This window comes from Granulicella sp. S156, assembly GCF_009766105.1.
Lineage (GTDB): Bacteria > Acidobacteriota > Terriglobia > Terriglobales > Acidobacteriaceae > Granulicella.
Window position 1 is genome coordinate 115,343 of the sequence record NZ_LMUH01000005.1, and the last position, 57,175, is coordinate 172,517.

Below are 57,175 nucleotides of genomic sequence, written 5' to 3' on the forward strand. Positions count from 1 at the left end.
CACGAGATCGGCAAACGACGCAGGCACGCCGGCCTGATCGACGAACGCGTGTGCGACGTTGATAAAGAACTCGAAGCTCAGGGCGAAGCGATCGCCCAGCAGCCGCGTCGAGATGAAGACGCCGCGGTTGCCGCTGCCCAGCTCCACATTGCGATGGCAGATGGCCGCATCGCTGAAGGCGTCGGTGTACTCGCCAGCCACCATTGCGGACTCGGTCGCGGGGGTGTGGGGCTTCGCGTTCATGTCTGCTTCGGGGCTGTCGCCCGTTTCGGGGGTCTCGCTGGCTTCGGGGTTTTCGCGCAGAGCCAGGGGAACAAAGTAATAGGTGTTGCTCTTGAGGGAGGCGACGATGGCTGCGGGGACGGTCTCCAGCATGCGGTCGAGATCGGGGGCATCGACGCCAGTTTCGCCGTAGGTGGCAAACGCCACCCCGTTGGCCGATTGACGCACTTCGGTCTCTCGCGCAACCTGCGCCGCGCGTATCAGTTGCGGCGTGCGTGCGGTGCCGCTCTGCAGAGTCTCAGCCATTAGCTTATTCTAGCTGAGTATGGCAACTGCAAACGACGTAGAACGCGCAAGACGCGACGGTGTGCTGCTGGGAATCCCGCTGGGAGACCTGGGCTGGTTCCAATCGCTGCTCATGGGAGTGGCGACAGGCTTCGCGGCGTTTTTCGCCACGACCTTCTGCGCGATCATCGCGTTGCTGATCTATATGTCGGCGACGCACCATCCGGTGGACTTCGCGCTCGCCTACCGCCGTGCCGGTTTCCCGGTGGGGGTGGTGGTGATGGCGTTGGCATTGAGCTACTTAGGTGTGCAGTGGGCCCGGCGGATGGCGCGGAAGTCGCGGCGGGGCTAGGTTTTTTCACCGCAGGCGTACGGTGGTCCTTTTGAGCATTCCCATACCTTGTCATCTCGACCGAAGGCGCGCACTTGCGCCGGAGTGGAGAGACCTGCAGTTTGCTTGCGCAGGCTAGAGTACCGGTACAAACAAGCTGCAGGTCTCTCCGCTACGCATGACGATAAAACCATCATGCTCCGGTCGAGATGACAGTTCTGGGGTGGTTCTTTGGGGTGATTCGCCTCAAAGAAGGCCATGGGCGAAACTATCCTCGCCGGGCAGGCGTATCCTCGACATCCATTACTGGAACCCTTTCCAAGGAGTCATCATGTCCGTCTTCCTCCGCCCCTCTTTGCGCTGTAGTACGACTGTGCTTGCGTTTGCTGCGCTGCTCTCCACGGCAGCCTATGCTGCCGACAAGAAGAAGCCTGCCGAAGCCGCCGAGACCAAGCCTGTTCCGTCGTATTATGGCGCACAGCCTGCTACCGAGAACCTCGATCTCACGATGTACGCGCGCATCCGTGCCGAGGGTTTGCAGCATGGCAAGGTGATGGACTTTGGCGCGGCCCTGGCCGATGGCATCGGTCCGCGACTCACCGGCTCGCCCAACATGGCCAAGGCCAATGCCTGGACGCGCGATACTTTGGCAAAAATCGGGCTCGAAAATGCGCACCTCGAAGACTGGGGCGAGTTCGGCATGGGGTGGCAGCAGATCAACACCTGGGCGCGCATGGTCTCGCCTGACCCTGAGCCGTTATGGATGCAGGCTGCTCCGTGGTCGCCCGCAACCAAAGGTCCCGTGACCGGTGAGATCGTCTATGTGCCGCTGGCCGATGCGAGCGAGTTGGACAAGTTGAAAGGCACGCTGGCAGGCAAGATCGTGCTGCTGGGAGCGATGCGTCCTACGCCTGATATCACCGAACCACTCTTTCATCGCTATACCGAGGAAGAGCTGAAAGATATGGAGAGTGCGGAGAGCAGCCGTCGCGCGACCGCTGGGCCGCCGCCGAACTTTCAGGCCCTGATGGCGGAGCGGCAGCGCATCGCTGCGCTGCGCCAGAGCGCTCTCAAGATGATGGTGGAAGAGGGTGTCGCCGCGATCATCACGCCCAGCCGAGATGGTGGCAACGGCGGCGGTACAGGCATCATCTTCGACGACAACGGCGCGAACCTGATTCGCGGCGCGCAGACAGTAGAGAATGCGGTGAAGGTCCCCAACGCCGTCATGATGATCGAGCATTACAACCGGCTCGCACGCATGGCGCAGGCGCATGTGCCGGTCACGGTTGAGGTCAACATCGAGACGAAGTTCACTGGGGATCATGAGCATGGCTTCGATACCGTCGCCGAGATTCCCGGCAACGATCCGCGGCTCAAGGACCAGGTAGTCATGGTGGGCGGACATCTCGATAGCTGGATCTCAGGCACGGGCGCGACAGATAACGGCGCAGGCTCGATCGTCGGGATGGAGGCAGTGCGCATCCTGAAGGCGCTGGACCTGCATCCACGCCGGACGATCAGGATTGCGTTGTGGTCTGGTGAAGAGGAGGGCATCTTCGGCTCGCAGGGCTATGTCAAACAGCACTTCGGTACGTTTGCCGCTCCGGCGACGCCTGACCCTGCCGGCACGCCCAGTTATATGAGCCGCAACCACGGTCCACTGCAGACGACCAAGGAGTGGGAGACGCTGGACGCTTACTACAACCTCGACAACGGCACCGGCAAAGTTCGTGGTGTGTATACGCAGGAGAACTTCGCGATTGCGCCGATCTTTGCGCAGTGGATCGCGCCGCTGCACGATCTCGGCGTGACGACGATCAGCAACCGCAATACCGGCGGTACGGATCATCTATCGTTCGACGCGGTGGGCCTGCCGGGGTTCCAGTACATCCAGGACCCAATGGACTACGACACGCGGACGCACCACTCGGACATGGACACGTACGACCGGCTGCACAAGGACGATCTCGAACAGGCGGCAATCGTGGAGGCGATCTTTCTCTGGAACACCAGTCAGCGCGACGAGATGATGCCGCGCAAGCCGTTCCCACATCCGGAGCTGGAGAAGAAGCTGTCCGCGCCGATTCCGGGGCTGTATCCGAATGCGGTTGAGCCCGCGAAATAGGTTGATCGAATTGCGATTCAACGACGGCGGGGACTTCGGTCCCCGCCGCTGGTGTTTTTGGGGTTACTTCATAGCGAGTCGTCCATGGTTGCAGTGCGTATACACGCTGGTGTGCCCTTAACGAAACGGTTGTTGCCTTCTGGACGCGTTTGATGGCACACCCGATTTCTCATGCGTGTGAGACGCACGGTTTCAGCACTCACTATGCATGAGATGCCCCGCGGCCACGCTTCAGAAGGAGCGTCACGACGCACAGAATTGAGATTGCCAGAAGGGCAACTTGCAACAGGAGCAAAGGAAGAACAGTCAGAATGCTGGCGTGATGCCTCACGAGTAGAAGTGTCGTGATCGCTCCCGTGCAAGGAATGAGAAATGCACAGACACCAGGCACGACGCGTAGAAATTTCGTGGAGAATCGTAATGAAGTCATTTGCGAATCCTCGCAGTAAGACTACAACATTGGGTTCGCAGCAAGGTCGTATAGCATCAGATCGTTATGCCAGCACACTTCACCCCTGAGACCCTGAAATTCCTCCGCGGCCTTGCGCGAAACAATGATCGCGAGTGGTTCGAACCACGCCGCGAGATCTACGAGCGCGCGCTCAAGCAGCCGATGCTTGCGGTCGTCGACGAGATCAACACCGCGATGCACGACTTCGCCCCTGAGCATGTGCGGCCCCCCAACAAGACGATGATGCGCATCTATCGCGACACGCGCTTCAGCCCCGACAAGCGTCCGTACAAACGCCATGTCTCGGCGTGGTGGGCACGGCGCGGCATGGAGAAGACCTCCGGCGGCGGCTTCTATCTGCACATCGATCCGAAAGAAGTATTGATCTCGGTCGGCGTCTATATGCCCGAGCGCGAGCAGCTGCTGGCGATTCGCCGCTGGCTTGCGGAGCACCACGAAGAGTACCGCGCGCTGCTGGGCGCCATCGTAAAGCCGCGTGCCCGCAGTGCTGCGAGCAAGATGCAGCCGCCGATGACGCACATCGACGCGCAACCCCTCACGCGCATGCCCAAAGGGTTCCCTGCCGACCATCCTGCGGATGAGCTGCTGCGTGCGCGCAACTGGGGCGTGCATGTTGCGCTGCCTGTGGAACGTGCGCTGGAGCCTGCGTTCGTGAGTGAAGTGGTGCAGCGATTCCGTCTCGCAGCGCCTCTGGTAGAGGCGTTGAACGGTGCGATTCTGGAAGCGTCGGAGGCTGTCCGCAAGCCCTCGCGACCGCTCTTTTAGGGCGTTTTTAACCGGCTTTATGTCGATTTAAGGACAAAAACCGGGAAATATCGGAAAAAACCGCAAAAAACTTGTGGAAACACGATATTTACCGTTGACAAAGGGTTTCAGAAGGTTGAAGGTGATGTTCGGCGCGGTTTTTCTCCGCACCCGCATGAACACTGGCGATTGTCGCCAGAGTACAAGCTGCGGGGAATGGGCGAAAGCCTATGCTCAATCATTCGGAAACGAAGGAGTACACACAATGGCAAAGGGAATTACAAAGACACAGCTTGTCCGCCTGCTGGCAGAGAAGCTCGAGCTCACCAACAAGCAGACCGCAGCTTTCCTCGAACTGCTGGCTGAAACCGCAGTCAAAGAGACGAAGAAGAACGGCGAGTTCACCATCCCCGGCATCGGCAAGCTGGTAAAGGCTGAGCGCAAGGCTCGCGTAGGTCGTAACCCCCAGACTGGCGAGGCCATCAAGATCAAGGCCAAGACCGTCGTCAAGTTCCGCGTGGCCAAGGTCGCGAAGGACACGATCGCTCCGCCCAAGAAGTAGTTCGAGTTTCACGATTCAAAACAGAGGCAAAGTCTACGCCCCATCCTCGCGACAGTTTCATCGTCGCAGGGTGGGGCACTTTTTGTTGGTTATTGGATCACCTATGCCGTGTCATCTCGACCGAAGGCGACGTTCTTTGTCGCCGGAGTGGAGAGATCTCAGCATTTTGCTAGAACCCTGTAGGAGGCCGGAGGACACCCGAGAATGGCTCTACCGGCTTGCCCCATTCTGCGCTGAGATCGCGCCAGTCTGGATTGTTCGCCACAATGAGGCGAATCTTCTTGATACGCGACCAACGCTTTAACTGCTTCTCACGTGCGATAGCCTCATTTATGTCAGAGAATCGTTCGAGGTAAACCAGCCGATGAATGTCATAGCGCGCTGAGAAACTCTCCGGATAGATGTAGTTTTTGTGCTGCCACATCCGATGCTCTATGTCCGTCGTTACCCCGATGTATAGACGTTTTGAATCGCCGCAGAGAATGTACACATAGGCGGGCTTCTCTTGGTACATGGGGTGATTATCGAATGTGTTGCTGGTTCTAGCAAAATGCTGAGATCTCTCCACTCCGGCGCAAAAGCGCGCCTTCGGTCGAGATGACAAGGTATAGGAAGTTCAAAGAGTGGCTAACTATGCCGCTGCCGTCGTTGCCTTAGGTTTTGGTAAAAACGCTCGTGCGATCAGCCATGCACCTAGCGAGATCAGAAAGCCCTGGCGTAGCCATTGTCCGTTGAAGTTCCAGCCGAGGGCGGCCAGCACAAGAAACGCGGCGATAAAGTACAGCTCGCCCAGCACGGCCTGTCCCCAGTGAGGGGCTTCTCCTGCTGCTGGAACGCACGGTGTGGGCGATGGCAGAAAGCGCGGCACAGCCGCGGCGTAGGCCAGATAGGGTTGGCCAAACTGCGCGGCGAGAAACGGCTCTTCGGCGAGTGCCAGGCGAATCTGAAACACCCAGATCAGCACAATCGCAAAGACGGCGCCGGTCGGCGGCATCAGGAGGGCAAGCCCGACGGTGTGCAGCAGAGTCCCCAGGTAGAGCGGGTTGCGTGTGCGGCGATAGGGGCCGTCGGCGAGCAGGGTTTCTCCATGCATGGAGCGTGAAGCCACAACTCCCGAACCCACATATGCCGCTCCCCAGGTGCGCAGCCATGCACCGAGGCCCGTAAAGACAAGTGCTATGACGAGCAACACGATGGTCGCTGCCTGAAAACCCAACCAGCCATGCAGCGACAGCCACGACGACGCGACCAGCCACGTTGTCTTGCGCGTAAGATCGAGCCCCGCAATCCAGTCGACCCACGGCACCCAGAAGGCCAGCGTGAAGATCAGGACATGGATCAAAAAACGGAAGCGGTACTCGAAGGGACTGGCCTTGAACATGAAACTCCTTAAAAGCTATCGATAACCAGTTTATCTGGGGGAAACCCCCGACAAATAGCGCTACTTCGTGCAGGCTTGCTGGCGGCCGATCTCTACGACAAAGTAGACGGCCTGCGTAGCGCCATTGTTGTGGATGCCATGGAGTTGATTGGGGGCGCAGTAGATCGTGCCTCCTGCGGTAATGGTTACAGGCGGCGCGTCGGAGACGAACTCGAGCGAGCCCTGGCGGAGCAGCATCACCTCGGCGTGCGGATGACGGTGCGGCGGATGGGGTGCCTTCCCGGGATCGAGCTTTGTCTCATGGACTTCGATGTGCGTAATGCCGGGGATCAGGCCGTGAAGAATCTCGTGTCCGGTTATGCCGGGCTGACTGGAGTGGCCTGGCTCGGTGGGGATGGCCTGACAGGCGGCGAGCGTCGTGCAGTCGGCGGTAGCCGGGGGCTCGGATACGGTTTGAGGTGTCTGGGCAGCGGCGCTCAAGGGGTGCAGAAGCGCCAGCAGGGGGAGGGTCTGACAAAGGTCTCGACGCGAGAGTGTGCTCATGCGGAGGATGGTAGCGCAGGCAGAGCAGGGTTGGAAGGCTCTTTAGTGCCCATGATGATACGGATGCCCAGCGCGGATGGTTAGGGCGCGGTAGATCTGCTCGGCGGCGACTACGGCGGCGAGTTCGTGCGGCAGGGTGATCCGTCCGAAGGCAACGGTGAGGCTGGCGTGGCGGAGCGCCTCGGCCGACCAGCCATCGGCCGGCCCGATGGCTACAACGAGCTGCTGGACGCCGTTATCCTGCACGCTGCCGAGTGCGGCTGCAAATTCTTCCGAACTCATCTGCTTGCCGCGGCTGTCGGTCAGGACGAGATACGGTGTGGTGCGCCGCGCCGGACGGTCGAGATGGGCAAAAAGGGTGGCTTCGGAGGCAAATTCACGCTGTTCGCAGGGGACATACCGGCTGGAGCGCTGAATGTAGCGTTCCAGAAGTTGTGCGTCTGGTTCAGAGGCCGGGGAACGTCGTGGCCGGATGGTGGCGAGGAGGATTTCCATTGTCGGTCTACAGAATTGCATAGAGTGCTTCAGAAATTGACACAAAACGACATAGGCTACGCAATTCCGTAGACCGTGGAGTCTGAATTATCAATATTTAGCGAATATGGTGGTTTGGCATCAGAAATGCAATGTAGTTGGCAGCTCTGAGTTACGCGCCGGCATTGTGCCAGCTGCTACATACCGTCCGGGCCACTGTTTGAGGAGTACGTTTTTTGATGAAGAAGTTTTCTGCAATATCCCCCCAAATCCTAGTTTTGGTTCTTCTTTTTGCGGCACTTCTCGTGCCGGGTGTTGTTTCCGCTCAAAACGCCGTAACTGGTGCTATTACAGGCGTTGTGGTCGATCCGACGGGTGCTCTGGTCCCCGGCGCAACGGTCAAGATTGTGGACACTGCCACAAACGCCACCCTCAAGGTGGTCACCAACTCTGAGGGTCGCTACAGCGCGCCCCTGCTCAAGCCGTCGAAATACGAGATTGATGTTACGTCGAATGGCCTGTTGTCACGGCCGACGACGGTTGTCGTGTCGGTAGGCCAGATCCCCAACGTAGACATCACGCTGGGTTTGGCCGGTAGCAATTCGGCTGTGACGGTGAGCGCTCAGGCTGCGCAGCTGATAGATACTCAATCCCCCGCGTCGATTATGACGTTGACGCAAAGCCAGATTCAAAACCTGCCGGCGCCCGGCGGTGACATTACTACCGTCGCTTATACCGCTCCCGGTGTTGTCTTGAACTCGGGCGGCGCGTACGGCAACTTCAGCTCCGATGGATTGCCCGGCACATCGAACTTGTATGTGCTCAACGGATATGACGACGAAGACCCCTTCCTGAACCTCAACAACTCGGGATCGAGCAACCTGACCCTGGGCCAGGGCGAGATCTCGGAAGCTGCTGTAGTGCAGAACGGCTACGGTGTGCAGTATGGACGTGGCGCAGGCGTCATCATCAACTTCACCACCAAGTCGGGCAGCAACAAGTTCCATGGTTCCGCGAACTACTTCTATAACGGCACCGTCTTGAATGCGAACGACTGGTTCAACAAGCAGGGTGGAGGAGCGCGTCCGCATGCTGTCTCCAATCAATGGGCTGCCAATGTAGGTGGCCCCATCTGGAAAGATAAACTCTTCTTCTTCGCCGACTACGAAGGTCTGCACTACGTTTTGCCCGCTCAGGGATACGTCGCATTTCCAACGCAGGCGTTTCAGAATGCTGTTCTGGCCAATATTCCCGCGGCCAATGTCCCGCTCTATCAGCAGGCCTTCGGACTTTACAACGCTTCTCCTAATTTTGCGAAAGCAGTACCAGTTACGAACGGCACCGGTCTACTTCAGGATAGTGCCAACCAACTGGGCTGCGGATCTGCTGCACTCTTGGGCCTTCCGGACGGAACCGGTGGTACGTTTGGCACAACCTCATCCTGCACCTCGTCTGCCCTTGCAACAGGCGCGAACAAGAATATTGAATGGCTTTTCACGGGTCGTGTTGACTGGAATATCAGCGACAAACACAAGATCTTCGGTCGCTACAAGATGGACCGTGGTACGCAACCGACGTATACCAGCTTTGTGAGCCCGCTGTTTAGTACGACCAGCAGCCAGCCTTCGTATGAAGGACAACTCAATGACACGTATGTCTTCACCCCGCACGTCGTCAACCAATTTATCTTTGCTGCAAACTGGTACACGGCCTACTTCGGACCTTCCAATACGGCGGCTACACTGGCGGCTTTCCCCACCTACTTTGCTTCGATGAACGATGGTGGTTCCAACGGAGCAGAAGCGTATCTGGGAAATCAAAATCTTGGTTTGTCGAATGAGTATATTGACGGCCGCAATGTGTCGCAGTATCAGTTTGTCGACGATCTTTCGGTCATCAAGGGCAACCACACGCTTCGCTTCGGATATGACTTCCGGCGCAACGATATCACCGACGACGATGCTCAGCAAAACTTTGCAGGCACGTATGCCCTCTTCATGGGTGACTTCGCAAATGGAAACCTGAACTCGGTGATCAATCCTAAAACCAGCAATTCATTTGGATCCCAGTTCACACAGCAACTCACGAACAACAAATCCTCGTATCTTGCTCTCTACAATATTGGGGTCTATACGCAGGATGAGTGGCAAGCCACCCAGCGACTGAAGTTGACCTTTGGCGTCCGTTTCGATCGGACAGGTAACCCTCTGTGCAACAACGACTGCTTTTCCCTCTACAACGGTGCGTTTCCTCGCAGCGGTGTGACTACCTCGACGCCTTACAGCACCCTGGTGAATGCTGACCAATCGCACCCCTTTGCCAGTGTGCCGAAGATCAATCCGCAGGCCCGATTCGGTTTCAACTATGATGTCGCCGGAGATGGCCGCACGGTCATTCGCGGAGGCTTCGGCATGTTCACCGACCTCTACCCCGCTGGGTTCCTGGATGGCTTTATTGCCAATCTGCCAAACGTCTACAACTCTACGATTACGTCAGGCAGTGTTGGTTCGTCGCAGATCGCAGGAAGCGCGAATGCCAACTCTCTGGCATCCTTCAATGGTGTTGAAACCGGCTTCAAGAATCAGGCAAGCTCGAGTTCTTTGACGGCTTCCATTCCTGGCTTCGCGCCTCCTGGTCTGGCGTTGGCCCCATCGGAGTTCAAAAACCCAACCTATCTTGAGTTCAGTCTGCAACTGCAACATCAGTTCACGAAATATGATGCAGTGATCCTCGCCTACGCCGGAAACACCGGCTATGACGAAATCCTCTGGAATGGCACCATCAACGCTGCTTCGTCAACCGGGGTTGCCGGCCTGCCCACAACGCAGCCCGATCCAAACTTCGGCGCGTCGACCTACTATAGCAATGCAGCGCATTCCAACTACAACGGCGGCTCCATTACCTACAAGCATATCGATAAGGGCCTGTCTCTCAATGTGAACTACACCTATAGCAAGGCTCTGGACGACTCTTCCAACGGAGGCACTACCAATGAGCCGTATAACTACAACTCCTATTACGCCAAATCGAATTGGCAGATTGACCCGAATAGCGTAAGGCACTTGAACTACTCCGTCGCGGACTACGATATCCGTAACAGTCTTTCCCTCGACTTTGTCTATGACATGCCCTTCCACTTCCAGAACGCGATTGAAAACCAGGTTCTGGGCGGATGGATTGTCGCAGGCAAGAGTTTCTATCGCAGCGGTCAACCCTTTACGGTCTACGATAGTTCCGGGGCGAGCACCTACACGGGCGGCACGGATAACAGTGGTGTTCTCGTAGATATCCTTAACTTTCACATGAACCGGAACTGCGGTGCTTCTGCTGCAAGGACGGCGTGCTTTACGACGGCGGATTTTGCGGCATCCGGCACTCAAACGGATTTCGGCAATTCTCCGCGCAATCAGTTCACCGGTCCGCACTATGCAGACACGGATCTCACCCTGGCCAAGAAGGTATATCGTCGCGAGGCTCTGAATCTTGAGATTGGCGCGAATGGCTTCAACCTGTTCAACCACCCGAACTTTGCGCTTCCAGGAGGCGATATCTCGTCGCCGGGTGGTCTTGGAGTCATCAGCTCCATCGCCGCTCCTCCAACCAGCCCTTACGGCTCCTTCCAGGGAGCTGGTATCGGTGGGCGCGTGATCCAGGTGTTCGGCAAGTTCAGCTTCTAACCCGAACCCAGGCAAAAATGAAAGGCGGAGAGCTTAGGCTCTCCGCCTTTTGTCTTTTTTACTCGCGCAGCCTTTAAGCGGCTGGAGCCCTGGAGGGAAGGTTTCGTCCAACCTGGAGTCCGGCTCAGAGGAAAGGGAGTGAGTTGATCGACTAGTGGCGAGGAGGATTTCGTATAGGGGCCCGCGACACACTACAAAACGACATATATTTACTTCATTAAAAAGTTCCACTGGCGAAGACTCTTCCCCGTAAGAAACTGAACGACAAATTAAAAGGCATTCTCCACAGGTAGGCCATGTTGTGGGAAATAGGGCCGAAAGATGCGTTTTAGGGTAAGGCGCAGCCCCAAAAATGTGCCGGGTTGAGTAACACAGAATGTTCCAGAACTCCAAAGAGTGCGGCATTGGCAATGAAATTGCTATGTGTTTTCATTATGAGAAACCTTTACACCTTCGCGATCCGACACAAGTCTTGGCGCCTTCAAGTTGTACTGGTAATTTTGGGTCTGTTCGCCCTGTCAACAATGCCAGTATTCGCCCAGGTAACGAATGCTACCGGCACGATTCAGGGAACGATTACAGATCCCGTCGGCGCGACGATCCCTAACGTTAAAGTGACTCTCTCTGAACCCTCTACGGGTTCCACCAAGGTGATTACGACGACCGGAACCGGCTACTATTCGGCGGGCTCTCTGGTTCCGGGAGTCTATAAGGTTACGGCAGAGGCTGCCGGGTTCTCCACGCTCACGAAGACCTTTGTCGTTCAGGTAGGTGTGGCCTCTAACGGAGATCTCAAGCTCAATATCGGTTCGACCTCGACCATGGTGGAGGTACAGGCCAACGCCGTTGCGGTCGATGCGCAGCAGACCCAGATTGCCGGCATCCTGACCCAGGAGCAGATCACCAATCTGCCGGTCAATGGACGTAACTTCCTCGATCTGGCTCAGCTGCAGCCAGGCGTGCAGATTCAAGATGGCACAAACTTCGATCCGACCAAGAACGGTTTTGAATCGATCTCCTTTGGTGGCCGCTTCGGCCGCTCGGCCCGTCTTGAGCTCGATGGTCTCGATATCTCCGACGAGAACGTCGGAACCACGACGCAGAACATCTCGCAGACTGCCATTCAGGAGTTTCAGGTTGCACAGTCCAACCTGGACATCACGACCTCCATCACCTCTTCTGGTTCGGTCAACATTGTCAGCCGCAGCGGCACCAACCTCATTCATGGTGAAGGCGATTACTTCTTCCGCGACAAGCGGGCGGGAGGTGCAGACTTCCCCGGTGGCGCGAACAATTACCTTCAGCGGAACGACGTCTCCGGTGGTATGGGCGGTCCGATCGTGCCCGACAAGGCCTTCTTCTTTATATCGGCGGAGAATTACACGCAACACCTTCAGGCTCCTGTAAGCCTTGCGGGTACTCCACTGGCCGACCTAAGCGGTTCCTATAGCGCGCCCTATTCCGAGATGCACCTTCTGGGCCGTACGGATTTCAATCTGCCTCATGGCGCCAAGGCCTTTATTCGTGGTGTCTACTTCAATAACAAGGATGTGGGCGGCTTCGGCGGCGGAAACAACTACTCCCCGTACCTCAACGAAAACAACGTCCCCAACGTGGGCGGCGGGATCGACTTCCTGACGGGAAACTTCAGCCACAGCTTCCGCGTAGGCTACTTCAAGTTCTATAACGAGATCACCGACGCGACCTCGGTTACGCAGAATCCCACCTTCAACCTCACGCCAGGGATCAATTTGCAGATCGGCGCCTTCTCGAGCGGTTCCAACCTTCTGGCTCCGCAGCAGACGGTGCAGACCAACAAGCAATTCAAATATGACGGCAGCTGGACGAAGCGCAACCACACCCTGCGTTACGGTGCGGGTTTCAATCGCCTGCTGGGCGGCGGCTTCGCCTCCTTCTTTGGATTGCAGCCGCAGGTGGCCTTAACGTATTCCTCGTACGCAGGGGGAACGACCTTTCCGAGCTTGGATGGAAATCCTGCAGATTATTCCTCGAATCCTGCAAACTATATTGTCGGTCTCAACCCGAGCGGCTCAGCTGGTATCACTGTCGGCAATGGCCAGGGTTACGACACAGAGATTCCCCAGTTCGGCTATCCAGGGGGCGGTCAGCAAGATTGGCGCGTGACGGCCTACATCGGCGACCAATGGAAAGCCACTTCCCGGTTGAATGTTAACTTCGGGCTACGCTACATCCGGGATACAGGCCGCACGGATTCGGATCTTCCAGCCATTCCTCAGTTGGATGCCGTAGGTGCGGGCCTGGGTGACAAAGTGCGTGAGCCGAATGCCAACTTCGGACCACAGGCTGGTATCGCTTGGGATTTGACCGGTAAAGGCACAACGGTGATTCGTCTCGGAGGCGGTCTCTACTACGAGAACAATGTCTGGAATAACATTCTCTTCGATCGTCCAGTGCGCCTGTCTCAAGGGCTGTTCTTTGGAGACGCGACGGTCTGCCCGGCAACCAGCATTCCTCTTTCTAACGGAACGACCTTGACCACGATTGATGGAACAGCTACGGGTACGACCATTGCCAGCCTCTGCAGTCAGCCAGCCGGAAGCGTCTACAAACAAATCGCTGAATTGCAAAGCACGTATCAAGCCGCGGTTAAGTCCATCGGTGCATCCTCCAACGGCAACTACATTCTCAATGCGATGGCCGTGGGCGCTAACGTGAACGGCGACGATCTCTTTCTGCCTCAGTACAAGACGCCGCAGTCCTACCAGATGAACGTCGGCATCCAGCATCTGTTTGGCAAAAACACGGTAGTGACGGTCGATTATCTGCGCAATCTCGGCGAGCACTTCCTCATAGGAATTGACGAGAACCATGTCGGAGCGGCGCGTAACTACAACGCGACAGCAGCAAAGGCTGCGGTAGCGGCTACGGTGCTACAGTGCGGTGTGGCTTCTGTGGATCTTGCTATCAAATCCTGCCCGGGAATCAATCCTATTAGTCTCGCCGGCGCGACCATCGGCAATTTTGCAGCGAATGGCCTCGACTCAGAGAATAGTGGCGGTGGTGTTCCTAACTCGACCTATGCTTTTGGCGGCAACAATCCGAACTTCGGCCAGATGCAGTTCCTCACTCCAGGCGGTAAGTCGGCCTATAACGCACTGGAGGTCACTGTGACCCAGCGCGTCAAGCATCCGCTGCGGGGTATTACTGCTCTCGATCTGACCGGCGCATACACCTACAGTCACTTCAGCGGCACAGGTACGGTTGCTGATATCGGCCGCACCTCCGGCGGTGATCAGGACTTCGCCGAAGGGGCACTGAGCAATGACAATCCGTCAAAATTCTACGGATCGAATTCTCTGGATCGTCATCAGCAGTTCTCCGGCAGCCTGGGGTTGGAGCTGCTCAAAGGTTTCCGCATCGACTCGATTGCGCACCTTTACTCGTCGTTGTCGACGACAGCCGGTTTGGCCACTCAGGGTGGAGGCGACATCTTCATCAGCGATCTGGATGGGGATGGCACAGTCGGCGATGTTGTGGCGGGCAGCAATGTAGGTTCCTATATGCGCCAGTTCAACCAGCACAGTATCAATAAACTGATCAACAGTTACAACGCAACCAACGCGGGCCAGCTGACCCCGGCAGGCAAGGCTGTAGTCAACTCCGGCGTTCTGACCCAGGAGCAACTCTCTGAGCTGGGTGGCGTGCAGCAGACACTGCTCAACGCTCCTACAAACCAGGTGGGCAACGATATCCTGCGCATCTGGGATATCGGCGCCTCCTATAACTACAAACTCGGGGAAGCCCTTACGATCCAACCTAGCGTGCATGCCTTCAACGTGCTGAACTTTGCGAACTTCGATGCTCCGGGAACTCTCGGTGCGGTGCGCGAGTCCGGAACGCTGGCGAGTAACATCAGTGCCACCACCGGTACGATCAACAACACAACCTACAATGGCACGACCAATGGCCAGGATGCCTATCGCGTTGGCCTGGGAACAGGCGTCTATGCAGAGGGTGCTCCGCGTCAGCTCGAGTTCGCGCTCAAGTTCCTGTTCTAAGCAGGAAGATCTATTCATCCTTTGCGGGAGAGCTTCGGCTCTCCCGCTTTTCTTGGGGTGTGTCTCTCGTCTGAATTCGTAAGAGGATATCTGACACTTTTGGGTAGCCTCCTAGGGCGTGTCATCCAACTTCGTTCCAGGCTTTAGGCAAGTTTTGCTGAAGCCCCGCCCCTTTTGAGGCAAAAACTTAGCCCTTGACCCCAGACCTCATCAACGGATTTAACCAGGGAGTTGGATAACACGCCTTAGGCAGAGGACTTTGTGGCTTTCTTCACGATGCTCTTAGTCGGGCGTTTCTTCGCCAACTTCGCGGGCACCGATTTTTTTTGCAGGAGCTTTTAGGGTCTTCGCTTCGCAGGAGCTGGCGTGCCCGCTGGACAGTGGCTTGCCCGCAGTTGGACGCTGGGTTTGGAAGTCAGCGAGGGTCGCGGTCAGAGGGGTGTGAGTACGATTTCCGTCGCCGGGCTACAGGATTGCATAGATTGCCTCGACAACAGGAACGAAATCCCACATTCCATGAAATCTGAATAATTTCTCGACCCTAAATTATCAGGGTTTTGCTGGCGGAACGAGTTGGCCCATGGATTGCAAGGCATGCAGCAATCATATTCCAGTCTGTTCGGAGGTTTCATGCGCCTTTTTCGCACGCTGATTCTCGGGGTATCTCTTTTTCTAAGCGGCTCTCTGATTCTGCAACCCACCAACTCCTGGTCACAAGTTGAAACTGGCCAGATTGCAGGCACGGTCACCGATCCCTCCGGCGCGCTCGTCACCAACGCGAATGTGACGGTCAAGAATCTGGGCACGAACGCCCAGCATGCCGTCCAAACGGACAAGTCCGGAAGCTATCGCTTCCCCGGTCTCGAGCCGGCCCACTATAAGGTCACCATTGCTTCCGGAGGCTTCATTCCGTACGAAGCCAGTATCGAAGTGACCGTAGGTGGCCATACGACCGTGGATGCGAAGCTGTCAGTCGGCGGCAGCAACTCCGCCGTTGAGGTCGTCAGCGAGGGTGCTGCTCAGGTGAACACGCAGACCCAGGAGCTCTCGCAGGTGGTCGACACGTTGCAGTTGGCGAACCTGCCCAGCCTCACCCGCAACGCTTATGACTTCGTCGCTCTTTCCGGCAACGTCAGCAACGGCGACAACACCACCCCAAACAGTAACAGCGGACAGAACCTCTCCACGCGCGGCGTAGGCTACGCCATCAACGGACAGCGCGAATCAGGTACCGAGATTCTGATCGATGGCGTTGAGAATGTGGGTGTGTTCAGCGCCGACGTAGGTGAACAAATCCCGATCGACGCCGTGCAGGAGTACAGCGTCGTCACCAACAACTTTGCCGCGCAGTACGGGCGTGCATCAGGCGGCGTGGTTAATCTCACCACCAAGAGCGGTGCCAACCAGTTCCACGGCAGCGCCTGGGAGTTCAACCGTCTCTCAGCCTATACCGCTAACACCTACAACAACGTGGTGAACGACCTGCCCAAGGGCAACTATACTCGCAACCAGTTCGGTTTCGCGGTCGGCGGCCCGGTGATCCATGACAAGCTCTTCTTCTTCGAGAGCACGGAGTGGACACGCGTCCGCAGCCAGGCAGAAGAGACGGCGCTGATTGTTACGCCGCAATTCCTGGCCTATACCCCGTCCGACGTGCAGGCGTACTTTTCGGCCTTCGGTAGCACTCCCTACACCATCACCAACACCCTCACGGCGGCGCAGATCGGCAGTAGCGGTGTAACGCTTACCGGTATTCCGGCCTCCACGCCAATTTTCGGCCAGGTCAACTTCAAGGCCAATGCCGATGCCGGCGGTGACTTCCCGCAGAACACGGATCGTCTCGTGGCCCGCGTCGACTACAACCTCTCCCAAAGCACCCAGATGTTCTTCCGCTACGCTCGCGAGCGTCAGGACCTGTTCAGCGGTACAGGCTTCTACAGCGCCTACTCGCAATATGACGTGGGCAGCTCTGTCTCGAACGACGCCTACCTCTATTCGCTGAGCCACACCTTCACGCCTACCCTGTTCAGCAACAGCAAGCTCAGCTTCACGCGGCTGGCGAACCCGGATACGTACGACACTACGCAGCAGAGCGTTCCCATGCTCATGTACGGTGGCTCCTCCCTCAGCACGCCGATTAACTTCCCAGGCCTCTTTAACCTGAACGAGCCCGGTGCCGGCGGTTTGCCTTATGGCGGTCCGCAGAACACGGTCCAGTTGGAGGAAGATCTGTCGTGGACCAAGGGTAAGCACTCCTTGCAGTTCGGCGGACAGTTCAACTACATCCAACTGAACTTTTCTTACGGCGCCTATGCTCAGGCAGTCGAGTACCTGGGAACCGGCGATCAGACTGGCCTCGATGCTTTGCAGAGCGGCACCCTGCAGTATTACGAGGCCGCGGTCGATCCTCAAGGCAAGCTGCCCTGCACGCAGAACCCCGATGGCACCCTGAACCAGACCGCTGCTTGCAGTGTCACGACGCCGGTGGGCGCGCCTAGCTACGCACGCAGCGATCGTTACAAGGACTGGGCGGTTTACGGTCAGGACAGCTTCAAGATCACACCTCGCATGACGTTGAACTACGGTCTGCGCTATGAACACTACGGCGTGCAGCACAACAACAACCAGAGCCTCGATTCGAACTTCTACGAAGGTGCTGGCTCGACCCTCTTCCAGCAGATCGCTTCAGGGCAGGTCGAAATCGCTCCCCAGAGCTCGATTGGCCAGCTATGGGCCCCGCGCTGGGGAACGGCATCTCCGCGTCTTGGCTTTGCTTACGATGTCTTCGGAGACGGCAAGACCAGCCTCCGTGGTGGCTTCGGCATCAGCTATGAGCGCAACTTTGGCAACGTCACGTTCAACACGATCCAGAACGTGCCGAACTACGCCACGCTGCAGATTTATAACAGCGCAAATACGCCGACTCCTGTAACCAACAGCGCTGTTGGCCCGCTGGGCACGGCTGGCGTGCAACCCTTGCCGCCGACCGAGCTGCGCAATGTCAACCCGCACATTAACGTGGCACAGACGCAGTTCTGGAGCCTAGCCTTACAGCGTCAGATCGGCCATACCTCGCTGGTGGAGCTCTCCTATAGCGGAGCACACGGCGTTCACCTGTACGACATCACGGCCGGCAACCCAATCGGCGGCGCACAGGCCTACCTCGGTGCTCCGCTGTCCGGTGGGGCCTATTCAGACTGTGCGTATACCGGCACCAACGGGGCCTGCCTCACCCGGCCGAACGACCAGTATGCTGCGATCAACGTCCGTGGCAGCGGCGGCTCCAGCGCCTACGATGCCCTCAACGTTAAGTTCCAGACGCAGAACTTTCACAACACTGGCCTCAGCCTCATTGCCAACTACACCTGGTCGCACTCGCTGGATGACCTGAGTTCGACGTTCTCTGACAGCTCGCAGGGTGGTTCCGGCTACATCGGCAACCTCGGCTATCTGGATCCGACCCACCCGATGCTCGACTGGGGTCCTTCCGACTATGATGTCCCGAATCGCATCACTCTGGCGCCCATCTGGGAGACTCCGTGGCTAAAGGGTCGTCGCAGCGTTCTCGGTGAGATCGTTGGCGGCTGGACTGTCTCGGGCATCTTCACTGCACGTAGCGGAACCCCGTTCTCCGTCTATGACTACAGCTACAACGAGAACGGCTACAGTGGCGTCCCCCGCATCGTGCCGTCAACTCCTGTCACGCAGCACAAAGCTAGTGGCGGCGTGAACGTGGGCCTCAACCAATTCCAAATCATGACCATCCCTGGTGCGAATGATCTGGCACCCTTCAGCTCGACCCTGGGAATCTCGGACTACGGGCCATTCCCTTCCGCAATGACGGGTCGCAACACGTTCCGCGGACCGGGCGCGTGGAGTGCGGATGCTGCACTCAGTAAGAGTTTCAAGCTGACTCAGCGCGTCGGTCTGGAATTCCGAGCTGAGGGTTTCGACGTCTTCAACCACCACAACCTCTATACCGAGGAATATGCCCTGGATGTCTCCAACCCGGGCACGATTGGATCTCCTCTGGCTGTGATCGCTCAGAAGGGTGGTCTCAACTCCTTTGCTCTTGGCGGCAACCACGACGAACGTCGCTTCGGTCAGTTTGCAGGCAAGATCACCTTCTAGAGCAGTTCCCGTATTGATGTGAAGTGGACAACCCCTGCGAGTGCTGTTTTTCTTGGGGAAAAACAGCGTTTAGACCTGTGGCTCGCTCTACACCTATACGGGAACTGCTCTAACCGGCTCAAAACCAACGAACCGGGGATGGGCTTCGCGTCCGTCCCCGGTTTTTTCTTAACCCATGCAATACGAAAGGCGGAGAGTTTTGGCTCTCCGCCTTTCGTTTATCGCCATCCATGCTGTACAGCCTCAAAACGAGTCGTGCGGAAGCGGAATGCATGGGAGGGACCCCCATCTGTAGCTGGATCTGCATTCGCAGATTCTTTACGAGCGCTTGGCCTTGGTTGTCTTAACAGCCTTTTTCTTGGTCGTTTTTGTGGCGGTCTTTTTCGGTGCGCTGCTTGTGGCTTTTTTCGCAGGAGCCTTCTTCGCTGCTTTTGCGGGTGCGGCTTTCTTTGCGACGACGGACTTCTTCTTTGCGACGACGGTTTTCTTTACGGCGGGCGCAGGTGTCTTCTTGCGCGAGGCGGCGATCTGGGACCTGAGCTCCGCATTCAGGTCTTCGATGCTTAGTCTCGTGGCAGTCTTGCGCAGGCGCTCCAGACCATAGAACGCGCGCTTCTCCGCAGAGAAGACGTGGACGATGAAATCGACGTAATCCATCAGAACCCACTCGCCCTGGCGGCGGCCTTCGACCGAGTTGGGATAGGTGCCAAACTCGCGTTTCAGGCGGATTTCAATCTCGTCGCTGATGGCAACGTTCTGGCGATCGTTGGTGCCGTTGCAGATCAGGAAGTAGTCGGTCAGGCCGCTCTCTGACGGATCGAGCGCAAGAATGCGAATGTCCTCTGCCTTCTTGTCTTCGCAGGCAGCCGCTGCGGCGGCGAGCATCTGGTTCACTTCGGTGCTGGGCATGAAACTCCTTTAGACATTCCATCCTAGTACAGGTGGGTTGTTCGTTGTTTGTTTTTCATCGTCATCCTAAGCCAGCGGCGAAGGATCACCGCATTTGTGCCACCACCGACGCAAAGCGAAACCCCATCAATGTTTGTGATGCGCTTTGCGTCTGTGCCACCACAGATTCGGTGATCCTTCGGCTATGCCTCAGAATGACGACGAAAAACTACGTGCCAGAGAGAGGTTGTGCCCTCGGGCAGAGCAAGTACCGGAGTGGGTCCGGGCTTGAGAGAACGGGCTAATCCAATCCGTGCAGCGCGCCAATATGCCGCTTGACGATCAGATCCGTCTGATGTGCGAAGGTTTTGAAGGCGTCTGAGCCTTCCGTGGCCTCAGCGGCGAAGAGCTTCTCATCCTTGTCGTGAATCGCCTGCATGTCGGCGATGTAGGCGGCTTCGAACTCCGGTCCCGAGACGCTCTTCAGCTTCTCCAGGCGTTGCTGGAACTCCGCATTCAGCGTCGCAGCGACAGGAATTCCCTTCAGGGTGGCGATTCTCTTCAGTTCACGATTGACCAGGCTATGATCGTGCACCTCGGTGATGCTTAGATCCTTTACGTCCGGTGAGGACGCCCTCTCCTCAGCGACCTTGCTGGCCTCAACCTCGTACATCCCTCCCTGAGATACCTTGCCGACGAAGGTCTTGTCGGCGTCCGAGGCAGGCTCAAGGGCATACAACACCGATGCCAGGGAAAGAGCCAGAACGGCGGCTGACGATCCAACCAGAGTAAATCGCATATTCATCAAGGGTGCTCTCCTAAGGTTTCAGAAATCTCCGCTGCTTATGGAACGTTCCTGAACTTGAATTGGATGCAATTCCGCGCGGCTAACGCTGTTTGTTGAGCAAGAATATTCACGGCAGTGAGCAGCCATCCAAAGGCTATGTGCCATACAAGTGATACTCCCGGATGTACTCCAGCACAGGAGCAGGAACGATCTCGCTGCAGTCGTGGCCTTCGCTCAGGCGAAAGCGAATCTCGGTGGCGCTCACAGGCTCGGCCACGCCCGGCAGCAGGTGGACACGCGCAAGCTGCTCGGGTGACAGCTTCAAGGCATCAAGGTCTGTGAACGAGAAGCCGGGACGGCTGACGACGATCCACTCCGCGACCTCCAGCAGGCCGTCGGGCGAGCGCCAGCGGCGCAGGTCGAGGAAGGCGTCTGCACCGACGATGACGAAGACGGTGGTATCCCCTGAAAGCTCGGCGCGCAGGTGGATGAGTGTGTCGATGGTGTAGTTCGGCGCTCCGTGGGTCAGTGGGGCGTCGAGCGCGGAGGCTTGGAACCGGGCCTCTCCCTGGCAAAGGAGTTCAACCATGGCGAGCCGATCTTTGAACGGTGCGACAGCCCCGCCGGGCTTGAGCGGCTGTTGTGCCGTGGGCGCCAGCAGAACATGGTCGAGTCTGAAGGCTTCTGCGGCTGCGAGGGCCACGGCAAGGTGTCCGCGATGGGGCGGGTCGAAGCTGCCGCCGAAGAAGCCGATGCGCATAGGGTTGGCTCTCAGGGGCGAACACGTTCGAGCAGCGCTCGATAGGCAGCGAGGTGTTGGTCGCGCTGTTGGCCAAAGGAGACAGCAGCGGCATGGTTGTCGCCCAGCTCGGTTGCGGCGTCGGCGGCGAGGGAGAGGGTATCGTGCCACTGGCCTCCGGCAACTTGGAGCGCCTCGTAGCGCTGCGCCGCTCGGATGGCTGCCGCGGAGTCCGGTGCGATCTCGGCCTGGTAGCGTGCGACGCGCGCGGCTTTGCGGATGGAGTGCAGGTGCTCGCTCGAAGGATGCCGGATGATGAGCGCGTGGGTGCCGCGAAAGCGCTGGTCGATCAGCTGCAGGAGTTCGGCTGCGGGCAACTGGAGGTCCTGCACGGGTTCGAGCGCGGTCAGCAGCGCATCAAACGCGGCTGCCAGCTTCTTCTGGCGTTTGTCGAGCAGTTTCAGGAGCTTGCGTGCAGCGCGTTTACGGCGGCGCTTGCGGATCTGACGAAGCTCCGTCAGGTCGGCTGATTCGCTGAGTTCACTGGCAGAGTGAGGCGTCTGCTGCTCTGCGTCTTCTGTAGCGGGGTCTTCGGGATTGTTTGCAACCGGGGGTTTTAATAGCTTCCGTTGAACGTCGAGGTCGCGGACGCGGCCGGCAGCGCGCCGAATCTTTTTGAGCAGGCGCAGAACCCGTGCGGTCTCAGAGCGGTGGGAAGGAAGTTTTTTGAGCAGGTTAAGAAGCTCGAGTTGAGCTTCGATCCTCCCGGCTTCTGTGCGTACCTTGTGGACGGCCCTGGGCCGCGGCTTGCTCAGGCACACAGTCATTGCCTCTTGGAGTGCAAGAGTGTGCTCGCGCAAGGTGCGGACCGGAGATGTTGTAGGGTTTGCCATAGTTTGCCGGGGTCATACCGGCGATTGGAGAATAAGTCTACACGCAGCCATGAACCGGTTCGGAGAGGCGGGTACTAGGTGTTCAACGCCAGCTTGCGCCGCTCGGTTTCGAGATACGTGTAGCGGATGCGATGGATGACGGTAATCGTCGAGAGCACGGCAAGCACCCAGAGTGCGGGGGCCATCGCGCCCCACTTATTGAACAGCGCGCCCAGGATCACCAGCACGATGCGCTCGGGGCGCTCCATGAAGCCGACCTTGCAGGAACCGATCAGGGCTTCGGCACGCGCGCGGGTGTAGCTGACCATCAGGCTCGCCGTCATGACAAAGGCCGCGAGAAAGACGTAGAAGAAGCGGTTGCCGCGCGCGTAGTAGACCAGCAGGCCGAAGAATAGAGCGACGTCGGAGTAGCGGTCGAGCACGGAGTCGAAGAAGGCTCCGAAGACCGAGACCTGATTGGTCTGGCGTGCGACGCGGCCGTCGACCATGTCGAACAAGCCCGCGCCGATGATGACCAGGCCTGCATAAAGGAACATGCGAACATAATTTTCCGCCCGCGCGTACCCGAAAAAGAAGGCTGCGACCACGTTGATGATCAGGCCGATGAAGGTAAGCGTGTTCGGCGAGATGCGCGAGAGCGCAAGACCGTTGACGATCTTCTGCAGCAGCCAGCCGCTGCCTTTACCGAATGCGCGTGTCCAGGTCATTTCGTTGCAGGTACCAGTTTATCGTCATCTCGACCGGGCTTGGCTAGGAGGTCCGTAAGACTCCGGCCGAGGTGACAGTGCTAATGGCAGATCAGGGTTTTCTAAGGGCGAATACCGCTATACAGCTACGCCGTGGATGGTCGTGAGCTTCAGTACCTCAAGCTCACGCTTGCCGTTCGGCGTGACAACGGTAGCTGTATCGCCGATCTCTTTGCCCAGCAGCGCGCGGCCGATCGGCGAGGTCGTCGAGATGAGGCCCTTGGTCACGTCAGCCTCTTCGCTGGTCACGAGCTTGTAGGTGAGCTCTTCGTCCTTGGTGGTATCGAAGACGACAATCGTAGACCCGAAGCCGACTCTGTCCTTGGGGATGTTGTCGAGGTTCACCATGGCGAGTTCGCCCATGCGCTTCTTGAGCTGGCCGAGGCGTGCGTTCACGAATTCCTGGCGTTGCTTGGCCGAGTGGTACTCCGCGTTTTCGCTGAGGTCTCCGAGTGCGACGGCCTTTTTGATCTCTGCGGGGAGTTCGGTGGTCAACTCGTACTCGAGCGCCTTGATCTGCTCTTCAAGAGCCCTTTTGATGTCTTCCATGAGTGGGTCTGCTTTGCTGAGCCTTGCGGCAGGTGCCGGCAGGGCTGGGATTGGAGTCTTTCTCCATTAGATGCAACGCGAACTGCCTATGAAGGGCCGGTTCGCTTTGCAGGAGCAGGAGAACGACTCTAAAAACTTCATTATACGGTGCTAGGCATCCGGGTCGGGCAGCAGGGTGGGCTTGCCGTCGGAGAGAAAGCTTTCCAGCAGGAGTGTAGCGGCGATCTGGTCGATAAGGTCTTTGCGGTCGATGGTCTTTCCATGGCTCCGGCCTGCGGTGCGGGAGCTATGCCCGGCGGCGTCGAGCAGGGCGTGGGCTTCGAGGGTGGTCAGCCGTTCGTCGAGCAGATGGTGTGCCAGCGTGGGTTGCTGTTCTCGCAGCGCTTCCGCAAAAGCCTGGGCTTTGGCGGCTTGTGGGCTCGGGGAGCCATCCGCGTGCAATGGATTGCCGACGACCACGACCGTGACCTTGTGCTGGCGGATGAAGCGGGCGATGGCCTTCAGGTCGGCGCGAAGGGTCGTACGATGCAGCGTAAAGAGCGGCTGCGCGGTCAGGCCGAGCTCGTCGGTAATAGCAAGCCCGATGCGGCGGTCGCCGACGTCGAGCGCGAGAATGCGGGGCGAAGTCTCCACGAGAACAAGTGTACGGAAACGAACGCAGCCTGGAGCTGGGGTAGTACGTCTATGATTCAGCGGCGAGGTAGGTTCAGTCTGAATGTGGCCCACTCAAGCGCGTGAATGCTACACTTTCCTGCATTTTTGAAGCACGACTCTTTCGTTCTGGAGAAAGCGTATGTCTTTGCTGCATCGTGTTGGCGCGGTTGTTCTGGCGGCTTCGTTCTTGGGGGGAGTCTGCAGGGCTCAGGCGTTTCAACACCCCGGTGTTCTGGTGAGCGGGCCGCAGCTGGACTTCGTGAAGGTACAGGTGAAAGCCAAGGCCGAGCCGTTCTACAGCGAGTATCAGAAGGCCGTGGCGAGCGAATACGGAGCGCTGGACTACCAGCTGAAGGGACCACCCCCGACGGGGATCGTCGATTGCGGCCCGGTGTCAAACCCTGATCATGGCTGTCATGCGGAGGACGCAGACGCAAGCGCGGCGTATCTGCAGGCGGTGCTCTGGACCATCAGCGGCGACCACCGGTATGCGGAGAATGCCATCCGCATTGTGAATACCTATGGGCACAACCTGCGCGACTACACCAACTCCAACGCGCCGCTGCAGGCGGCCTGGAGCGGCGAGACCTGGCCGCGGTCGGCAGAGATTCTGCGCTACAGCAATGCAGGCTGGAAGCAGGAGGACATCGCGGCTTTTTCGACAATGTTGACGAAGGTGATTCTGCCGCACATCTATGCGGGCTCCGGTTCGAACGGGAACTGGGAGCTCAGCATGATCGACGCGATGACAGGCATCGCAGTGTTTACCGATGACCACGCGCTCCTGAAGTATGCGGAGGCGATGTGGCTGCAGCGTGTTCCCGCGTACTTCTATAACTCCGCGCTGGACGGACCTCACCCCCGGCCGCTGCCGCGTGGAGGCTCCAAGACAAGCTGGTACGGCACGACGAACCTGAACGCGAGCGTGGACGGCATGGCGCAGGAGACCTGCCGCGATCTTGGGCATACGAGCTATGGCATCTCGTCGACGATGGCGGCTGCCGAGACGTCGCATATCCAGGGCGGCAAGCTGTATGAGGCCGAAGAGAAACGGCTGGTCCCGGCGCTGGAGTTCCATGCCCATCTGCTGCTGCGCAAAGATCCTGTGCCGACGCTGGTCTGCGGAGGCACTGTGCACTATGCCCAGGGAGCCACGTTCGTCGTGGGCTACAACGAATACCACAACCGGCTCGGCGTGCCGCTGCCTCAGACGAAAGAGTGGATCGAGCAGCACGTGGAGCAGTATCCGGTGCCGGTGGATATGCACATGATGGTGTTTGAGCCCCTGACGCATGGAGCAGATGTGTCTTCAGCGAGGTAGGCAAGATGAAGAAGGTGTCGCGCAGTCATTAGAATGTGACGTATGGGGTGGGCTGCGTGCGACTGCTGAAGTTTCTTCTGGTGCTGGTGATTCTGGCTGCGGCGGCGGTCGGGTTCTACGTGTTTCTGCCCTACGGCCCATTGTCCGAGACCTTCGTCGATATTGTGCCGGGCATCGGGACGGCGGGTGCTGCCGAACAGTTGCAGCGGGCGGGCATTATTCGCAGCAAGTTCGCGTTTGAGGCACTCAAGACCTATAAAAACGGTTCCCTCAAAGCCGGTGAGTACCGCTTCGACCACCGAGCTTCGCTTCTCGAGATCTATGCCCGCCTGCACAGGGGCGATGTCTATACTCTGACGCTGGTCATTCCGGAAGGCTACAGCATCTTCGACATCGCCCAGGCCGTCGCCACAGCGGGCCTGGGTTCTCAACAGGGTTTCCTTAGCGCCGAACAGCAAGATACGGAGCTGATTACGCGGTGGAACCCGAAGGCAACCTCGCTCGAAGGCTACCTCTTCCCCGACACCTACAGGTTCAGCCGCCACGCCACGCCCTTGCAGATGCTGACCACGATGACCAAACGCTTCGGGCAGCAGGCTGCTCGGCTGGGGCTGGCCGACAGCGACGCGGAGCGAGTGGTCACGATGGCCTCGCTGGTCGAAAAAGAGGTCCACATCGACGCCGAACGGCCGGTAGTAGCGGGTGTCTTTGAGAACCGGTTGGGGGCGTCGATGCCGCTGCAGACCGATCCGGCGGTGATCTATGCGTCGCTACTGCGCGGAACATGGACGGGAGTCATCCACCAGAGCGAACTGCACTCGGACTCGGCCTACAACACGTACGCCCACCCCGGGCTGCCTCCGGGGCCGATCTGCAATCCCGGTGTGGCAGCGATAAAGGCTGCACTGCATCCGGCGCAGACGGATTTTCTCTACTTCGTGGCGGATGCGAAGGGGGAGACGCGGTTTGCGCGGACTCTGCAAGAGCATGACGCGAATGTGGCGGCGTATCGGGCTGCGGCTAAATAAGAGTCTACTTTTCGTAGCCTTTTCCGTTCCTCCGGTATCAAACTGACAACGCTTCCTCAAATATCTGAATCCACACGGGGTCTGCGCTAGTCGATATACTGAAGATTGCAATCGAATGAAGAGACCCCCGGCGTTTTCGTTGTTGTTTGTGCTGTTGTCTACCGGTTTGACCGGTTGCTTCAAGACGACGCGTCTTGTGCAAAAGACACAACCCCCCGAGATCTACATCTCTACCAGTGTAGAGGCCCTGCAGAAGCGAGTCTCCGAGCGTGACGCTGCCATCAAGACCCTCAAGGCCACTGTGTTGATTACGGCGACAACAGGTGGCGGCAAAGAGGGAAAAGAGACCCAATACACCTCGTTTCACGGTTACATCTTTGTCCGCAAGCCACGCGACCTGGGCGTGATCATGCAGGTTCCAGTTCTTAGCTCCGTGGCAGTAAACATGGTCAGTAGCGGCGCGAACGACGACTTTACGCTGTGGATCCCGCCGCTAAAAAAGGCCTACGTCGGCACAAAGAAGGTGACAAAGCCTTCGAAGAACGGCTTGGAAAATCTGCGCCCCGCAGTGTTCTTCGACTCGCTCCTGGTCCCAGGAGTGGGCGAGGATGAGTTTGTAACGCTGACCGAATCTACCCGCGTGCTGCAGCCCGAGAGCAAGCACAATGACGCCATCGAAGAGCCCGATTACGAGCTTACGGTAATGAAAAAGAAGGATGGCAACCCCAATATCCTGCAGCGAACGCGCACGATCCACATCAGCCGTGTGACCATGCTGCCCTTCCAGCAGGACACGTATGACGATAATGGGCAGGTCGTAACGCAAGCGACCTATGACCATTACCAGCCCTACGGCGACCAGCAGTTCCCCGCACTGATTACGATCAAGCGCCCACTCGACGAGTACTCGCTGAAGTTGGAGATCACCAAGCTGACGCTTAACGAGCCGTTGGAAGATGATCAATTCAAACTGGAGATTCCCCCGGGAGTGCCTGTACAGAAGATGGAATAAGAGCAGGAAATAGGAAACAGGAAGTAGGAAACAGAATCGATAGTTACCGACTGTTTGCTGTTTCCTAAGCTAGTCCTGCTCGCTGAGCGTGTTCTTTAATCTCCCGGTTGATCTCCAACGCTAAGGACAGTGCCGCTCGTCCGGCTTCGCCGGTTACGCGTGGCGCGGTGCGGGTGCGTACGGCGCGGAGAAAGTCTTCCAGCTCCAGCCGCAACGGTTCAGCTCGCTGCAGATCGAACTTCTGCAGGTTGAGCCCGGCGGAAGGGTGTTGCAGGGCAGCTCCTGAGCCGCCTGCCGGTACGGCAGAGGGGGTGCTGGGACGCGACAGGAACGCCGCGGCCGCAGCCGGATCCACATCGATCGACAGCAGCTCCTGCCGCGCGAAGTCCAGCGAGAGGTACTGATACGGCTGAAACAGCCGTAACTTGCGCACCTGCTCCGTGCTGACGCGGCTGGCGGTAAAGTTCGCGACGCAACCCGAGTCGAACTCCACCCGCACGTTGGCGATATCCACCTTGCGCGAAAGAACGGCCAGGCCCACCGCGCGCACCTCGCGCACCGGCGAGTTCGTCAGGGAGAGAACTACATCGAGGTCGTGGATCATCAGGTCGAGCACGACGTCTACATCCAGCGAGCGCGGCGTGAAGATGCTGAGCCGATGCGCCTCGAAGAACATGGGGTTGTTGAGGCGCTCGGCGACGGCGGTGACGGCTGGGTTGAAGCGCTCCAGATGTCCGATCTGGACGATGCGTCCCAGCGAGCCAGCCAGTGCGAGCACATGGTCGGCTTCGGCCAGCGACGCGGCGAAGGGCTTCTCAATGAGAACGTCGAGTCCGGCATTCAGGAGCTGTTCGGCGACGGAGGCGTGGTGGACCGTAGGCACGCAGACCGAAGCCGCGTCCAGCTTCAGCCCGGCGGTGAATAACTCGGCGACAGAGCCAAAGGCCGGGATGCTGTAGCGCGCGGCAGCCTCGTCGCGGGTTGTGGCACTTTCGTCGACAAGCCCGGCGAGCTGGACGAGCTCCGGGTGGGCCGTCTCCAGCTCGCGATACACGCGCAGGTGATTGCGCCCGAAGGCTCCGGCTCCAACGACGGCGATACGAATAGGACCCACGGCTACTTCTTCGCGGGGGCGGCCGTCGGGGTTTCCACGGCCTCGCGGCAGCGGCTGTAGAGCTCCAGCAGTCCGCTGACCTGGTCTTCGGGCTTGGCGGAGGAGGGCAGTCCGAATCCGGGTGTGGACGAAGCTGCGGTGCGGCCCAGGTTAGCGTGTCCGGCAACGAACTTCAGGAGGTCGAGCGCGATGTCTTCGGTACGGCGTGCGGCGGAGTTGGGACTTTGTTCCATCTCGCGATGGTAGCGGGTCTGTGTATGTGGGGGCAACCGATGCAGAGTGAAAAGTGATAAGTGACAAGTGGTAAGTGAGTTTGTAACGGCCTCCGACTGTCCGCTCTTCACTTGTCACTTACCACTATCATGTCTGAGGAGACACCCCTTGGCCGTTGTTGCAACTCAGGCGATCCATCGATTGCGCGGCGGCGCACAGAGCCAGTTGATGCTCGGTGCCGACGGCAACCTCTGGGTGGTCAAGTTCCAGAACAACCCGCAGCACCTGCGCGTGCTCGCCAATGAGCTGATCGCGACGCGACTTGCCGAAGCTGTAGGGCTGACTGTGCCGAAGACGGACGTGATCGAAGTGAGCGAGTGGCTCATCGCCAATAGTCCGGAGATGGTCGTCGAGCACAAACGCAATGTGTCCGAGCGCTGTGCCTCTGGATTGCAGTTCGGCAGCCAGTTCGTGGGTGGATTGGTTCCGGGACAGGTGGTCGACTATCTGCCTGAGCCGCAGATGGAGGAACTGCGCAATCTCGCCGAGTTTGCGGGAATGCTTTGCGTGGACAAGTGGACGGGCAACTGCAATGGACGGCAGGCGGTCTTTGAGCGCCGCCCGCGTGAACGGCGGTACAGGGCGATCTTCATCGACCAGGGATTCTGCTTCAACGCGGGCGAGTGGACGTTCCCCGATCCTGTGCTGCGTGGTGTCTTTCCGCGCAATCAGGTGTACGCGCCCGTGACCGGCTGGAAGAGCTTCGAGCCCTGGCTGAGCCGTATCGAGGAGTTTGCGGATACCAAACTCTGGCAGATTGCTGAAGCCGTTCCGCCCGAGTGGTATGGCGGCGATACGGCAACGATCGAACAACTGATGCAGACGCTGTTGCAGCGCCGCTCGCGCGTGCGAGAGGGTATCACCGCGTTCCGCGAGTCGGATCGAAAACCATTCCCGAACTGGAAGACGTCGAAGAGCGTTGCAGTGCCCGCGGATGTGCAACAGTTTGTGATGTAGCAGAGGTGATTGATTCATCAGGAACAGGAGGCCAATATGCCCGAACGCATGCAGTGCGAGTTCTCACTCATCCGCTATGTGCCGGATGTGGTGAAGGGAGAGTTCGCGAACATCGGCGTGGTGCTGCGCGAAGCTGGTCGCGAGGATGCGGTCGTCCGGTTCACGCGCGACTGGAGCCGCGTTCGATGTATGGCCGCCGACGCCGATGTCGCCCTGCTGGAGTCCCTGGAAACGGAGTTGAGCGCGAGGCTGCAAAGAACGCTGCCGAACGCCAAGCCTGTACTCGAAGTATTGGAAGACTCGCTCTCCAACAGCGTGCAGCTCACGGCGATGCGTGCAACGCTTGCCGAAAACCTGCCGGCCGAGATGGAACAGTTGATGCGGATGTACGTTGAGCCGCTGAAAGCTCCGGCAACCCAACGCAAACGAAGCGGCCGCGCAGCCATCGTGGGCGCGATGCGCGACGAGTTCGAGCGTGCCGGTGTCTGGCAATTGATGCGCAAACGCATCGCGGCTTCGCAGTACACGCAGGTGGGTGATCCGTTGAAGCTCGACTGCGGGTATCCCAACGGCAAAGTGCGGATGTTTCATGCGGTTTCCCTGGAGAGCGATGTTGAAGGAGCCAAGGGACTGGCTTACTCGGCTGCTGCTCTGCGCGCGGGGGTGCAGAGGATCGATGGATTGGAGTTAGAGCTGAGTGCTATCGTGGAGCCGCTCGCAGGTATAAGTGATCCCGAGCAATATGGCTTTGGCAAAAGCGCCATGGAACGCGAGGCGATTCACGTGCTGACGACTGCGGATCTGGGGCGTGTAGCGGAGATGGCGAAGCGAGAGTTGCGGGTGTAGAGCCTGGTAAGACTGCACTTGCCTTTCTTGTTGTCATTCCCGTAGGGAACCTGCTTCTGGGTCCTCCACAAATTTGGCATCGGGGGAGACGGTGCGTAATGCTGTGGGAACGCGAGCGCAAGCAGATTCCCTGCGGGAATGACAACAAGAAAGGCAAAAGCGGCAAGACTGTTGAGAGTCTGCCGCTTTGCTGTTTCCTGTTTCCTACTTCCTGTTTCCTGCCCTACCCGATATCTTCGTTCCAGTTCTCGAGATAGGCCTTGAAGTCGGACATGAACTTGCCGGCATCGGAACCGTCAATCGTCCGGTGGTCGAAGCCCAGCGTGAAGCGCTGGATGGAACGGATGGCGATGGTGTCCTGGCCGTCCTTGTCGGTGAGTACGACAGCTTCCTTGTTCAGGCCGCCGATGCCGAGGATCGCCGACTGCGGCTGCGCGATGATCGGTGTGCCGAACTGCTCGCCGAAGATGCCCGAGTTGGTGAGGGTGAACGTGCCACCGGCTACATCATCTGGAGCGAGTTTTTTCGAGCGGGCGCGGTCGGCCAGATCAACGATGGAACGGGCAACACCGAGGAAGCTCTTCTCCTCCGCCTGCTTGATGACCGGCACGATCAGGCCCCACTCCAGCGCGACTGCGATGCCGATGTTGATGTTCTTGTTGTAGAGAATCGCGTCACCCTGCGTCGTGGAGTTGACGATGGGGTGCTTGCGCAGCGCCTGCACGGCCGCGCGGGTGATGAAGGGCATGTAGGTCAGCTTTACGCCGTTGCGCTGCTCGTACTTGTTTTTTTCCTTCTCGCGCAGCTTCACGATACGCGTCATGTCCACCTTGAAGACCGTGTGGACGTGGGCGCTGGTGGCCTTGGACTCGACCATGCGCTTGGCGATGATGGAGCGCATCTTCGTCATGGGGACGAGTTCGCCGGGCTGTGGCTGCGGTGCTGCGGGAGCGGCTGGTTTGGCAGGGGCAGCGGCGGCTGCTGGGGCTGCAGGTTTCGCGGCGGCGGGTGCGCCGCCTTCGAGGTGGCCCAGGATGTCCTGCTTGGTGATGCGGCCCGAAGCTCCGGTAGCGGGAACCTGCGAGAGATCGACGTTGTTCTCCGACGCGATCTTGCGTACCAGCGGCGAGGAGCGCAGGCCTTCGCCGGCGGAGGCAGAGGCTGCAACCGGAGCGGGTGCGGCGGCGGGGGTTGGGGTTGCGGCGGGTGTAGGAGCCGCAGCAGCGGGTGCGGCAGCTGCTGGCGCTGCACCGCCTCCGATGACGGCAACCACGGTGTTGATGGTGACGGTTGCCCCCTCCTGCACCTTGATTGCGGTGAGGGTACCGGCGACGGGGGAGGGGATCTCGGCATCGACCTTGTCGGTAGAGATCTCAAAGATGGGCTCGTCGCGCTGGACGGTATCGCCGATCTTCTTGAGCCACTTGGTGATGGTGCCCTCGGTGATGGACTCGCCCATCTGCGGCATCAGGACTTCTGTGCCCGGGCCTGCTGCTGCGGGAGCCGTAGCCGCAGTAGTGGCAGCGGCATCCTTGGCTGCGGTCGCAACGGCTGCGGGAGTAACGGTATCTTCCTTCTTTGCAGCGGGTGCGGCGCTGGGAGCGGCGGCTGTGCCCCCTTCTTCAACGCTGCAGACGACCGTATTGATGCTGACGGTTGCGCCTTCCTGGACCTTGATCTCGCCGAGGGTGCCGGCGACGGGCGAGGGAATCTCGGCATCGACCTTGTCGGTCGAGATTTCAAAGAGCGGTTCGTCGCGTGCGACGGTGTCGCCTGGCTTTTTAAGCCATTTGGTGAGGGTGCCTTCGGTGATGGATTCGCCCATCTGGGGCATGACTACGTCGGTCGGCATCGCGATCGGTTCTCCGGGTTCGTTAGGGTACTGCGCAACATTGGATTATACGAGGATCGTGCGAACCCCCGCTCAGGACGTGCGTTTAGCGAACTGGTGCCTCTCAGATCGCGGGAACCAGCAGTTCCTCGAGCGAATCGACGGCCAGCACCTGCCGCTGGAAGACTCGGCCGAAGTTGGCGGCAGCGCTGTTGGCCGCCTGTTGAAGGGTTGGTGGCGGTTGTTGGGGCGACTCCAGTTCGAGCGAGGTCACGGTGCGGTCGGTGATGCCGCAGGGGACGATCCACTCGAAGTCGCGAAGGTCGGTGGTGACATTGAGTGCGAAACCGTGCGAGGTGACTGCCTGCGAGACATGCACGCCGATGGCTGCGATCTTCTTCTCGGCAATGGAGCCACCGGCAAGCGTCCAGACGCCCGTCAGCTTGCAGATCCGCTGTGCGGGGATGCCGAAGTCCTTGCAGGTAAGGATGAGGGCCTCTTCGATGAGACGGACGAAGTCGACCGGGCCGAGGTGAGGGCCATGCTTTCCTGGAAGGTCGCCGCGCAGATCGAAGATGGGGTAGCCGACGAGCTGACCGGGGCCGTGATAGGTCACGTCGCCGCCACGGTTGATCTCATGGATCTCGACGCCTTTGCGGGCGAGGAGCTCATCGCTCGCAAGAATATTAGCGCGAGTGCTGTTGCGGCCTAGTGTAAGGACGGGTGGGTGTTCCAGCAGCAGAAGCGTATCGCCGATGGCGCCAGCCTTACGGGCGACGACGACTTCGGCCTGCAGGCGGAGACCTTCGGCGTAGGAGATGCGGCCGGGCTGGAGGAGATGGAGGACGTTAGACATCGGTTTTGATACAAAATCTTCGCGGCTGAACCCCTTCGTCGATCCGCACGAAAGGGTTCAGCCGCGAGGGGGTTACACGTTGATGGCCATGCCTTCGACGCTGGAGTAGCCGTCCAGCAGACTCTCTGCGAGCGTGGGGTGGGCGTGGATGGTAAACATCAGCTCTTCGATGGTGGCTTCGAGTTCCAGTGCGACGACGCACTCGGCGATCAGCTCGGTGGCGTTGGGGCCGATGATGTGAACGCCCAGCACCTCGCCGTACTTGGCATCGGAGACGACCTTGACGAAGCCGTCGTGCGAATCGAGGATGGTGGCCTTGGAGTTGCCGACAAACGGGAACTTGCCGACCTTTACCTGATAGCCCTTCTCCTTCGCCTGGGCTTCGGTCAGGCCGACGCTGCCGATCTGTGGGTCGCAGTAGGTGCAGCCCGGGATACGGTCTTTGCGCACCGGCCGCGCGTACTTGCCCGCGAGCTTGCTGGCGACGACGACACCGGCCATCGCGCCGACATGTGCCAGTTGCGGCAGCCCGGCCACGATATCGCCGATGGCGTAGACACCCGGCTCAGCGGTCTCCATCCACTCGTTGACGGGTACAAACCCGCGGTCAAGCTGGATTTTGGTCTTGTCGAGACCGGCATCGGCCGTACGCGGGCCACGGCCCACGGCGACGAGGACCTTTTCGGCCTCTTTGACCTGAGGCTTGCCAGCGGCGTCGGTGAAGCTAACCTTGGCTCCGCCTTTGGTTTTCTCGATCTTCTCGACTTTGCAGCCGACATTCACGTCGATGCCGCGCTTCTTGTAGGCGCGCGTCAGTTCTTTAGAGACCTCTTCGTCTTCGACCGGAACAATGCGCGGTAGGGCTTCGAGGATCGTGACCTCTGCGCCGAAGCTTTTGAAGACCGAGGCAAACTCAACGCCTACGGCACCGGACCCGATGACAACGAGCGACTTCGGGAATACGGGCAGCGAGAGGATCTCGATATTGGTGAGGATCGTGTCGTCGGCCTGGTAGCCGGGAAGCATGCGGGCGTCGGAGCCGGTGGCGAGAACGACCTTCTTGGTCAGCACCGGAGCGACCTTGCCGTCGGCGGCTGTAACGTCGATGGTGAAGACGCCATCCTTAGCTCCGCCGGTGAGACGGCCATATCCGCGCACCACTGTGACCTTGTTCTTCTTCATCAGGAAGTCGAGACCCTTGGTGTGCTTCACGATGATGTCGTTCTTGCGCTTGAGCACGTTCTGCCAGTTGAGCTTAGGCGCGCTGACGCCCTCGATGCCGTAGCTTTCGGCGTGCTTCAGGTGGTCCCAGACCTCGGCGGAGAAGAGCATGGCCTTGGTGGGGATGCAGCCTACATGCAGGCAGGTGCCGCCGAGCTTGTCGGTCTTTTCAATGAGTGCAACCTTCAATCCGAGTTGTCCGGCGCGGATCGCGCAGGTGTAGCCGGCGGGGCCGCCGCCGATCACTGCCAGGTCGTAAGTGGTGTCTGCCAAGGGAATGCGCTCCAATCGTGTTGTGCTGATACTTACTGGGTCCGTACTGAGCTATGGACAGCTTAGTTTACGCCGCCCGTGTCAGACCACGGTATTCGATGTGCGAGTATCGGATTTGGATGCGAGTGCGCCCTGCTACGAGGTTGACCGAGAGTTAGATGCTTGTCGGATGTGCTGCACCTACAGGACCTTGGCGGCATCCTTCGCAAAGTAAGTCACGATGAAGTCCGCCCCCGCGCGACGGATACTCAACAGGCTCTCGATCATGGTGCGTTCGGGTTCGAGCCAACCGCGCTGGAAGGCGGCGTGCAGCATGGAGTACTCGCCCGAGACCTGATACGCACCCATCGGCAGATCGAAGCTGTTGCGAGCTTCGCGGATCACGTCGAGATACGGCATGGCAGGCTTCATCAGGAGCATGTCCGCGCCCTCGGCGATATCCTGCTCGATCTCACGCATAGCCTCGCGCAGGTTGGCTCCGTCCATCTGATAGGTGCGGCGGTCTCCAAACTGCGGAGCGCTGTCTGCAGCCTCACGAAACGGCCCATAGAAGGCGGAAGCGAACTTGGACGCATAGCTGAGGATTGGCGTGTTGTGCTTTCCGGCCTCATCCAGGGCTTCGCGCATGGCGGCGATGCGGCCATCCATCATGTCGCTGGGTGCGACGATATCGGCTCCGGCTTCGGCCAGCGAGGCCGCGGCTTTGGCCAGCAGCGCGACGCTGGAGTCGTTTTCAATCTCAAAATGATCGCCGTCTCGGGCCACCACCCCACAGTGACCGTGCGAGGTGTACTCGCACAGGCAGACGTCGGCGATGGTGACGAGCGACTCAGAAGCCTTGGTCGCCTTGATAGCGCGAAGACCGCGCTGCACGATGCCGTCCGCAGCCCATGCGCCGCTTCCCTGCTCGTCTTTTTCGTTGGGAATGCCGAAGAGCAGCAATCCGCCAACGCCCAGCGCGGCGCATTGCTCGACTTCCTTCAAAGCCTCGTCGATCGAGAGATTGAACACGCCGGGCATGGAGCTGATCTCGCGGCGAACACCTTCGCCCTCGCACAGAAATAGCGGGTAGATGAAGGCACCGGGGTGAAGGTGTGTCTCGCGTACCAGGGAGCGCATGGCGGGAGTGGAGCGTAGACGGCGTAGGCGTGTGGCGGGAAAGTGCATACATTTATAGTCTACGGCGGGGGATAGTCTGGATGCTGGAGTTCGACAAGTTACCCGTACTTCTTCGCGCGAGCCGCAAGAAACATCTGCTGTTTCTCCTTGTCTCCATAGCCTTTGTCGCAGTTGGCGTGATGATGGTGCGTGACGGTGAGCCGATGGGCTACTTCGGTGGCGGGTTCTTTGCCTTGGGCGCAATTGTGTTTGTCATCAATATGCTTCCCAACGCCTCCTACCTGCGGTTGGACGAAACAAGCTTCACTTTCTGCAGCTTGTTTCGAGCACACACCGTGCCTTGGGCGGCTATCCAGGAGTTCGGTGTATTCACCATCCGATTGAAGCGGATGGTGGCATGGAACTTTGTTCCCGGTTACACAGGCAGCGCGCGCTTGCAAGATTTGAGCCGTGCCATGAGCGGATTCGACGCTGCCTTGCCGGATACCTATGGGCTCAGTGCAAACGATCTGGTGGAGAAGATGGCCGCTATGCATGACCGTTACACAGCAGCAGCGGTTTCTGGCAGGAGATCGATCAGTTGATCTCCTCCAGGTAGCCTTACGTCCGCGCCGCCGATTGCGAGAGCGCGGCATACTCCACGCCGCTGGCTGTTGGGGCCAGTACCCACAGCGTGTAGATGCCGAGAGCGGTGCCCAGGAAAGGGTGAAACAGCGCCAGAATGCCGAAGATGATGCCGAAGACGCGGCCCCAGGACTGGCGCGTGATCAGGGCATAGCCCGTCAGCACACAAAGGGCAACGGAGACGACAAGCGACGTGAGCGCAATCGGCCAGAGCGCAGCCATCCAGTCGTTGCTGAACGGACCGCTGCCAAAGATCCAGTGGTTCGCTTCGTGATGGCCCAAAAAGCCATGCAGAAAGAACAAGCCCGTGAGCTTGATGACGAACCGTACGGCGGCATAGATGAGCCAGAGCATGCCGAGCGTCTGGATATGGCTGCTGACACGGTTACGGTTGTAGGAGCCGGTCAGGGGCACTCCATATACAGGGGCTGGCTGGGCGGGGAAGCCGGACTGCGATTGAAAGCCCATCTGGGCTCCGCAGCGAGGGCAAAAACGCGCATCATGAGCGATAACGTTTCCGCAGGTAGGGCAAAGCATGGATCGAACCTCCGCAAGCCATCACTTGCAGGCTCGCACTGCATGTATCTACGCAATCGGCTCGCGTTAAGTTCCTCGTCAGGCGCGACGTTGGGACTGGGAGCCGTATCCTAGAGAGGTGGAACTCTTGTCTCAAACCCCGGCTCCGTTGTCCGAGATCGGCGCGAAAGCGCTGCAATGGAATGACCTGCAGCAACAGCTTGCCGAACGCGCGCAGTCGCCGTTAGGGCGTGCGTGTGTGCTGGCACTTCAGCCCTCAGCCGAGTTGGCCTGGATTGAACAACAACAGCAACGCACCGCAGAGATGCGCCGCCTGATTACAGGCGGAGGCGGGTTTCAGTTTCGTGGCATCTTCGATCCGTCCGACGTGCTGGACAAGGCACGGATCGAAGGCTCGGCGCTGGAGCCTGCGGAGTTGCTGTCAGCGCTGGCATTGGCGGAGCGCGTCGAGGCTTGGCGGCAGGTGATTCTTGCCCCTCCGGGTGCGGTGCAGGGCAAGTGGCCCGCTATCGAAGAGCTGTCGGCGCCGTTGTTGATGCACGACCTGGGCGATTTGGTGCGCTTCTTGCGCGGGAAGATCGAGGCTGATGGCAGCTTGAGCGATGATGCTTCGCCGGAGCTGCGTCGCATCCGCCGGGCCATGGAGCGGCAGCATCGCGCGATCGAAGACAGCCTGCGCCGGGCCCTGGCAAAGCTATCCGAAGGCGGCAGCACGCAGGATGACCTCATCACAGTGCGCGGCGAGCGCTTCGTCATCCCTGTGAAGGCCGAGTTTAAACGCAAGGTTGGCGGCGTGGTGCACGGTTCAAGCTCCAGCGGCCAGACTGTGTTTGTTGAGCCGATGGAGACGATCGAGCAGAACAATGAGCTGGTGCGGCTGCTCGACGAAGAGCAGGCTGAGGTGCATCGGATTCTAGTGGCGATGACGCGCGCGGTGTCGGCGCAGGCCCAGCCGTTGTTGTTGGGCGCTGCCATACTCGCGGAGGCCGATGCGCACCAGGCCGTAGCGCGCTTTGCGGAAGAGCTCGCGTGTGTGCGGCCGGTGTTTGTCTCCGCAGATGTTCGAGAGGATGAAGCCGCCGGCAATGAGCTTGAACTACTGGCCGCGCGGCATCCCTTGTTGGAGCTGCGGCTACGCGAACAAGAGGCGAGCATTGTGCCCCTGACGATTGCGCTGCCTCTGGGGATGCGGCAGATGATCGTGAGCGGGCCGAACACCGGCGGCAAGACCGTTGCGCTCAAGACCGCAGGTCTACTCGCATTGATGGCCCAGGCGGGAATTCCTGTCCCTGCGGAGCGTGCGCGGCTGCCGCTGTTTACAGCGATCTATGCGGATATCGGCGATGCGCAGTCGATTGAGCAGAACCTGTCCACCTTCTCGGCTCACGTCGTCAATGTCGACCGCATTGCGCGCATCGCCGATGACACGTCACTGGTCCTGCTCGATGAGCTGGGCTCCGCGACCGATCCTGAAGAAGGTGCGGCACTGGCCGTCGCCGTGGCGGAGCACTTTCTCGTCCGCCGCGCGTGGTGCATCATCACGACGCATCTCACCTCGCTGAAGGTTTACGCGACCAAGCACGAGGGCGTGCTGAATGCGGCGGTCGGCTTCGACGAAGCGCGGCTTGCGCCGACCTACGAGCTGCGGCTTGGTGTGCCCGGAGCTTCAGCGGGATTGAACATCGCCGCGCGGCTGGGCCTCGATCCCGCGATCGTTGCGAATGCGCGCGCGCAGATGACCACGCAGCAGATCGATATCGGCCGGTTTCTCGATGAGCTCCATGCTCAGCTGGCAGCGGCGAAGGACGAACGCTCAGGGCTTGCGGAGCTGCAGAAAAAATTGGACGCGGAGCGCACGAAATTGGCGATCGAAGGCCGCGCCGAGCAGCAGGCACGCACGCGTGAGCTGGAGCGGCAACTCAAGTCGCTGATCGAGGACTTCGAGTCACAGCTTCGTGACACGGTGAAAGCCATCGACGACAAGACTGTCGCGCAGAAGATTGCGCGCGATTCTGCGCTGCGCATCGCGCAGTTGCGGCGCGAGTTTTCGGAGCAGTTTCAGTCCACTGTGGTGGCACATGCTGAAAGCGATCAGGGGGGTAAGAAGAAGGCAGCGGACCGTCAGCGCGAGCCTGCTGTAGGCGATCTCGTGCGGCTGAAGTCGCTGGGGCGCGAAGGCCGCGTGGCGCGGGTGATCGATGCGAAGACGCTGGAGGTTGCCGTCGGCGCGATGAAGATGCGCGTGCCGCGCAGCGATATCGCAGAGGTTGTGGCCGTAGCAAAGGAAACCCCAGTGCAAAGCGCGCGTCGGCGTGGCGGCGTTACGGTTTCAACTTCGAGCGGCTCAGACGATGCAGAGTATATGACCTCCGAGATCAACGTCATCGGCCGCACTGCGGACGAGGCTGAGAGCGAGGTCGAACGCTTCGTGGAGCGCGCATTTCTGGCAGGGCTGCCGAGCATCCGCGTAGTGCACGGCGTCGGCATGGGCATACTGCGGCGGACGCTGCGAGAGTTCCTGCGGAACCATCCGCATGTAGCTTCTGTGACGGAGCCACCATATAACGAGGGCGGCCAGGGCGCGACAATGGTGGAGCTGCGGCAGTGATGATTCGATCGCCGCTGTTTTTGCTGCTGACGTTGCTTTTGTTTTTCTAGTTTGTCATTCCGAGCGCAGCGAGCGAACCTGCTTTCTCCCGTTCTTCGCTCGTGCCAGCACAAAGCCGGCTTTCACCACTCCGCCGCAAAATCCTCCCATGTTGGATTGACCTTTTCAATCAGTGTGATCTTCTTGTCGCGAGTCCAGTCCTTAAGCTCCTTCTCACGCGCAATAGCGTTGCGGACGTATTAAAACCGTTCGAAGTACACCAACCGTTGAATGTTGTATTGAGCCGTATATGCTCCCGGTTTCATCTCACGATGCTCTGCGATGCGGCGGATCAGGTCGTTCGTCATCCCGATGTAGAGATTTCGTGACCGGCTGCTCAGAATGTAAACGTAGAACTGGTATTCACGTTTTTGCATCGCAAGCAGTGTAACTAGTGTTAAGAAAAAGCGGGAGAAAGCAGGTTCGCTCGCTGCGCTCGGAATGACAAACTAGAAAAACAAAAATAAAAACAACGTCAACAGCAAGTTTCTACCGATGGGCTGTCGCCGTTGCCTTCTGAGCGATACCACGCGTGGCCTCAAAGTAAACCCCGCAGGCGCTGACAACAATACGTCCCGGCGCAACCAGCAGGATCGAGTCACCGGGCACCTCGGTGGAAGCTCCGGTAATGTCGGCATCCTCGTGCTGCAGATCTACCTCCAACACCTTCGGCGAATGAATGCCGAGCTGTTCGAAGTCAGCACCAGCGCTCTCCTTGCGAAACTCCTTGTCCGTCACCTGGCGTGTGTCGATGTCTTCAAGCGGCACCGGGCCGCCGCGCCAGCGCATCGTCTTATTGCCATAGGTCAGCGTCGAACCGACCAGCGGCTGCGCCTGCTCGGAACTCCAGCAGGCAGTATTTTTTGTGGGCAGCACACGCGTAATTCGCCACGTGCCAGCCAGTTGCGAAGGCAGCGGTTCGGCGGAAGTCGTGGCGGCCATCGTCGTTGCCATCAGTGCGGCGCACGCAGCTGTTCTGACAGTCGTACCCCAACGCATGAAAGATGTCTCTCCTGAATCTGCGGCTGTTGCGCAGCAGTATCTATATAGATTAAGTACTCAGATGCGGGGAGACAAGGAGAGTGTTGGCTTCACTTCGCAGGTGAAGCAACAATGTCGTTGGCCCAATAGGATTCGCGGTGGCGTACCGCCGCCGAAGGGTACTCGGGAATCTTCACGCTGAGCCTGTGCAGGCCAGGCGCAGCGGCATGGCTGCCCAAAGCGTCTGCCGGAAACTTCGGCACAAAGCTTAATAAGTAGTAGTTGTGGACGTGGTTGGACAGCGTGCTCAGGCTGCGATCGAAGCCGCGCTGCGTGGTGAAGTTGATGTATTCGCCACCGGAGAGGCCGGCGAACTCCTTCGGAGCATTCTTGCGCGTGGCCTCGACAGCCATCACCATCAGGGGAATCAAGTTCATGGTAGCTCCCGGTGGTGGGCCATGCTCTACTTCGTCGACCAATTGCGATTTGACTGGAGAAAATGACACGGTGTCCACCACGGTGTTCGAGCTGCCCAGCTCGCGGATTACGTCGGCGGCTTTCATGTCGCTGCCATGGTCGCGTGTCTCGCTGATAAGCAGAATGGCGCGGCGCCCTGGGGTGTGGTGGCTATCGAGCAGCGTGTTCGCGTAGTCGACCGCATCGAAGATCGTGTCACCGTCGTCGTCCTTGCATGGAGCCAGCTTGTCCAAGGCTCTGTCTCGTGCCGCAGGATCGCGTGTGAAACCGGAGATCAGCTCCTCGCCTGTACCGAACTGCACGACCGCAGTGTCGGTTGGGGCTTCCCCGACCAGCGCCGTGATCATAGTCACCAGACCGCGCAACTTCGGGAACTCGCGCTCCGCCGAGCGCGAACACTGCACCACAACCACGAGCGAAAGAGGGCGTGCATCGTTTGTCGTATCTTCCAGGCGAGCATCTTGCCGCACGCCGTTATCTTCGGTGATGAACTGGGAGGCCTTGAGCCCATAGATCACTTCGCCCTTGCCGGTTTCGACGGTCGTGGGCACAAGGACAAGCTGCGACTGCACCTGTAAGGTCGGTGTCGACGGCTGATTCTGGCCTGCGGTTTGGGCATGCAGCCCCAGCGCTGTACCGAAGAGCAGGAGGCTGGCAAGACGACAGCGCATGGAACAAGTGTAAGGGGACTGGTTACCTGGGGTTGGTATGGGGTCGTTTTTGGGTGTCCGCTGGGGGTAGCTCCATCCCCGTTCGCTGCAAAATATCGCCGTTCGCTGTTTTCTCGGGGACTTCCTGGGGCTGGGTGACTAGGCTGGACGATGCAGGGGAACCGTGCCTTGGATTCATGGCGAAGCGCAAGAGGCGAACCCCGCAAAGTACTTCTTGGGCTATGACTTAGCAGTGTAGGCTTAGATACGACACGGTCGCCGCCAGTAAGGTCAGTGGCGAACCCTTCAGGAGATATTAAAGATATGGCAAAGGCAACGAAGCTCTTTGAAAAAGGTGTGGTCCTCGGCGCAAAGGCTGGCTGGAGTGTATTCAACAAGCTGAATTCGATCAGCCCCAACAAGAGCTTTACGCCCAAGTGGAGCGATAAGCCCCTGCTGAAGTCTTACCAGAAGGAAAAGCCGCCTCTCGGCTGGCCCCGTACGACCGACTCGCTCTGCCCCAAGTGCGTTCCTGAGATTCGCCAGCAGATCGTCGACGGCAAGCTGCCCCACGAGATCCTTCTCAATGAGAAGGTCGGCGAGATCAAGGCCCAGATCATCGAGCGCGACGGCCAGATCCTGATGGTCAAGGACTGCCCGATCCACGGCCACTTTGAAGACGTCATGTCCATCGACACGGCCTTCTTCAAGCATCTCGAAGAGGTCTTCCCGGGCCGCGACATCCGCGCCCACAACGATGAGAAGCTGCACAACCACGGCACGTCGACCGTTACCCACGGCCGCGGTTCGGTGCTCACCATCGATCTCACCAATCGCTGCAACATGATGTGCGATCCCTGCTTCATGGACGCCAACCAGGTCGGCTTCGTCCACGAACTTACGTGGGACGAGATCAAGACCATGCTCGACAACGCGGTCACCATCAAGCCCAAGCGCCAGATGTCGGTACAGTTCTCGGGCGGCGAGCCCACGCTGAGCCCCTACTTCCTCGACGCGGTTGCCTATGCCCGCAAGGTCGGATACACCTCGGTGCAGGCTGCGACCAACGGCATCGAGTTCGCGAAGTCCAAGGAGTTCTCGAAGGCTGCTGCTGAAGCGGGTCTGCGCTACGCGTACCTGCAGTTCGACGGTATCGGCAATGCGGCGAACTCGCATCGCAAGGTCGGCAACTCGTTCGATGTGAAGCTCCAGGCGATCCACAACTTGCATGAGGCTGGTGTGGATATCGTTCCCGTCACCTGCATCATCAACGGCATCAACAACGAGCAGGTTGGCCGCATCATCGAGTTCGCTCTCGACAACCCCAAGAAGATCAACTTCCTCAGCTTCCAGCCGGTCAGCTTCACGGGCCGCGACGAAGAGGTCTCCGACGAGCGCCGCATGGCGCAGCGTTACACGCTCAGCCACCTTGCGCATGACGTCAAGAACCAGACCGGTCTCGGCGAGCCTGTTCGCGACTGGTTCCCCATCAGCTTCATGTCGACCTTCAGCGACTGGGCCGATCTGGTGCACGGACCGAACCACGACTGGGGCCAGCTCTCCTGCGGCTGCCACCCGAACTGCGGCATCGGCATGGCGCTGATGATCGATAAGGAAACCAAGGAAGCTGTGCCCGTTACGGCATTCCTCAACGCCGACCGTTTGGCCAAGGACATCGCCCGCGTCAATGACGCAGCCCGTGGCAAGTACCTGACCATGCTGGGCGCCGGCCTTGCGCTCATCCGCAACTACGAGCCGAAGAACGCTCCCACCCACTTCAGCATCTTCTCGCTGCTGACCAAGTTCGATAAGTGCTTCGGCGCGACCGGCCGCAACTACGGCAAGGTCACTGCGGACCGCACCCAGGCAGACATCGAGAAGCGCCGCGCCGATCGTTGGAACTTCCTCTTCATCGCCGGCATGTGGTTCCAGGATCTCTTCAACTACGACTTCCGCCGTACCGAGCAGTGCATCATCCCGTACGCGACGCAGGAGGGCGAGATCAGCTTCTGCGCGTACAACACGGGTGTGGGCTGGCGCAACATCATCGAGAAGATGCACATGACCTCGTCGCTCACCAAGTGGTATGAGGAGCACGGGCGGCATGAGATCTTCGCGGGTGGCAAGAAAGTCGGCCTGGAGAAGGAAGCCAAGTACGACCTCGTGCTCAACCAGGAGCATGTGGACTCGGCTGCCAACGACACCTTCGACAAGAGCGGCATCGCCAAGAACGCGCGCGAAGAGAAGATCCGCGCACGCGACGCGAAGCTGAAGCAGGACGCCGAAAACGCTCGTATGGCCAAGCTGTATCGCAAGGAGATCCTCCAGGAGCCTGAAATGCCTGGTGGCTTTGTTGCAATCGGCGAGATCGGTGGCCTGGGCGGCATCAAGCCCGCAGCCCCAGTCAGCAAGGCTGAGGTTGTCAGCAGCATCGAAGAGACCGTAGCCGGCGACTAGGTACTGCGTATGCTGGACGCGCTTCGCGCAATAAGCAATGACAAAAAGGCCACCCGCAAGGGTGGCCTTTTGTCATTGTTAGGGTATCCGGTCTTCTTCGATCATCTCGACCCATAGTTGTAGTGTTAGATCTTCTCGTTCGGGGACACCAAGCTGCCAGCGTAACTCGGTCGAGTAACGGCTTCTAAGTAGATCAAGGTTGAAGGGAACAGTCCGAGCGAGGAATCGAAGGTCGTCGCGATCCTTCTGACTATTCCTTTCGAGTTTGGAAAGAGCCAGATCATAAGGGTCAAGAGCCATCAGTCGAAGATACCTGTAGGTGCCTGAGAACATCTCGGTGAGCCGATCTTCATAGTTCTCAGGGACATGGGCTACTCCAACCCGATCGAGGTAGACACGGTACTTCTTGTGAAGCGATCCTCCGCGAACACCAAGATTCATTATGGTTTCGGCAGCATTGCGAGGAGCAAGTTCCACCACATCTACGTCGGCTGTAGGACGATCTAGTCCATACATCTGTGTAACCACGAAACCGCCAATGCAATCGAGGCGAACGGCTGTGTCGACCGCGGAATCCAACTTCTGGAGAAAGGAATTCCATGGTTCGGGCGGTCTGTTAGGCGATGGCATGGTCCAGTTGCTCCACTGTGAGATCGGACAGCAGATTCCAATGCTCTGCCGTCTTTGATCGATGCGTTCGCAGCCACGTTCGCTCGACTTGTGTCATCGATTCCTTGCAGAGAGTGTCCTCTGCCGCTAGTCGCGACCGCTCCAATGTTTTGAGCGGCTGCACGAGCTGGGTTGCGACATCGGAACGATCCAGTCTCTGAGCGCATTGCGTCGCCAGATCGACAACAAAGCCGAGGCGGTTTTGGCGATCATAGACTTTGGCGTTGAGGGCCAGCCAAACCCAATCCATCTGAGGGAAGGCGAGCGGTAGCCAGGGTAGCGCTTCCACGACACGAGAGTCGAGGTCTTGCGTATCCAGTGCCTCCATCAACAACTCCGCAGGATTGGACTTCGTCGTCGCTCGCAGATAAGCAAATCCCGGATACCCGAGTGAGCCCAATTGCTTTTTGAACCAACCCGGATTGCGAGAGTGCTGCCGGTATTCAGCCAAGGGTAGAGCTGTCGGAGGCACATCAAAGACTCGCACCGCACGCGATGCCAGATCGGCGGAGACAATACGAGTTCCCCGCTCCACCATCGACAGGTAGGCCTGCGTAACTCCAAGTCGCTCTGCGGCGTCATTCTGAGTCCAGGAGAAAGCCAGACGCACGCTTTTTAGTTCGTCGCCAGTCATTAGATTAAATATAACAAATAATGTTATATTTAATCTAATGACTGGCGACGTATTGAAGAAAGGGAACCCTTCGAAAGATATTCGGCCAAGATGCTGATTTATCCGTAGATGAACTTGAGTGCCAGACTTCCTTCTTTTCTCTGTACACTGCCGCCATGCAGTTTCTGCTGAACCATCCCTTTCTCTTCTGCCCGGTCGTCGTCCTCTTCCTGTTTGCTGGAAGTCTGTTCGGCTCATGGATTCGTTCTCGGCGGACCAATGCGGTTGAGCATGATTCTGGCTCCTACAAGACGCTCGAAGGCGCGGTGCTGGGACTATTGGCTCTGCTGCTTGGCTTTAGCTTTGCGATGGCCGTCAACCGCTACGATCTGCGCAAACAGTTGGAGGTCGAAGAGGCCAACGCCATCGGCACCACCTGGCTGCGCACCGACACCCTGGCCGAACCCGCACGCGGTGCCGAGCGGCAGTTGCTCAAGCAATACGTTCCTGCGCGCCTGGAGTTCGTAGCCGCCGGAAACGATGCCGATGCGGTGCAGCACAGCCTTGCGCAGAGCAGCGAGCTTCAAGCGCAGATATGGGCGATCGCCTCTGGAGATACCGCGGCCCATCGCGATCCCGTCACTGCGCTCTTCGTCTCATCGCTCAACGACACGATCGATGTCACGGAGAAGCGAACCGCCGCGCTGGAGAATCGTATCCCGGCGATGACGTGGGCGATGCTGCTGTTCATGGGATTCGTTTCGAGTGCGCTGGTCGGCATCAGCGTCACGTCGCGGTCGAAGCTGTTGCTCGCCATCCTGCCCCTGGTCGTGGGTGTCGTCCTTACGCTCATTCTTGATCTCGATAGCCCACGTTCCGGCTTCATTCGCGTGCACCAGAACAGCATGATGCGAGTCGCGGAGATGGTTGCTGCTTCGAAATAAGGGCATACGCAAGACTTTGCCCCGTGAACAACCTGATACCCCTGTTGTTCTCTGAGTAGCTTTTCCAAGGCCCATTGCGTCAATCTGGCATTGGCATATACAGCCACGGGGGGTCTTGCCATGAGCATCTTCACGACAAAACGGTACGTGGGGTTCTTTCTATTGTTGGCTGCCCTGGTCTCAGCAACCGCAAAGGCGCAGGTCGGAATCTACGCTATGGGCAGTCTCGGCCATATCGGAGGCGTCGATACGGGTGGGGGCAGCAGTGGCAGCCTGACGGGCGGCGGCGGCACCTTCGGCGTCTATGACAACTTCGTACGTCTCGGTCCATTGAACTTTGGTGGTGACGCGCGCTATGAGACGCAGTCGTCCAGCGACGGTCATATTAACCAAGGACTCGCTGGGCTGCGGTTGGCGCTGCGTGCACCCATCCTCCAGCCTTACGTGCAGGCCGAGGTCGGTGGCGGCGGCACGAACTATGGCACCAACACGGGCAGCTTCGTCAGCCAGTTTCAGTTTGGCGCGGACTACACTCTCATACCCCACATAGCCCTACGCGGTGAGTATGGCATCGGTCGCCTGAGCGCTGTCTTCGGCTCCGGCCACCAGACAGTGCAGCAGTTCGGCATCGGCGTGGTGGTGCGTTTGTTCTGAAGACGCCCTGCCCTTAAAGCCTTGACGCAACGTTCGCAAAGGAAAGACGCAAAGTTTCGCAACGAATACTGTGGCGAAACTTTGCTCCCTTTGCGAACGTTGCGTCAAGGCTTTAGGGTGTTTGCCGTTCGCCACCTCTAGCGAGGCAGCTCCCGCAGGCCCTCGATCGTGAACTGCGCCGAGACATCTTTGCCGAGATCTGGCTGCCCACTACCAACAGTGATGGAATAAGCTCCCGCTCTTACTGCTCGTACGCCCTTCGCATCGACTTCAGACAACTGGCGCGGATCGAGCGTGAAGCTCACATGCCTGCTCTGTCCGGAAAGAAGATGGACATGCTCGAAGCCCTCCAGGGATCGCAGCGGAGAGACGCCATCCTGCGGCGGCGTCAGATACAGCTCCGCAACGTCATCGCCAGCGCGAGCACTCGTATTCTTCACGTCGGCTTCAACGTGCAGGGTGTCACCGGCATCGAGGTGTTCTTTGCTCAAATGCACATTGGAGTAGCTGAAGGTCGAGTAGCTCAGGCCATACCCAAACTCATACAGCGGCTTGCCCTTGAAGTAGCGATAGGTCCGGTTTGCCATGGAGTAATCGGTGAAGGGCGGCAGATCATTTGCGCTGCGATAAAAAGTAACCGGCAAGCGCCCGCTGGGATTGTTCTTTCCACTCAACGTCTCCGCAATCGCCTGTGCCCCAGCCTGTCCGGGGTACCATGCCTCAAGAATGGCGTCGGCATTCTCCTGGGCCCAATTCACCGCCACCGCCGAGCCACTGAGCAGCACGACCACCAGCGGCTTGCCACTTGCTTTGGCGGCTTCCAGCAATTGCTGCTGCGCGGGAGGCAGGCCAAGATCGGTGCGGTCGCCGCCCGAGAAGCCCGGGATGTCCACCCTCATCTCCTCGCCCTCCAGTTCAGGAGACAGCCCAACGAATGCCACAACGACATCTGCACGCTTCACTGCTTCCATCGCCTGGGCACGTAGTGGCTCGACAGGGGGAGTCCACCTCAGCGAAAATTCGCCGCCGAATAGCTCCGCCTTATGCGAGTACGTGATCTCAATCGCGTGTGGCCGGGTGTCGTCAAAGTGCAGCTTGGCGGTGGAAGAGCCCATGTCCTTGCCGTCGAATTTAATCGTGAACTTCTCTGCGCCATTAACAGGCCACCACTGCGCGTTCCGTGGAGCGACGAGATAGTCGCCGGGCGCAGGCACTTGTAGGGTGCCGCTCCAGCGCACTGAGAAGGCCTTCATGTTGAGGGAGGGGACAGGCGATGCTGCATCCCAGTCGAAGTCGAGTTGCCGGTCTACGCGCGAGAACGCCGGCGGGCCCTGCAAGCTGTCATTGTTGAAGTACTCGGCCTTCAGGCCCTGCTCCTGCGAGCCCTGTGCGGCACGGAACTGGGTCCTTGGAATCACCACTGCCGCGCCTTCAGCATAGGGCGAGCCCTGTTCATACAGCACCTTGGCACCGCTGAATTCACGCGCGATGCCGTCGACCGGCATGATGGGGTCTTTAGGTATCGCGTTGTAGTTGCCTTCGATGGCGGAAAGTGAGGAGGCATTGGGCCCGATCACCGCGATGGTCTTCACATGCGTGTCCAGCGGCAGTGTGTGATGTTCGTTTTTCAGCAGCACTACCGCCTCGCGCGCGGCCTGCAGGGCCAGTTCGGTGTGGGCGGGCGACATGTTTTCCGTGATGGGCATGGACGCGTACTTGACCTTAGCGGACGGGTCAAAGAGACCCAGCTTGAATCGCGCGAGGAACAGGCGGCGCAGAGAAACATCGAGCTCGCTCTCCTGAATCATTCCCTTGCGGACGGCGCTGGCGAGGTTCTTGCTATAGGTTTCACCGCAGTTGGTGTCGGTGCCGGCGCGAATGCCGGCGACCGAGGCCTGTTCCGCATCCTTGGAGTACTTGTGCCCGTCCTTCTCGAAGAAGTTGTCGATCGCGCCGCAGTCGGAGGTAACAAACCCCTTAAATCCCCAATCGCCGCGCAGAACCTCGCCCAGCAGCAGATCGCTGGCGCATGCGGGTTTGCCATCGATCGCGTTGTAGGCGCACATAATGCTGTCAGCCTTGCCTTCGACGATCGTGGCTCGGAACGCGGGAAGGTAGGTGTCCCACAGATCGTGAGCGCTAGGATCGACGTCGAAACGATGGCGCTCGCTCTCCGGGCCGCTATGGACGGCGAAGTGCTTCGGTGTTGCAATGGCGCGATAGTAATTAGGATCGTCGCCTTGTATCCCTTTGACGAATGCGGTCCCGAGCCGGGCTGTCAGGAAGGGATCTTCGCCGTAGGTCTCTTGTCCACGTCCCCAGCGCGGGTCGCGAAAGATGTTGATGTTCGGTGACCAGATCGTCAGCCCGTAGAAGATGGAGCGCAGACCGTGAGCGACAGCGTCGTTGTACTTGGCGCGCGCCTCCGTAGAGATGACCCCGCCAATCTGGTGGAGCAGCGGCTCATCGAAGGTGGCCGCCATGCCCACGGCCTGCGGAAACAGCGTCGCATAGCCGGAACGCGCAATACCGTGGAGGCCTTCACTCCAGTAGTCGTACTCCGGAACGCCAAGCCGCGGGATCGCAGCCGCGCTGTTGACCAACTGCGCGGCCTTCTCGTCGAGCGTCATGCGTCCGACCAGATCGGAGACTCGCTGCTCTGCGGGCAGCGTCGTGTCCTGGTAGGGCAGCAGCGAAGTCTTTGCCTCAGGAAACGAGGGGCTTTGGGCCGACGCGTAGTAACCGCCCATCAGTAACGCTAGCGCAGCTATGCGCACGACATTTCGATTCACTGACATGTTTAATCCTTTTCTCTGTCGCAAGATGGATCGCGTGGCTGATTGCTTAGGACCCTCAGAGCTTTGTCACGCAAGTCCCCCAGTTTTACCTGGGTAACTATCCGAATCTTTCAAGCTGAAGATAATTTTTAGCACACAACTAAAATTACTGTCATGCCTGCCCAGCGTGATGCCGTAAATTTACGGCAAAATATCGATTATCTATGGGCGTAAATGCAGAAAGGAGGCTCGAGGAGCCTCCTTAATAGTTCGAATATGAGCTATATATTTCGTATCTTGAATATAAATCGCGTGGTACTGCAGTTGTTCTCATGAGTTCACCCCTAGAGATGTCATTTCGACCGACCAACGGGAGTGGAGAAACCCCCTTGATGCAGAGCGTGATGCAAATGTCTGTGCGCGCTTTGCGTCTAGAAACCCTGTATTTCGTGGGTAGAAATGACAAGCTTGGGAGCCAGCTCATGACTACAACTGTGGTGCCTGGTGGGCCGGTGCAGGTTGGCGCTACGAGACTGTTACGAAACTCCCTGGTCGGTGGAAGATTGTAGCGCTGGCCCACCTGTGAGTTGGCAGCAAACCGGAAGTTAGATGACGAGAAGGAGCGTTTACCAGGACCCATCTCGCCACAAGTAGACTTTTCGTGGAACCTGCCTCCCAGAACTTGCGTATTGGTGGGAAAGCGCACTCATCACAGCAGGTTTGGAAGGTATCCAAAGAATGCCTCATGCTCTCCGGTTGCTCGTCTGCTCAGTTCTCCTTTGTATAGGCTCTGCTGAGACGCAGCACAACCCTGCGCCCACATCTATAAGCGTCCTTCTTTCCTATGAGGAGCCCGCACTGGGGACTGCGAGGTTGGCATTGGATTATGCTGCTCCCTTCGATCCTGCCAAACCGACAGTGCTCGTGATCGCCGATGGACAGCAGTTTTACGTCCGTACAGGGGCGATGAAGGCACTAAGAGAAAGCACCTTCGGAGACGCCGTGAACGTGGTCGGCATCATCACACGAGGTACAACCCCGGCCTTTATCGACGCCACGCTCAGCAGTGACGGCAAACCAGATTGGCCGAAAGCGTGGAAGGTGTTCAACAGCGGCGAGTGGGTCCGTGACGTTGAATCTGTGCGCAGAGCCCTTGTTGGAGAACAAGGCCGAGTCTATCTCTATGGGCGCTCCGGGGGAGCCTACCTCGTTCACCAGTACCTCTCACAGTATTCGGACCACGTAGAGCGCGTCTTCACGCAATCGGCTGTAAATCCATACCTGAACGCCGAGCTTGGTATCCCGCTGGACACCTTCTGGAGCGATCTCGGCAGGCAAGACACCACGCTTCAAGAGCAGTTGCAGTCCGCGCTAAAGGCCCACCCGGAAGAGCGCATCGGGATTCTCATGACGCTCCAGCGACAGCATTTTTTCGTATCGGCGGACAAGATCGCCGCTGCACGAGCCGACCTGATCCATGCTCTCGCGGCGGGAAATATGGGAGCGTACCGAACGGCTCGCAAGGATTATCAGGTCGATGATATGGCCGCGATGTACGCCTCCAAAGACATCATTCCGCAGGATGTCCGTGTCTTGGAATTGATCGCCCCTAGTGGCGCATTCGACCATCTTGGGGACGGAGAGCTCTATCCTTTGGCAGAGACACAAGCGTTCGAGATCAAGCCACTCCTCGACATGCTGCACGCTGGGAAGGTCACCGTGCCACCCTTCGACTTTGCTGCCCTACACCGTTGCCCGGCCGACGTGTTTGTGCTGGCGGGGCGCTATGACGAAGCTGTGGACTATCGCACAGAGATTGCGCTGGCCAGCGCATATCCCCACCACTTCCTGTTCATCGCTGATGACAACCATGTCTTTAGCGCCCTGACAGCCAATGGAGCTTCTATGAGCCTCATCAGCACCTTCTTTGCCCAGGGATCACAGTCACAGGCTTTCGCAAATGCTGTGCGTGACTCACAACGATACCGCTGGGTCGAAAAGTAGCGAGGCGAGCGGATTAGTAGGGGATGATCGACGAGTTTCGTAACAGGCTCACTACTGGGCGTGCGTCACAACCTCGCGAGTATGCGTTGAAGTGCGTACTTCCGGGGTGCTGCCGTCATTCAGCACGACCTCGGTTGGAGGAGCCTCCACTAGAACACGCGCCGTCGCATTGCCAAACCCCGCCACACGCATGCGCGATGTCGTACTGAAGGTGCCGGAGCGGATCGTAAGAGGCACTTCTACCGCGGCAGCGCCGTCGTTATGTGCGGTGACGGCCACCAGCCAGCCGGCGCTGTGGCCCTGGCCTGCCGGCAGTAGACGCGGTGTTACGTCGGTGATCGAAAGATCGGGGAGGCCGCGGTCGTGCAGCACCCAGTCGTCGAAGAACCAGTGCAGGTTAATAGGTTCTTTGCCGGTCTTCTCCAGCAACGCTTCGAAGGCGAGCACGTCCTGTTCCGGGGTTGTGGTGCCGGGAGTGCGGGTGCGCCAGGCGCGCAGCGCGAGTTGCAGCGGCTTGTCTCCGACGATACCCCGCAGCATCCACCAGACCGCCGCTGCCTTGCGGCGGTAGTAAAGCTCCGAGGTGGCTGCGATGAGCGGTTCGCCCGCAGGCTCAGGCTTGCCCGACTCGATGGCAGGCTCGGCGATGCCCACCGGCTGCATCAGCGCGGTGAGCTGCGCGACAGCAGCGTCGCGGCCCTGTTCGTGTTCGATCCACAACAGGCTGAAGAACTGTGCGAGACCCTCATCCATCCATGGCTGGCCGGTCTGTACCCAGGCATGGGTGAGGCTATGCACCAGGGCCGGCGATGAGTTCGATGCCGCCAGTGCGGCGATGGGAGCAACGAGCAGTGGGCCGTCTTCGAACGGCTGCCCGGAATGATCCAGGATCGTCAGGGCCGACAGCGGCTTTGGCCCGAGCCACTCCTCCAACAGGGGTGCGACACGCTCAGTGGAGTTGGTGAGCGGTGGCAGCGAACCATCGTCGGTGCTCTCGACAGCCAGCAGCGGATCGCCGTTCGCTGCGTCAGCACCTGGGTTCGGGGTCACCAGAGCGGGAGTCGAAGAGGAACTCGATGAGGAAGAGGACGACGAATTAGAAGAAGCCCCGGACGGAGTCACCGCAGGCGCTGCCGGCACGTCGGAAGGCGCAGCCAGGGGCGCCAGCATCGTCTCAGGCCGGTCCACCTGGAAGAGGCTCGGCATCCGGAAACCCAGAGGTTCGGCGGAGAACTCCGCTGTCGCAACGCCGGAACCCGCAGCGGTTGGGGTTTGGGCACTGTCGCTCAGCGCGACAAGAGGCTGGCGGCGTCCGCAGAAGTAAACCGCAACCGGCGGTTCGCCGGTGTACTCGATCCCCAGCCGCAGATGGATCGTCGCCGAGGACTCCCGCAGTTTCATGCGCCCGACAGCGTTGAAGAGCTGATTACCGTCGCCGAGAAAGAGCTGCGGCGAGGCCACCGGGTACCACAGCACATCCCCAAAGCCGCGTAAAGCAGTTCCTTCTGGAGAGATCGCGTCCCAGTCGGAGGCGATTGCCTGCTCGTGCGAAGCGCCGATGCGCTCCAGCCGGCCGCCGTTGGCTGCGATCGTTCCGGAGTAAAACAGGCTCAAGGTCAGGGACCTGCCGGAGGCGAGAGGCGTGGGCAGCGTGATGATCGCCTCGTTCGCTTGGCCGCTGTGGTCGGCGTCGGTGTCGAGCATATGCTGCGTCAGGTCGAGAGGTTTGCTGCCGGCATTGGAGACGAGCGTTGCCGTCTCCCAATTAAGAGTGGACGAAATCTGCAGTGCGAGCCGCGTTAGCGGTTCCGTGCCGTCGTTGCGGAGAGTGAGGCGTACGCGCATGGCCAGCCGCGAGGTCGCTGGGACGAGGCGTGCATCGAGATCGTAGGCCGTAAAGGTAAGGGCAGAGCGCTCAAGGTCCGTGAGCTCCGGCCCGGTCGGTTTATCCGCGGGTTTGGCGAGGACCGTGCGCCCATTGGCTTCGGACTCGGGCGTCGCCGCAGGGGGCGTGCCGTGGCTCTGGAAGAGGACCTGGCCTTTGGGTGGGGGTGGCGGCTCCGGAGGGGTGGTGTCCTGTGTGGAGGCCGGTGCGGCGGGCTGTGCAGTAGTGGTTTGTGCGCGGGCAAGGCCGGCAAAACCCAGATCTAAACCCAGCCCGGCCAGCGCGAGCGTAGCCGCGACTGCGCAAGGCAGTCGTTTCAAACTCAAAGTCAATGATTCCTCACGATCCCAAACCTTTACGAGGCTTTTGTGGTTTGGACGCAGGCGGGGCCTGAACCGCACCTGAACGGCGTTGGCGCATCGCCTCGTACATCACAACTGCGCCAGCCACGGATACATTCAACGACGAGACGCTGCCCGCCATCGGGATGCGCAACAAGTGGTCGCAGGTGCGCTTTACTAGGTCATGCAGCCCCGCGCCCTCGCTGCCCAGCACCAGGCAGCAGTCCTGGCGAAAGTCGAAGTCGGTGTAGTCGGGGGTGCCGCGCTCGTCGAGGCCGACGATCCAGACATGGTGCTTCTTCATGGTCTCCAGCGCGCGGGTAATGTTGACCACCTGGGCGATGCGTACATGCTCCGAGGCCCCCGCCGAGCTCTTCGCCACCGTCGCGCTCAAGGGGGCCGAGCGACGCTCCGGCACGATCACGCCGTCGATCCCGGCTCCATCGGCCGAGCGCAGCAGTGCACCAAGGTTGTGCGGGTCTTCCACGCCGTCGAGGGCCAGAAAAAAGCGGAAACCGGAGGGCCCTACAGGCGCCTTCAGCAGGTCTTCCAGCGCGAGGAACTTGCGCTCGCGCAGGAACGCGACGATGCCCTGATGGGCGTCGGTCTTGGCATGGCGGGTAAGCTGGTCGCGCGGCTCAGTGCTCACGCGGATACCCGCGGCCCGGCAGAGCTCCAGAACCGCGTCCAGACGGGCATCACGGCGGGCCTCCCGCTCGCGTGCGACGCTTACGTGATCCAGTTGCCGCGTGCCGGCGCGAATGGCCTCTTCTACCGGGTGCAGGCCGTACAAAACGTCCATCCAGCTAGTTTACCGGGTGGAGAGGGCTTAGCGGCCAAAGGTCCGAGGCGTTCCAGGCGAAAAGAGCGCATATTTTGTGATTCAGGAGAGACTTTTCCTTATAAACTCACGTCAATACAGAGGTGAGAACACCCATGGTTCTGACTGCCGAAGCCGCGAAACAGGTTGAGCGTGAAAATGCTGCCATCGCGCGTGGTCTCAAGCGCCAGGACCCCGAGCTTCTCGACCAGCTCATCGAAACCTATCAGCATCGGCTGATGCGCTACCTGATGTTCCTTACGGGCAAGCGTGAGGTCGCCGAAGACCTGTTTCAGGAGGTCTGGATTCGTGTGTTGCGGCGTGGCGCACAGTACAACGGCAAGGCCCGCTTCGATACCTGGATCTTCACCATCGCGCGCAACCTGGTCATCGACCTCTCGCGCAAGCGCACCATGGCCAGCCTGGATGAGATGCGTGACGGCGGCGAGGACGAGCGCCCGTTCGAGATCGTGCAGGAAGGCCCATCGCCGCTGGAGCAGTTCCAGTACCGCGAGAACGCCGCAGAGCTTGCGACAGTGATGCTGACGCTCGAACCCAGCTATCGCGAGGTCCTGACGCTCCGCTTCCACGAGGAGATGTCGCTCGAAGAGATCGCTACCGTGACGCGCGCGCCGCTTTCGACGGTCAAGTCGCGGCTGTACCGTGGTCTTGCCTCCCTCAAGCCGCAGCTGCTCAGCCTTCGCGCCGAGCGCCGCGCGGCTGAAGCCAAAGCTTGCGAGGTAAAGGCATGAGCTCTCCGCAAGGCTTCAGGCCTTCGTCGAATTCGGGGAACTCGGCGAATCCGACAGACCAGAAAGGGCCAATGAACTTTACCGCCCGCGCTTCGATCGTGAACCGCACGCACCGCGTAGTGCGGGAGCAGGCGCTGGTCATGCAGGAACAGAAGCAGCGTTCGCGCAGCCTGTGGGTGCCTCTGGGTATCTTCTCCGTGCTGTTGGTGGGCCTCTGCTATGCCGTATGGGCGGTACTTGAAGGTTACGATGATCTGGCCCCGAATGGCCTTCCCGATGCCAGCGATCAGATGTTCCTCCTGCTGTTGTGGTCATTGCCGGTGACGGCAGTATTGTTCGGCCTGGTTTGGTTCCAGCGCGGACGCAACCGGGCTAACAGCGAGGTGACGCGATGAGCCAATGGTGGACATCACGACAGAGCGATCCTTCCTCTAGCGGTGATCAGGAACTACTCATGATTCCGCGTTGGTCGATGGTTCTGGCCATTCTACTGTTCGCGGGAATGCAGTACATCTTCCACGGGGTCATGCCGCACCACAAGCATGAGCTGTTGCCCATGCGCCTGATGGCGGGCTATTGGTGGGGCGCATTTTTTGCCAGCTATGCCCTGCTGCTCGGCTATGTAAGCCGCGATGTGAAGCGGCGCGGCATGTCTGCGGGCCTCTGGATGCTGGTGTGCGTGGTTCTCCCCGGTGGCATCGGCTCCGTGGTGTACTTCATGCTGCGGCAGCCGATCCTGTCGCGCTGCCCCAACTGCTCCACGACGATGGAGAGCGGCTATCACTTCTGCCCGCAGTGCCAGTTCCAGATGGCTCCCGTGTGCGGCATATGCCATCGCGGCACGAAGATCACGGACGTGTACTGCACACAGTGCGGCCATGACCTCGCCGAGGATTACGCTCCAGCGCGGCTGCGGGCGTATAGCGACACGGAATAGTCTTACTCTACGTCCCTGCCTGGCTGCGCGGAAGCCACTGCGAAGCTGGTGTCCCCGGATAACGACTAGAATGCCGTAATGGCAACACCGCTCACATCCCTGATCATCGACGACGAACCGCTGGCTCGGCAGGAGTTGCAGTATCTGTTGGAGGCCGCAGGCGACGTGTCGGTGCTTGCACAGGGCACCAACGGCATCGAAGCCGTGGACCTCATCCGCACCCACAAGCCCGATGTGATCTTTCTCGATGTCCGCATGCCGGGGCTGGATGGGTTTGCCGTCCTCAAAAAGGTGCTCGCGCTCGACCGC

At 59.2% G+C, this 57,175-nt stretch carries 49 protein-coding genes and 1 pseudogene (2 of these 50 cut by a window edge); 22 read left to right on the plus strand and 28 right to left on the minus strand.

Features of this window, described 5'->3' with window-relative positions; translation table 11 throughout:
* Positions 1-528, minus strand: the 5' portion of a protein-coding gene (locus GSQ91_RS02715; protein ID WP_158819725.1) for a hypothetical protein. The gene continues 420 nt to the left of window position 1, outside the view; only the first 528 of its 948 coding nucleotides appear in the window; its start codon is at positions 526-528; the stop codon falls past the left edge of the window.
* A gap of 19 nt (positions 529-547) precedes the next feature.
* Between GSQ91_RS02715 and GSQ91_RS02720 the strand changes: the two genes are divergently transcribed.
* The 4 genes from GSQ91_RS02720 to GSQ91_RS02735 all read left to right on the plus strand — a co-directional run bounded on the left by GSQ91_RS02720 (position 548) and on the right by GSQ91_RS02735 (position 4,744).
* Positions 548-859, plus strand: a complete 312-nt coding sequence (locus GSQ91_RS02720; RefSeq protein WP_158819726.1) for a hypothetical protein — start codon at positions 548-550, stop codon at positions 857-859.
* Positions 860-1,169: 310 nt separating this feature from the next.
* Complete coding sequence (locus GSQ91_RS02725; RefSeq protein ID WP_158819727.1) at positions 1,170-2,966, plus strand: M28 family peptidase; 1,797 nt, start codon at positions 1,170-1,172, stop codon at positions 2,964-2,966.
* 496 nt (positions 2,967-3,462) lie between these two features.
* Entirely contained in the window at positions 3,463-4,203 is a 741-nt protein-coding gene (locus tag GSQ91_RS02730) for a DUF2461 domain-containing protein (protein ID WP_158819728.1), read from the plus strand.
* Between the two features lie 244 nt (positions 4,204-4,447).
* Positions 4,448-4,744: an HU family DNA-binding protein gene (locus GSQ91_RS02735; RefSeq protein WP_014268012.1), complete on the plus strand. Its 297-nt coding sequence runs from the start codon at positions 4,448-4,450 to the stop codon at positions 4,742-4,744.
* Between the two features lie 169 nt (positions 4,745-4,913).
* Here GSQ91_RS02735 and GSQ91_RS02740 read toward each other — a convergent pair whose 3' ends face one another.
* The 4 genes from GSQ91_RS02740 to GSQ91_RS02755 form a co-directional block, all read right to left on the minus strand.
* Entirely contained in the window at positions 4,914-5,258 is a 345-nt protein-coding gene (locus tag GSQ91_RS02740) for a GIY-YIG nuclease family protein (protein WP_158819729.1), read from the minus strand.
* 117 nt (positions 5,259-5,375) lie between these two features.
* Positions 5,376-6,125, minus strand: a complete 750-nt coding sequence (locus GSQ91_RS02745) for an isoprenylcysteine carboxylmethyltransferase family protein (RefSeq protein WP_158819730.1) — start codon at positions 6,123-6,125, stop codon at positions 5,376-5,378.
* 60 nt (positions 6,126-6,185) lie between these two features.
* The gene (locus GSQ91_RS02750) at positions 6,186-6,668 is read right to left on the minus strand and encodes a cupin domain-containing protein (protein ID WP_158819731.1); all 483 of its coding nucleotides are present in this window, start codon (positions 6,666-6,668) and stop codon (positions 6,186-6,188) included.
* A 42-nt stretch (positions 6,669-6,710) separates the two neighbouring features.
* Positions 6,711-7,184, minus strand: coding sequence for a 23S rRNA (pseudouridine(1915)-N(3))-methyltransferase RlmH (locus tag GSQ91_RS02755; protein WP_158819732.1), 474 nt, complete (start codon positions 7,182-7,184; stop codon positions 6,711-6,713).
* 197 nt (positions 7,185-7,381) lie between these two features.
* On the opposite strand from GSQ91_RS02755, the gene GSQ91_RS02760 reads away from it, so the two are divergent.
* The 3 genes from GSQ91_RS02760 to GSQ91_RS02770 all read left to right on the plus strand — a co-directional run bounded on the left by GSQ91_RS02760 (position 7,382) and on the right by GSQ91_RS02770 (position 18,990).
* Complete coding sequence (locus GSQ91_RS02760) at positions 7,382-10,819, plus strand: TonB-dependent receptor (protein WP_158819733.1); 3,438 nt, start codon at positions 7,382-7,384, stop codon at positions 10,817-10,819.
* 524 nt (positions 10,820-11,343) lie between these two features.
* On the plus strand, positions 11,344-14,859 hold the full coding sequence (locus GSQ91_RS02765; protein ID WP_158819734.1) for a TonB-dependent receptor: 3,516 nt from the start codon (positions 11,344-11,346) through the stop codon (positions 14,857-14,859).
* Positions 14,860-15,489: 630 nt separating this feature from the next.
* The gene (locus tag GSQ91_RS02770; protein WP_158819735.1) at positions 15,490-18,990 is read left to right on the plus strand and encodes a TonB-dependent receptor; all 3,501 of its coding nucleotides are present in this window, start codon (positions 15,490-15,492) and stop codon (positions 18,988-18,990) included.
* Positions 18,991-19,308: 318 nt separating this feature from the next.
* On the opposite strand, the gene rsfS is transcribed toward GSQ91_RS02770, so the two are convergent.
* The 7 genes from rsfS to ruvX form a co-directional block, all read right to left on the minus strand.
* Complete coding sequence (gene rsfS, locus GSQ91_RS02775; RefSeq protein ID WP_158819736.1) at positions 19,309-19,899, minus strand: ribosome silencing factor; 591 nt, start codon at positions 19,897-19,899, stop codon at positions 19,309-19,311.
* A gap of 280 nt (positions 19,900-20,179) precedes the next feature.
* The gene (locus GSQ91_RS02780; protein WP_254064334.1) at positions 20,180-20,683 is read right to left on the minus strand and encodes a DUF4142 domain-containing protein; all 504 of its coding nucleotides are present in this window, start codon (positions 20,681-20,683) and stop codon (positions 20,180-20,182) included.
* A 136-nt stretch (positions 20,684-20,819) separates the two neighbouring features.
* The gene (nadD, locus tag GSQ91_RS02785) at positions 20,820-21,425 is read right to left on the minus strand and encodes a nicotinate-nucleotide adenylyltransferase (protein WP_158819737.1); all 606 of its coding nucleotides are present in this window, start codon (positions 21,423-21,425) and stop codon (positions 20,820-20,822) included.
* An 11-nt stretch (positions 21,426-21,436) separates the two neighbouring features.
* Positions 21,437-22,297: a CHAD domain-containing protein gene (locus tag GSQ91_RS02790; protein WP_158819738.1), complete on the minus strand. Its 861-nt coding sequence runs from the start codon at positions 22,295-22,297 to the stop codon at positions 21,437-21,439.
* A 74-nt stretch (positions 22,298-22,371) separates the two neighbouring features.
* Complete coding sequence (locus tag GSQ91_RS02795) at positions 22,372-23,004, minus strand: CDP-alcohol phosphatidyltransferase family protein (protein WP_158819739.1); 633 nt, start codon at positions 23,002-23,004, stop codon at positions 22,372-22,374.
* Between the two features lie 117 nt (positions 23,005-23,121).
* On the minus strand, positions 23,122-23,592 hold the full coding sequence (greA, locus tag GSQ91_RS02800; RefSeq protein ID WP_158819740.1) for a transcription elongation factor GreA: 471 nt from the start codon (positions 23,590-23,592) through the stop codon (positions 23,122-23,124).
* Positions 23,593-23,742: 150 nt separating this feature from the next.
* Positions 23,743-24,225, minus strand: coding sequence for a Holliday junction resolvase RuvX (gene ruvX / locus GSQ91_RS02805; RefSeq protein ID WP_158819741.1), 483 nt, complete (start codon positions 24,223-24,225; stop codon positions 23,743-23,745).
* A 160-nt stretch (positions 24,226-24,385) separates the two neighbouring features.
* On the opposite strand from ruvX, the gene GSQ91_RS02810 reads away from it, so the two are divergent.
* From GSQ91_RS02810 to GSQ91_RS02820, 3 genes are all read left to right on the plus strand, one after another.
* Positions 24,386-25,567, plus strand: coding sequence for an alginate lyase family protein (locus GSQ91_RS02810; protein ID WP_158819742.1), 1,182 nt, complete (start codon positions 24,386-24,388; stop codon positions 25,565-25,567).
* A gap of 56 nt (positions 25,568-25,623) precedes the next feature.
* On the plus strand, positions 25,624-26,595 hold the full coding sequence (gene mltG / locus GSQ91_RS02815) for an endolytic transglycosylase MltG (RefSeq protein WP_158819743.1): 972 nt from the start codon (positions 25,624-25,626) through the stop codon (positions 26,593-26,595).
* 115 nt (positions 26,596-26,710) lie between these two features.
* Positions 26,711-27,607: a DUF4292 domain-containing protein gene (locus GSQ91_RS02820; protein WP_158819744.1), complete on the plus strand. Its 897-nt coding sequence runs from the start codon at positions 26,711-26,713 to the stop codon at positions 27,605-27,607.
* A 64-nt stretch (positions 27,608-27,671) separates the two neighbouring features.
* Here GSQ91_RS02820 and GSQ91_RS02825 read toward each other — a convergent pair whose 3' ends face one another.
* Positions 27,672-28,721, minus strand: coding sequence for a Gfo/Idh/MocA family protein (locus GSQ91_RS02825; RefSeq protein ID WP_158819745.1), 1,050 nt, complete (start codon positions 28,719-28,721; stop codon positions 27,672-27,674).
* A 2-nt stretch (positions 28,722-28,723) separates the two neighbouring features.
* Positions 28,724-28,954 (minus strand): hypothetical protein, encoded by a 231-nt coding sequence (locus tag GSQ91_RS02830; protein ID WP_158819746.1) that lies wholly within the window; start codon positions 28,952-28,954, stop codon positions 28,724-28,726.
* A gap of 148 nt (positions 28,955-29,102) precedes the next feature.
* Here GSQ91_RS02830 and GSQ91_RS02835 point away from each other — a divergent pair, with 148 nt between their 5' ends.
* Both GSQ91_RS02835 and GSQ91_RS02840 read left to right on the plus strand, forming a co-directional pair.
* Entirely contained in the window at positions 29,103-29,951 is an 849-nt protein-coding gene (locus tag GSQ91_RS02835; RefSeq protein ID WP_158819747.1) for a HipA family kinase, read from the plus strand.
* A gap of 36 nt (positions 29,952-29,987) precedes the next feature.
* Complete coding sequence (locus tag GSQ91_RS02840) at positions 29,988-30,797, plus strand: DUF3037 domain-containing protein (RefSeq protein WP_158819748.1); 810 nt, start codon at positions 29,988-29,990, stop codon at positions 30,795-30,797.
* A gap of 223 nt (positions 30,798-31,020) precedes the next feature.
* Here GSQ91_RS02840 and sucB read toward each other — a convergent pair whose 3' ends face one another.
* From sucB to hemB, 4 genes are all read right to left on the minus strand, one after another.
* Positions 31,021-32,649, minus strand: coding sequence for a 2-oxoglutarate dehydrogenase, E2 component, dihydrolipoamide succinyltransferase (gene sucB / locus GSQ91_RS02845; protein ID WP_158819749.1), 1,629 nt, complete (start codon positions 32,647-32,649; stop codon positions 31,021-31,023).
* 103 nt (positions 32,650-32,752) lie between these two features.
* Complete coding sequence (gene lipB / locus GSQ91_RS02850; protein ID WP_158819750.1) at positions 32,753-33,484, minus strand: lipoyl(octanoyl) transferase LipB; 732 nt, start codon at positions 33,482-33,484, stop codon at positions 32,753-32,755.
* A gap of 72 nt (positions 33,485-33,556) precedes the next feature.
* Positions 33,557-34,978 carry a dihydrolipoyl dehydrogenase gene (gene lpdA / locus GSQ91_RS02855; protein ID WP_158819751.1) on the minus strand — a complete coding sequence of 474 codons (1,422 nt, stop codon included), beginning with the start codon at positions 34,976-34,978 and terminating at the stop codon, positions 33,557-33,559.
* A gap of 180 nt (positions 34,979-35,158) precedes the next feature.
* The gene (gene hemB, locus GSQ91_RS02860) at positions 35,159-36,145 is read right to left on the minus strand and encodes a porphobilinogen synthase (protein ID WP_158819752.1); all 987 of its coding nucleotides are present in this window, start codon (positions 36,143-36,145) and stop codon (positions 35,159-35,161) included.
* 32 nt (positions 36,146-36,177) lie between these two features.
* Between hemB and GSQ91_RS02865 the strand changes: the two genes are divergently transcribed.
* Positions 36,178-36,681 carry an STM3941 family protein gene (locus GSQ91_RS02865; RefSeq protein WP_158819753.1) on the plus strand — a complete coding sequence of 168 codons (504 nt, stop codon included), beginning with the start codon at positions 36,178-36,180 and terminating at the stop codon, positions 36,679-36,681.
* Between the two features lie 16 nt (positions 36,682-36,697).
* Here the strand turns inward: GSQ91_RS02865 and GSQ91_RS02870 are convergent, their stop codons facing one another.
* Positions 36,698-37,189, minus strand: coding sequence for a hypothetical protein (locus GSQ91_RS02870; protein WP_254064335.1), 492 nt, complete (start codon positions 37,187-37,189; stop codon positions 36,698-36,700).
* A gap of 3 nt (positions 37,190-37,192) precedes the next feature.
* A pseudogene (locus GSQ91_RS26155) lies at positions 37,193-37,258 on the minus strand (zinc-ribbon domain-containing protein); the annotation flags it as partial.
* A 118-nt stretch (positions 37,259-37,376) separates the two neighbouring features.
* Here GSQ91_RS26155 and GSQ91_RS02875 point away from each other — a divergent pair.
* Complete coding sequence (locus GSQ91_RS02875; RefSeq protein ID WP_371417073.1) at positions 37,377-39,866, plus strand: endonuclease MutS2; 2,490 nt, start codon at positions 37,377-37,379, stop codon at positions 39,864-39,866.
* Between the two features lie 239 nt (positions 39,867-40,105).
* On the opposite strand, the gene GSQ91_RS25795 is transcribed toward GSQ91_RS02875, so the two are convergent.
* From GSQ91_RS25795 to GSQ91_RS02890, 3 genes are all read right to left on the minus strand, one after another.
* A complete protein-coding gene (locus GSQ91_RS25795) occupies positions 40,106-40,282 on the minus strand; it encodes a GIY-YIG nuclease family protein (RefSeq protein WP_254064336.1) in 177 nt (58 codons plus the stop codon).
* 112 nt (positions 40,283-40,394) lie between these two features.
* Positions 40,395-40,904 carry a hypothetical protein gene (locus tag GSQ91_RS02885; RefSeq protein ID WP_158819756.1) on the minus strand — a complete coding sequence of 170 codons (510 nt, stop codon included), beginning with the start codon at positions 40,902-40,904 and terminating at the stop codon, positions 40,395-40,397.
* 92 nt (positions 40,905-40,996) lie between these two features.
* Positions 40,997-42,034, minus strand: a complete 1,038-nt coding sequence (locus tag GSQ91_RS02890; RefSeq protein ID WP_158819757.1) for a VWA domain-containing protein — start codon at positions 42,032-42,034, stop codon at positions 40,997-40,999.
* Positions 42,035-42,337: 303 nt separating this feature from the next.
* Here GSQ91_RS02890 and GSQ91_RS02895 point away from each other — a divergent pair, with 303 nt between their 5' ends.
* Positions 42,338-44,470, plus strand: coding sequence for a radical SAM protein (locus GSQ91_RS02895; protein WP_158819758.1), 2,133 nt, complete (start codon positions 42,338-42,340; stop codon positions 44,468-44,470).
* Between the two features lie 78 nt (positions 44,471-44,548).
* On the opposite strand, the gene GSQ91_RS02900 is transcribed toward GSQ91_RS02895, so the two are convergent.
* On the minus strand, positions 44,549-45,100 hold the full coding sequence (locus GSQ91_RS02900) for a DUF6036 family nucleotidyltransferase (protein WP_158819759.1): 552 nt from the start codon (positions 45,098-45,100) through the stop codon (positions 44,549-44,551).
* Positions 45,087-46,010: a helix-turn-helix domain-containing protein gene (locus tag GSQ91_RS02905; RefSeq protein ID WP_371417074.1), complete on the minus strand. Its 924-nt coding sequence runs from the start codon at positions 46,008-46,010 to the stop codon at positions 45,087-45,089. The genes GSQ91_RS02900 and GSQ91_RS02905 overlap by 14 nt, the downstream gene beginning before the upstream one ends.
* Here GSQ91_RS02905 and GSQ91_RS02910 point away from each other — a divergent pair.
* Together GSQ91_RS02910 and GSQ91_RS02915 are read left to right on the plus strand one after the other, a co-directional pair.
* Positions 45,929-46,696 carry a hypothetical protein gene (locus GSQ91_RS02910; RefSeq protein ID WP_158819761.1) on the plus strand — a complete coding sequence of 256 codons (768 nt, stop codon included), beginning with the start codon at positions 45,929-45,931 and terminating at the stop codon, positions 46,694-46,696. The two genes, GSQ91_RS02905 and GSQ91_RS02910, sit on opposite strands and share 82 nt — an antisense overlap.
* Before the next feature lie 120 nt (positions 46,697-46,816).
* Complete coding sequence (locus tag GSQ91_RS02915; RefSeq protein ID WP_158819762.1) at positions 46,817-47,350, plus strand: outer membrane beta-barrel protein; 534 nt, start codon at positions 46,817-46,819, stop codon at positions 47,348-47,350.
* Between the two features lie 137 nt (positions 47,351-47,487).
* On the opposite strand, the gene GSQ91_RS02920 is transcribed toward GSQ91_RS02915, so the two are convergent.
* Positions 47,488-50,148: a glycoside hydrolase family 3 C-terminal domain-containing protein gene (locus GSQ91_RS02920; RefSeq protein ID WP_254064337.1), complete on the minus strand. Its 2,661-nt coding sequence runs from the start codon at positions 50,146-50,148 to the stop codon at positions 47,488-47,490.
* An 852-nt stretch (positions 50,149-51,000) separates the two neighbouring features.
* Between GSQ91_RS02920 and GSQ91_RS02925 the strand changes: the two genes are divergently transcribed.
* A complete protein-coding gene (locus tag GSQ91_RS02925; RefSeq protein WP_158819763.1) occupies positions 51,001-52,131 on the plus strand; it encodes an alpha/beta fold hydrolase in 1,131 nt (376 codons plus the stop codon).
* A 51-nt stretch (positions 52,132-52,182) separates the two neighbouring features.
* Here the strand turns inward: GSQ91_RS02925 and GSQ91_RS02930 are convergent, their stop codons facing one another.
* Both GSQ91_RS02930 and rlmB read right to left on the minus strand, forming a co-directional pair.
* Entirely contained in the window at positions 52,183-54,342 is a 2,160-nt protein-coding gene (locus GSQ91_RS02930; RefSeq protein WP_158819764.1) for a hypothetical protein, read from the minus strand.
* 13 nt (positions 54,343-54,355) lie between these two features.
* On the minus strand, positions 54,356-55,159 hold the full coding sequence (gene rlmB / locus GSQ91_RS02935) for a 23S rRNA (guanosine(2251)-2'-O)-methyltransferase RlmB (RefSeq protein WP_158819765.1): 804 nt from the start codon (positions 55,157-55,159) through the stop codon (positions 54,356-54,358).
* A 134-nt stretch (positions 55,160-55,293) separates the two neighbouring features.
* Here rlmB and GSQ91_RS02940 point away from each other — a divergent pair, with 134 nt between their 5' ends.
* From GSQ91_RS02940 to GSQ91_RS02955, 4 genes are all read left to right on the plus strand, one after another.
* A complete protein-coding gene (locus tag GSQ91_RS02940) occupies positions 55,294-55,929 on the plus strand; it encodes an RNA polymerase sigma factor (protein WP_158819766.1) in 636 nt (211 codons plus the stop codon).
* A gap of 71 nt (positions 55,930-56,000) precedes the next feature.
* Positions 56,001-56,324: a hypothetical protein gene (locus tag GSQ91_RS02945; protein ID WP_158819767.1), complete on the plus strand. Its 324-nt coding sequence runs from the start codon at positions 56,001-56,003 to the stop codon at positions 56,322-56,324.
* 59 nt (positions 56,325-56,383) lie between these two features.
* Positions 56,384-56,866, plus strand: coding sequence for a zinc ribbon domain-containing protein (locus GSQ91_RS02950; protein ID WP_371417075.1), 483 nt, complete (start codon positions 56,384-56,386; stop codon positions 56,864-56,866).
* A gap of 78 nt (positions 56,867-56,944) precedes the next feature.
* Positions 56,945-57,175: the 5' portion of a LytTR family DNA-binding domain-containing protein gene (locus tag GSQ91_RS02955; RefSeq protein WP_158819769.1), read on the plus strand. It continues 648 nt past the right edge of the window; 231 of the gene's 879 nt are visible here — the first part of the coding sequence; the start codon lies at positions 56,945-56,947; its stop codon lies off the right edge, out of view.

What these genes read in the sequence shown, in the direction of transcription:
- GSQ91_RS02720 (WP_158819726.1), top strand. Translation starts at nt 548, where the DNA reads ATGGCAACTGCAAACGACGTAGAACGCGCAAGACGCGACGGTGTGCTG.
- GSQ91_RS02725 (WP_158819727.1), top strand. Translation starts at nt 1,170, where the DNA reads ATGTCCGTCTTCCTCCGCCCCTCTTTGCGCTGTAGTACGACTGTGCTT.
- GSQ91_RS02730 (WP_158819728.1), top strand. Translation starts at nt 3,463, where the DNA reads ATGCCAGCACACTTCACCCCTGAGACCCTGAAATTCCTCCGCGGCCTT.
- GSQ91_RS02735 (WP_014268012.1), top strand. Translation starts at nt 4,448, where the DNA reads ATGGCAAAGGGAATTACAAAGACACAGCTTGTCCGCCTGCTGGCAGAG.
- GSQ91_RS02740 (WP_158819729.1), bottom strand. Translation starts at nt 5,258, where the DNA reads ATGTACCAAGAGAAGCCCGCCTATGTGTACATTCTCTGCGGCGATTCA.
- GSQ91_RS02745 (WP_158819730.1), bottom strand. Translation starts at nt 6,125, where the DNA reads ATGTTCAAGGCCAGTCCCTTCGAGTACCGCTTCCGTTTTTTGATCCAT.
- GSQ91_RS02750 (WP_158819731.1), bottom strand. Translation starts at nt 6,668, where the DNA reads ATGAGCACACTCTCGCGTCGAGACCTTTGTCAGACCCTCCCCCTGCTG.
- GSQ91_RS02755 (WP_158819732.1), bottom strand. Translation starts at nt 7,184, where the DNA reads ATGCAATTCTGTAGACCGACAATGGAAATCCTCCTCGCCACCATCCGG.
- GSQ91_RS02760 (WP_158819733.1), top strand. Translation starts at nt 7,382, where the DNA reads ATGAAGAAGTTTTCTGCAATATCCCCCCAAATCCTAGTTTTGGTTCTT.
- GSQ91_RS02765 (WP_158819734.1), top strand. Translation starts at nt 11,344, where the DNA reads ATGCCAGTATTCGCCCAGGTAACGAATGCTACCGGCACGATTCAGGGA.
- GSQ91_RS02770 (WP_158819735.1), top strand. Translation starts at nt 15,490, where the DNA reads ATGCGCCTTTTTCGCACGCTGATTCTCGGGGTATCTCTTTTTCTAAGC.
- rsfS (WP_158819736.1), bottom strand. Translation starts at nt 19,899, where the DNA reads ATGCCCAGCACCGAAGTGAACCAGATGCTCGCCGCCGCAGCGGCTGCC.
- GSQ91_RS02780 (WP_254064334.1), bottom strand. Translation starts at nt 20,683, where the DNA reads ATGAATATGCGATTTACTCTGGTTGGATCGTCAGCCGCCGTTCTGGCT.
- nadD (WP_158819737.1), bottom strand. Translation starts at nt 21,425, where the DNA reads ATGCGCATCGGCTTCTTCGGCGGCAGCTTCGACCCGCCCCATCGCGGA.
- GSQ91_RS02790 (WP_158819738.1), bottom strand. Translation starts at nt 22,297, where the DNA reads ATGGCAAACCCTACAACATCTCCGGTCCGCACCTTGCGCGAGCACACT.
- GSQ91_RS02795 (WP_158819739.1), bottom strand. Translation starts at nt 23,004, where the DNA reads ATGACCTGGACACGCGCATTCGGTAAAGGCAGCGGCTGGCTGCTGCAG.
- greA (WP_158819740.1), bottom strand. Translation starts at nt 23,592, where the DNA reads ATGGAAGACATCAAAAGGGCTCTTGAAGAGCAGATCAAGGCGCTCGAG.
- GSQ91_RS02810 (WP_158819742.1), top strand. Translation starts at nt 24,386, where the DNA reads ATGTCTTTGCTGCATCGTGTTGGCGCGGTTGTTCTGGCGGCTTCGTTC.
- GSQ91_RS02820 (WP_158819744.1), top strand. Translation starts at nt 26,711, where the DNA reads ATGAAGAGACCCCCGGCGTTTTCGTTGTTGTTTGTGCTGTTGTCTACC.
- GSQ91_RS02830 (WP_158819746.1), bottom strand. Translation starts at nt 28,954, where the DNA reads ATGGAACAAAGTCCCAACTCCGCCGCACGCCGTACCGAAGACATCGCG.
- GSQ91_RS02840 (WP_158819748.1), top strand. Translation starts at nt 29,988, where the DNA reads ATGCCCGAACGCATGCAGTGCGAGTTCTCACTCATCCGCTATGTGCCG.
- sucB (WP_158819749.1), bottom strand. Translation starts at nt 32,649, where the DNA reads ATGCCGACCGACGTAGTCATGCCCCAGATGGGCGAATCCATCACCGAA.
- lipB (WP_158819750.1), bottom strand. Translation starts at nt 33,484, where the DNA reads ATGTCTAACGTCCTCCATCTCCTCCAGCCCGGCCGCATCTCCTACGCC.
- hemB (WP_158819752.1), bottom strand. Translation starts at nt 36,145, where the DNA reads ATGCACTTTCCCGCCACACGCCTACGCCGTCTACGCTCCACTCCCGCC.
- GSQ91_RS02865 (WP_158819753.1), top strand. Translation starts at nt 36,178, where the DNA reads ATGCTGGAGTTCGACAAGTTACCCGTACTTCTTCGCGCGAGCCGCAAG.
- GSQ91_RS02870 (WP_254064335.1), bottom strand. Translation starts at nt 37,189, where the DNA reads ATGGGCTTTCAATCGCAGTCCGGCTTCCCCGCCCAGCCAGCCCCTGTA.
- GSQ91_RS25795 (WP_254064336.1), bottom strand. Translation starts at nt 40,282, where the DNA reads ATGCAAAAACGTGAATACCAGTTCTACGTTTACATTCTGAGCAGCCGG.
- GSQ91_RS02885 (WP_158819756.1), bottom strand. Translation starts at nt 40,904, where the DNA reads ATGCGTTGGGGTACGACTGTCAGAACAGCTGCGTGCGCCGCACTGATG.
- GSQ91_RS02890 (WP_158819757.1), bottom strand. Translation starts at nt 42,034, where the DNA reads ATGCGCTGTCGTCTTGCCAGCCTCCTGCTCTTCGGTACAGCGCTGGGG.
- GSQ91_RS02895 (WP_158819758.1), top strand. Translation starts at nt 42,338, where the DNA reads ATGGCAAAGGCAACGAAGCTCTTTGAAAAAGGTGTGGTCCTCGGCGCA.
- GSQ91_RS02900 (WP_158819759.1), bottom strand. Translation starts at nt 45,100, where the DNA reads ATGCCATCGCCTAACAGACCGCCCGAACCATGGAATTCCTTTCTCCAG.
- GSQ91_RS02910 (WP_158819761.1), top strand. Translation starts at nt 45,929, where the DNA reads ATGCAGTTTCTGCTGAACCATCCCTTTCTCTTCTGCCCGGTCGTCGTC.
- GSQ91_RS02905 (WP_371417074.1), bottom strand. Translation starts at nt 46,010, where the DNA reads ATGAGCCGAACAGACTTCCAGCAAACAGGAAGAGGACGACGACCGGGC.
- GSQ91_RS02915 (WP_158819762.1), top strand. Translation starts at nt 46,817, where the DNA reads ATGAGCATCTTCACGACAAAACGGTACGTGGGGTTCTTTCTATTGTTG.
- GSQ91_RS02920 (WP_254064337.1), bottom strand. Translation starts at nt 50,148, where the DNA reads ATGTCAGTGAATCGAAATGTCGTGCGCATAGCTGCGCTAGCGTTACTG.
- rlmB (WP_158819765.1), bottom strand. Translation starts at nt 55,159, where the DNA reads ATGGACGTTTTGTACGGCCTGCACCCGGTAGAAGAGGCCATTCGCGCC.
- GSQ91_RS02940 (WP_158819766.1), top strand. Translation starts at nt 55,294, where the DNA reads ATGGTTCTGACTGCCGAAGCCGCGAAACAGGTTGAGCGTGAAAATGCT.
- GSQ91_RS02945 (WP_158819767.1), top strand. Translation starts at nt 56,001, where the DNA reads ATGAACTTTACCGCCCGCGCTTCGATCGTGAACCGCACGCACCGCGTA.
- GSQ91_RS02950 (WP_371417075.1), top strand. Translation starts at nt 56,384, where the DNA reads ATGATTCCGCGTTGGTCGATGGTTCTGGCCATTCTACTGTTCGCGGGA.